46 protein-coding genes and 4 tRNA genes (2 of these 50 cut by a window edge) are annotated in these 57,671 nt (G+C 43.9%); 38 read left to right on the top strand and 12 right to left on the bottom strand.

Annotation, left to right across the window (positions count from 1 at the left end):
- On the top strand, positions 1-1,135 hold the 3' portion of the coding sequence (locus FNC98_RS11255) for a monovalent cation:proton antiporter family protein (protein ID WP_143581330.1). Its footprint begins 833 nt before the window's first position; only the last 1,135 of its 1,968 coding nucleotides appear in the window; its start codon lies off the left edge, out of view; its stop codon occupies positions 1,133-1,135.
- 30 nt (positions 1,136-1,165) lie between these two features.
- On the opposite strand, the gene FNC98_RS11250 is transcribed toward FNC98_RS11255, so the two are convergent.
- Both FNC98_RS11250 and nadK read right to left on the bottom strand, forming a co-directional pair.
- Entirely contained in the window at positions 1,166-2,332 is a 1,167-nt protein-coding gene (locus tag FNC98_RS11250; protein ID WP_143581329.1) for a patatin-like phospholipase family protein, read from the bottom strand.
- Between the two features lie 525 nt (positions 2,333-2,857).
- Entirely contained in the window at positions 2,858-3,739 is an 882-nt protein-coding gene (gene nadK / locus FNC98_RS11245) for an NAD(+) kinase (RefSeq protein ID WP_143581328.1), read from the bottom strand.
- Positions 3,740-4,075: 336 nt separating this feature from the next.
- On the opposite strand from nadK, the gene grpE reads away from it, so the two are divergent.
- From grpE to FNC98_RS11210, 7 genes are all read left to right on the top strand, one after another.
- Complete coding sequence (gene grpE, locus FNC98_RS11240; protein WP_409574581.1) at positions 4,076-4,663, top strand: nucleotide exchange factor GrpE; 588 nt, start codon at positions 4,076-4,078, stop codon at positions 4,661-4,663.
- 195 nt (positions 4,664-4,858) lie between these two features.
- Positions 4,859-5,914: an HD-GYP domain-containing protein gene (locus FNC98_RS11235; RefSeq protein ID WP_143581326.1), complete on the top strand. Its 1,056-nt coding sequence runs from the start codon at positions 4,859-4,861 to the stop codon at positions 5,912-5,914.
- A 177-nt stretch (positions 5,915-6,091) separates the two neighbouring features.
- A complete protein-coding gene (dnaK, locus tag FNC98_RS11230) occupies positions 6,092-8,014 on the top strand; it encodes a molecular chaperone DnaK (protein WP_143581325.1) in 1,923 nt (640 codons plus the stop codon).
- Positions 8,015-8,134: 120 nt separating this feature from the next.
- Positions 8,135-9,271 carry a molecular chaperone DnaJ gene (dnaJ, locus tag FNC98_RS11225; RefSeq protein WP_143581324.1) on the top strand — a complete coding sequence of 379 codons (1,137 nt, stop codon included), beginning with the start codon at positions 8,135-8,137 and terminating at the stop codon, positions 9,269-9,271.
- A 346-nt stretch (positions 9,272-9,617) separates the two neighbouring features.
- Positions 9,618-10,079, top strand: coding sequence for an RNA methyltransferase (locus FNC98_RS11220; protein WP_143581323.1), 462 nt, complete (start codon positions 9,618-9,620; stop codon positions 10,077-10,079).
- 114 nt (positions 10,080-10,193) lie between these two features.
- Complete coding sequence (locus FNC98_RS11215; RefSeq protein ID WP_143581322.1) at positions 10,194-10,931, top strand: tetratricopeptide repeat protein; 738 nt, start codon at positions 10,194-10,196, stop codon at positions 10,929-10,931.
- A gap of 227 nt (positions 10,932-11,158) precedes the next feature.
- On the top strand, positions 11,159-11,716 hold the full coding sequence (locus tag FNC98_RS11210; RefSeq protein WP_143581321.1) for a SixA phosphatase family protein: 558 nt from the start codon (positions 11,159-11,161) through the stop codon (positions 11,714-11,716).
- Positions 11,717-11,749: 33 nt separating this feature from the next.
- Here the strand turns inward: FNC98_RS11210 and FNC98_RS11205 are convergent, their stop codons facing one another.
- Positions 11,750-12,217, bottom strand: a complete 468-nt coding sequence (locus FNC98_RS11205) for an Lrp/AsnC family transcriptional regulator (protein WP_143581320.1) — start codon at positions 12,215-12,217, stop codon at positions 11,750-11,752.
- Positions 12,218-12,489: 272 nt separating this feature from the next.
- On the opposite strand from FNC98_RS11205, the gene FNC98_RS11200 reads away from it, so the two are divergent.
- Genes FNC98_RS11200 through FNC98_RS11185 form a run of 4 tightly spaced genes read left to right on the top strand, consistent with a single transcriptional unit; the run spans position 12,490 to position 15,171 of the window.
- Complete coding sequence (locus FNC98_RS11200) at positions 12,490-13,116, top strand: elongation factor P hydroxylase (protein ID WP_143581319.1); 627 nt, start codon at positions 12,490-12,492, stop codon at positions 13,114-13,116.
- Positions 13,109-14,254 (top strand): ATP-NAD kinase family protein, encoded by a 1,146-nt coding sequence (locus FNC98_RS11195; RefSeq protein WP_260680348.1) that lies wholly within the window; start codon positions 13,109-13,111, stop codon positions 14,252-14,254. The genes FNC98_RS11200 and FNC98_RS11195 overlap by 8 nt, the downstream gene beginning before the upstream one ends.
- 30 nt (positions 14,255-14,284) lie before the next feature.
- Positions 14,285-14,557 (top strand): YfcL family protein, encoded by a 273-nt coding sequence (locus FNC98_RS11190; RefSeq protein ID WP_143581317.1) that lies wholly within the window; start codon positions 14,285-14,287, stop codon positions 14,555-14,557.
- Between the two features lie 50 nt (positions 14,558-14,607).
- Positions 14,608-15,171 carry a YSC84-related protein gene (locus FNC98_RS11185; protein ID WP_143581316.1) on the top strand — a complete coding sequence of 188 codons (564 nt, stop codon included), beginning with the start codon at positions 14,608-14,610 and terminating at the stop codon, positions 15,169-15,171.
- A gap of 16 nt (positions 15,172-15,187) precedes the next feature.
- Here the strand turns inward: FNC98_RS11185 and mnmC are convergent, their stop codons facing one another.
- The gene (gene mnmC / locus FNC98_RS11180; RefSeq protein WP_143581315.1) at positions 15,188-17,302 is read right to left on the bottom strand and encodes a bifunctional tRNA (5-methylaminomethyl-2-thiouridine)(34)-methyltransferase MnmD/FAD-dependent 5-carboxymethylaminomethyl-2-thiouridine(34) oxidoreductase MnmC; all 2,115 of its coding nucleotides are present in this window, start codon (positions 17,300-17,302) and stop codon (positions 15,188-15,190) included.
- Positions 17,303-17,510: 208 nt separating this feature from the next.
- Between mnmC and fabB the strand changes: the two genes are divergently transcribed.
- Complete coding sequence (gene fabB / locus FNC98_RS11175; RefSeq protein ID WP_143581314.1) at positions 17,511-18,722, top strand: beta-ketoacyl-ACP synthase I; 1,212 nt, start codon at positions 17,511-17,513, stop codon at positions 18,720-18,722.
- 317 nt (positions 18,723-19,039) lie between these two features.
- The gene (locus tag FNC98_RS11170; RefSeq protein WP_143581313.1) at positions 19,040-21,265 is read left to right on the top strand and encodes a hypothetical protein; all 2,226 of its coding nucleotides are present in this window, start codon (positions 19,040-19,042) and stop codon (positions 21,263-21,265) included.
- Positions 21,266-22,188: 923 nt separating this feature from the next.
- Here the strand turns inward: FNC98_RS11170 and FNC98_RS11165 are convergent.
- The gene (locus FNC98_RS11165) at positions 22,189-23,589 is read right to left on the bottom strand and encodes an MBL fold metallo-hydrolase RNA specificity domain-containing protein (protein ID WP_143581312.1); all 1,401 of its coding nucleotides are present in this window, start codon (positions 23,587-23,589) and stop codon (positions 22,189-22,191) included.
- Between the two features lie 309 nt (positions 23,590-23,898).
- On the opposite strand from FNC98_RS11165, the gene FNC98_RS11160 reads away from it, so the two are divergent.
- The 9 genes from FNC98_RS11160 to purF all read left to right on the top strand — a co-directional run bounded on the left by FNC98_RS11160 (position 23,899) and on the right by purF (position 34,611).
- A complete protein-coding gene (locus tag FNC98_RS11160) occupies positions 23,899-25,032 on the top strand; it encodes a 4-phosphoerythronate dehydrogenase (protein ID WP_143581311.1) in 1,134 nt (377 codons plus the stop codon).
- Between the two features lie 28 nt (positions 25,033-25,060).
- Complete coding sequence (locus tag FNC98_RS11155; protein WP_143581310.1) at positions 25,061-26,080, top strand: aspartate-semialdehyde dehydrogenase; 1,020 nt, start codon at positions 25,061-25,063, stop codon at positions 26,078-26,080.
- A 234-nt stretch (positions 26,081-26,314) separates the two neighbouring features.
- A complete protein-coding gene (locus tag FNC98_RS11150) occupies positions 26,315-28,321 on the top strand; it encodes a FimV/HubP family polar landmark protein (protein ID WP_143581309.1) in 2,007 nt (668 codons plus the stop codon).
- A 106-nt stretch (positions 28,322-28,427) separates the two neighbouring features.
- Positions 28,428-29,219 (top strand): tRNA pseudouridine(38-40) synthase TruA, encoded by a 792-nt coding sequence (gene truA / locus FNC98_RS11145; RefSeq protein ID WP_143581308.1) that lies wholly within the window; start codon positions 28,428-28,430, stop codon positions 29,217-29,219.
- 224 nt (positions 29,220-29,443) lie between these two features.
- Entirely contained in the window at positions 29,444-30,310 is an 867-nt protein-coding gene (accD, locus tag FNC98_RS11140; RefSeq protein ID WP_143581307.1) for an acetyl-CoA carboxylase, carboxyltransferase subunit beta, read from the top strand.
- Positions 30,311-30,488: 178 nt separating this feature from the next.
- Positions 30,489-31,769 carry a bifunctional tetrahydrofolate synthase/dihydrofolate synthase gene (gene folC, locus FNC98_RS11135; protein ID WP_143581306.1) on the top strand — a complete coding sequence of 427 codons (1,281 nt, stop codon included), beginning with the start codon at positions 30,489-30,491 and terminating at the stop codon, positions 31,767-31,769.
- Positions 31,770-31,778: 9 nt separating this feature from the next.
- A complete protein-coding gene (locus tag FNC98_RS11130; RefSeq protein ID WP_143581305.1) occupies positions 31,779-32,417 on the top strand; it encodes an SPOR domain-containing protein in 639 nt (212 codons plus the stop codon).
- Positions 32,418-32,584: 167 nt separating this feature from the next.
- Positions 32,585-33,067: a CvpA family protein gene (locus FNC98_RS11125; protein WP_143581304.1), complete on the top strand. Its 483-nt coding sequence runs from the start codon at positions 32,585-32,587 to the stop codon at positions 33,065-33,067.
- A gap of 26 nt (positions 33,068-33,093) precedes the next feature.
- The gene (purF, locus tag FNC98_RS11120) at positions 33,094-34,611 is read left to right on the top strand and encodes an amidophosphoribosyltransferase (protein ID WP_143581303.1); all 1,518 of its coding nucleotides are present in this window, start codon (positions 33,094-33,096) and stop codon (positions 34,609-34,611) included.
- 62 nt (positions 34,612-34,673) lie between these two features.
- Here the strand turns inward: purF and FNC98_RS11115 are convergent, their stop codons facing one another.
- The 4 genes from FNC98_RS11115 to FNC98_RS11100 all read right to left on the bottom strand — a co-directional run bounded on the left by FNC98_RS11115 (position 34,674) and on the right by FNC98_RS11100 (position 37,947).
- A complete protein-coding gene (locus tag FNC98_RS11115) occupies positions 34,674-35,273 on the bottom strand; it encodes a Yip1 family protein (RefSeq protein WP_143581302.1) in 600 nt (199 codons plus the stop codon).
- Positions 35,274-35,506: 233 nt separating this feature from the next.
- Complete coding sequence (locus tag FNC98_RS11110; protein WP_409574551.1) at positions 35,507-35,872, bottom strand: hypothetical protein; 366 nt, start codon at positions 35,870-35,872, stop codon at positions 35,507-35,509.
- Positions 35,839-37,206: an aldehyde dehydrogenase family protein gene (locus FNC98_RS11105; protein ID WP_143581301.1), complete on the bottom strand. Its 1,368-nt coding sequence runs from the start codon at positions 37,204-37,206 to the stop codon at positions 35,839-35,841. Before FNC98_RS11105 ends, FNC98_RS11110 begins: the two co-directional genes overlap by 34 nt.
- Before the next feature lie 84 nt (positions 37,207-37,290).
- The gene (locus FNC98_RS11100; RefSeq protein WP_143581300.1) at positions 37,291-37,947 is read right to left on the bottom strand and encodes a TetR/AcrR family transcriptional regulator; all 657 of its coding nucleotides are present in this window, start codon (positions 37,945-37,947) and stop codon (positions 37,291-37,293) included.
- A 414-nt stretch (positions 37,948-38,361) separates the two neighbouring features.
- Here FNC98_RS11100 and FNC98_RS11095 point away from each other — a divergent pair, with 414 nt between their 5' ends.
- From FNC98_RS11095 to FNC98_RS11085, 3 genes are all read left to right on the top strand, one after another.
- Positions 38,362-40,038 (top strand): M10 family metallopeptidase C-terminal domain-containing protein, encoded by a 1,677-nt coding sequence (locus tag FNC98_RS11095; RefSeq protein WP_143581299.1) that lies wholly within the window; start codon positions 38,362-38,364, stop codon positions 40,036-40,038.
- Between the two features lie 159 nt (positions 40,039-40,197).
- A complete protein-coding gene (gene miaE, locus FNC98_RS11090) occupies positions 40,198-40,956 on the top strand; it encodes a tRNA isopentenyl-2-thiomethyl-A-37 hydroxylase MiaE (RefSeq protein WP_143581298.1) in 759 nt (252 codons plus the stop codon).
- 104 nt (positions 40,957-41,060) lie between these two features.
- Positions 41,061-42,995 (top strand): DUF885 domain-containing protein, encoded by a 1,935-nt coding sequence (locus FNC98_RS11085; protein WP_143581297.1) that lies wholly within the window; start codon positions 41,061-41,063, stop codon positions 42,993-42,995.
- 16 nt (positions 42,996-43,011) lie between these two features.
- Here the strand turns inward: FNC98_RS11085 and FNC98_RS11080 are convergent, their stop codons facing one another.
- Positions 43,012-43,749, bottom strand: a complete 738-nt coding sequence (locus FNC98_RS11080; RefSeq protein WP_143581296.1) for a UDP-2,3-diacylglucosamine diphosphatase — start codon at positions 43,747-43,749, stop codon at positions 43,012-43,014.
- A gap of 2 nt (positions 43,750-43,751) precedes the next feature.
- The gene (locus tag FNC98_RS11075; protein ID WP_143581295.1) at positions 43,752-44,243 is read right to left on the bottom strand and encodes a peptidylprolyl isomerase; all 492 of its coding nucleotides are present in this window, start codon (positions 44,241-44,243) and stop codon (positions 43,752-43,754) included.
- A 224-nt stretch (positions 44,244-44,467) separates the two neighbouring features.
- On the opposite strand from FNC98_RS11075, the gene cysS reads away from it, so the two are divergent.
- Positions 44,468-45,850: a cysteine--tRNA ligase gene (cysS, locus tag FNC98_RS11070; RefSeq protein ID WP_143581294.1), complete on the top strand. Its 1,383-nt coding sequence runs from the start codon at positions 44,468-44,470 to the stop codon at positions 45,848-45,850.
- Between the two features lie 61 nt (positions 45,851-45,911).
- Here the strand turns inward: cysS and folD are convergent, their stop codons facing one another.
- Complete coding sequence (folD, locus tag FNC98_RS11065) at positions 45,912-46,769, bottom strand: bifunctional methylenetetrahydrofolate dehydrogenase/methenyltetrahydrofolate cyclohydrolase FolD (RefSeq protein WP_143581293.1); 858 nt, start codon at positions 46,767-46,769, stop codon at positions 45,912-45,914.
- Positions 46,770-47,060: 291 nt separating this feature from the next.
- On the opposite strand from folD, the gene FNC98_RS11060 reads away from it, so the two are divergent.
- The 11 genes from FNC98_RS11060 to FNC98_RS11010 all read left to right on the top strand — a co-directional run.
- Positions 47,061-47,137 (top strand) — tRNA-Pro (locus FNC98_RS11060).
- 74 nt (positions 47,138-47,211) lie between these two features.
- Positions 47,212-47,288: transfer RNA gene (locus FNC98_RS11055), tRNA-Arg, on the top strand.
- 7 nt (positions 47,289-47,295) lie between these two features.
- A tRNA-His gene (locus FNC98_RS11050) sits at positions 47,296-47,371 on the top strand.
- A gap of 6 nt (positions 47,372-47,377) precedes the next feature.
- A tRNA-Pro gene (locus FNC98_RS11045) sits at positions 47,378-47,454 on the top strand.
- Between the two features lie 575 nt (positions 47,455-48,029).
- A complete protein-coding gene (gene tig / locus FNC98_RS11040) occupies positions 48,030-49,334 on the top strand; it encodes a trigger factor (RefSeq protein ID WP_143581292.1) in 1,305 nt (434 codons plus the stop codon).
- 92 nt (positions 49,335-49,426) lie between these two features.
- Complete coding sequence (clpP, locus tag FNC98_RS11035; RefSeq protein ID WP_409574550.1) at positions 49,427-50,044, top strand: ATP-dependent Clp endopeptidase proteolytic subunit ClpP; 618 nt, start codon at positions 49,427-49,429, stop codon at positions 50,042-50,044.
- A 108-nt stretch (positions 50,045-50,152) separates the two neighbouring features.
- Complete coding sequence (clpX, locus tag FNC98_RS11030) at positions 50,153-51,433, top strand: ATP-dependent protease ATP-binding subunit ClpX (protein WP_143581291.1); 1,281 nt, start codon at positions 50,153-50,155, stop codon at positions 51,431-51,433.
- Between the two features lie 234 nt (positions 51,434-51,667).
- Positions 51,668-54,016, top strand: a complete 2,349-nt coding sequence (gene lon / locus FNC98_RS11025) for an endopeptidase La (protein WP_143581290.1) — start codon at positions 51,668-51,670, stop codon at positions 54,014-54,016.
- Between the two features lie 282 nt (positions 54,017-54,298).
- Positions 54,299-54,571: a nucleoid-associated protein HU-beta gene (hupB, locus tag FNC98_RS11020; protein WP_136735967.1), complete on the top strand. Its 273-nt coding sequence runs from the start codon at positions 54,299-54,301 to the stop codon at positions 54,569-54,571.
- A 373-nt stretch (positions 54,572-54,944) separates the two neighbouring features.
- Positions 54,945-56,861 carry a SurA N-terminal domain-containing protein gene (locus FNC98_RS11015; protein ID WP_143581289.1) on the top strand — a complete coding sequence of 639 codons (1,917 nt, stop codon included), beginning with the start codon at positions 54,945-54,947 and terminating at the stop codon, positions 56,859-56,861.
- Between the two features lie 196 nt (positions 56,862-57,057).
- Positions 57,058-57,671, top strand: the 5' portion of a protein-coding gene (locus FNC98_RS11010) for a hypothetical protein (protein ID WP_143581288.1). The gene runs 70 nt beyond the window's last position; the window shows 614 of its 684 coding nt (coding positions 1-614); the start codon lies at positions 57,058-57,060; its stop codon lies off the right edge, out of view.

The raw sequence follows: 57,671 nt of genomic DNA, 5'->3' as shown, positions 1-57,671 counted from the left end.
AGGCATGAAGCTCGATTGGCAGGCATTATTGCAATCACCCGGCAGTATAGCCTTAGTGTTACTTTTATCATTATTGATAAAGATTTCCGTCATCCGCATACTCGGTGTTCGGGCGGGCGAGTCTGCCAAAGACTCCTGGGCAGCAGGTTTTATGTTGGCGCAGATGGGGGAGTTTAGTTTCGTACTGATAGCAATGGCAGCAAATAACGGCGTATTTAGTACTGAGTTAACCTCGATATTGCTTGGTGCAGGCATACTATCGATGGCGATAACGCCATTTATGATCACCCATGCAAGAAGCTGGGCGGTAAAACTGACGGTAGAGAATCATCAGGCTCAGGATAATGAAGAACTGACTCAGCCGCAGCAAGAAATGAGTGAACATGTAGTTATTTGCGGTTTTGGTAGGGTTGGTCAGACGGTTAGTCGGTTCCTGAAACAGGAGAATATCAATTTTATCGCGATCGATATTGATCCGGTGCGGGTTACTGAAGCTCGAGAAGCAGGTGAAAATGTGCTCTTTGGTTCAGCACGCCAGGCGGAAGTTTTGCATGCAGCCAATATCGAGCAGGCAAAATTGGTGGTAGTTTCCTACGGTGAACCAGAGCAATCTTTTGATGTAGTGCAAAAAGTGCGGTCGTTGTCAGAGCATGTGCAGATTTTGGTTCGAACACGTAATGATGATGCCTTGACAAAACTCCAGGAAGCCGGAGCGACCGAAGTGGTTCCTGAATCACTGGAGGGCAGCTTAATGCTGGTTTCTCAGGTGTTAAATTTAAGTGGCGTGCCGTTTTCGAGAATTGTCCGTCAAATTCGTGCGGAAAGGAAAAATCATTATAATCGCCTGCATGGTTTTTATCCTGGTGTCGATACCGATATGAGTGCAGGTGCCATTGAACGGCTTGAGTTTGTTCACGCGACACTGCTGAACGATGATGCTTTTGCTACCGGCAAGCGCATTGATACACTCAAACTGAGTGAAAAACGGGTAGAAATATTAGCAATTCGCCGCCGCGGTCAGGAGATCCCTCACCCTCCTGGTGATGAGGTTTTGATGGCCCAGGATACTTTAGTATTGCAAGGTAAGCCAAGACGAGTTGAAAGGGTGGAGAGATTTTTGCAAAAAGGAGAATAGCGCTGGTTTTCTTCGCTTAGTTTAATGAGTTCATAGGGATAAAAATTCGCGAATTTGCTGTTCCTTTTCCATTGCATCCTGATAGCCCACCTGTATCAGTTTTTTGCAGTAATCTTGTTCAAACAAAATATAAGAGGTTAAACTCGACTCTGAATCCTGCGTCGCCCCCATAAAACGTAACAATAACCTTAAAGGCCAGTTCAATTCACCATAATGTTGCTGTGCTATCCGATTGAAATTTTTGCTTGGATTTATCAACAAGGTATCGATGGGGCGCAACTCTGATTGCAGTTCTCGCTTACTTTTATCAATGAGTTCAACGGTACGATTTACCCGTTTTAATCGTTCCAGATCACTATTCAATGTTTCCGCAAATACCGTATCCATTAAATGGCCGGCAACCGTTGCGACTGATGGAGGGTAATTTTTTTGCTGATTAATGATGTGATTATACAGCTCGGATTCTTCTTCGGGTTGTTCAACACCTACCATAAAGATACGTTCAGCACCGAGATGAATCGGCGGGCTCAATGGCGACAATTGGTTTACAGAGCCATCACCATAATGTTTTTGATTGATTCTAATGGGCGGAAATATCAAAGGAATCGAGGAAGACGCCATCAAGTGTTCGGTATTGAGCTGGCATTGAACCCCGCGCCTTTTTGCCCGCTGCCAGGGTTCAATGGATTTATCGGCCTGATAGAAGCTGATTGAATCGCCGCAGGAGTAGCTTGATGCGGTTATCGCAATCGAAGACAGGTAGTCGTTTAAAATGTTGATATCAATGCGCTTGAAGTCGACGACTTCATTGAGTAAATCTCGAAGCGGCGCATTGTTTAGCAGGCTATATGACTTAGGGGTCGCGTATTGGGCACCAAAGTTACTGAGAAAACCGGCGATGATGTTACCGAACACTTTCCCGGCGGTGCTGTGATAAATATGAGAGGTGTGTAAGTTTTTCCAGACCCATTCTAATTTGCGAACACCGAGATGAAAGCAGGATGCATAACAGGCAATGGTTGTAGCATTAATGGCTCCTGCAGAGGTACCGCAGATGATGGGAAAAGGAATGCCATGGTTTCTCGGCATGTAACTGGCAATGGCCTTTAACACACCGACCTGATAAGCAGCCCTGGCGCCACCACCAGTTAGCATCAGTGCGGTTTTACATCCTTTGTAACTTTTTTTGTTTACCATTTATTCTTTGTTCAATTTCAACATCGTCCTTTATCTATTATTGTGCTTTTGCACGGAATGTGTAAAGGGAATGACCGGTAATTTTTAATAACAGCTAAGCGTTATTGAAAAACAAAGTATGGTTAAAATAATTGCGCCTTTTAGTGGACAAAGATTTAAGGCTTATCACTAATACCAATCCCATTAAATTATTGCTCACTCAGTGAGAATTTAAAGGCTTTTAGACAAGGCTTTGATTGCAGAGAATGGTCACTCCATTGTCAAAATCAGTAACGCAGGATAAATGCCTTTAAAACTCACCCGTAGGGAGTTAGTGAGAGGCCCATTTACTGCCCTATATTTCATTAATATAGAATGACTATATCAACGAAATCTATGTTGTAACTGAACCTCTGCCCTAACTCTGAGTTGTGCACAAACTTAGTGGGATTGGTATAAATCGCTTCATTTTAGTCGGTGCAAGGGCGTAGTTTAACGCATAAATATCGACGTCAGTGGCAGTCATTGCATCGCTGGATCAGTTTGTTAGTAAATCTTGTTACCCCAACTTAATTTACTTCTCAAAACATTGAAATAATCATGATCAAGCGGGTGAACCAATCTTAAGGTTTGCTCGCATTTTTTAATGATGATCTCATCACCCGGCATAACCGCAAGAATCACATGACCATCGCAACTGACTTGTAAGTCTTCCGAATTATTGGTGGCAACAACAAGTTTTAATACCGAATCGCCATCTACGACAATCGGTCTTGATGTCAGGGTGTGCGGGAACATTGGCACTAGGGTAAGCGCGTTTAGATTTGGGGTTAATATCGAACCACCCGCTGACATGCTATAAGCCGTAGAGCCTGTTGGTGTTGAAATGATCAAGCCATCGGAACGCTGAGAGAACATAAATACATCATCAAGATAGACTTCAAATTCCATCATCGATGCAACTTTACCCGGGTGAAGTACTGCTTCGTTTACCGCACTATTGGCACTTTTTAATTTGCCGTGGCGGTAAACTTCCGCCTGAATTAAGAATCGATGCTCGGTTTTCGATCGTCCCTGGAGGATTTCCTGTAACGGATCGAATAGGTTATCTGGAGAGATATCGGTCAGAAATCCAAGGTTACCTCGGTTTACACCAACGACGGCAATGTTATAGCGCGCCAGAACCCTTGCAGCACCAAGCATATAACCGTCACCACCAACAACAATGGCAAGGTCTGCCAATTCACCTATCTCGGTAATGTCGCGAGCTTGCTTAGAAGCCAGTTCGATTTGTCGGGCAACGGTATTTTCCACCAGTACCTGATAACCTTTATCGGATAAAAAGGTTAATAGAGACTTTATTGTCGCCAGGGCGCCACTGTGATCGGGTTTGCCAATCAGGCCGATGGTTTTGTATTGTTGTGTCATGTTATTTCAGCGTATTTTTGCCCGTAACTTGCGGGCTTTTAACAATAATTATTCTAATAGTGGCAGTGTCGCATAAAAATTTCCCAAGTAATACCAATCCCATTAAATTTTTGCCCAACTGAGAGTTAGGGCTTAGGTTGAGATTCAGCATAGATTTCATTGATATCGTCGTTCTATTTTAGTGGGATTGGTATAAAGAAAGATTTTTCTTATCGTTAAGGCTTGATCCTATTTTTTCAATCCCCATAATTACCAGCAATACAGGTTTTATTGGAGTTATCAATGACGACTGAGTCAAAAAATCACGGCGAAGAGACTGTGAAAGCACAAGCTGAAATGGAAGAGAACACCGAGCAACAAGCTGCCGAGGAAGTGGTTGCAGAAACCGCTGAGCAAGCGGTTGAAGGTGAAGTGGTAGAAGAGCAGGTAGTTGCAGAGCTTAGTGAAGAGCAGCAAAAGATTGCTGAGTTAGAGCAAAAGCTTGCAGCAGCACAAGCGACTATCGATGGTCAGAAAGACTCTGTGATCCGTGCCAAAGCTGAAGTTGATAACATTCGTCGTCGTTCCGCTCAGGAAGTTGATAAAGCTAAAAAATTTGCTTTAGAAAAATTTGCCGGTGAATTATTAGTCGTTGTCGATAACCTTGAACGTGGTCTTGAAAATATCGATAAAGACGATGAATCAAATAAAGCGATGATTGAAGGTATCGAATTAACGCTGCAAAGCTTGTTAGCAGCTTTGGATAAGTTTGGCGTTAACGTGGTCGACCCGAAAGACCAACCCTTTAACCCGGAATTACATCAGGCAATGTCAATGCAGCCAGTTGAAGGTGTTGACGCAAATACTGTGATCGCAGTCATGCAAAAAGGTTATGAGCTAAATGGCCGTTTATTGCGCCCAGCCATGGTAATGGTTTCTAAATAGTCTATTACCCGGAAACTTAAAAAGGCAGATCTTCGGATCTGCTTTTTTTTATCCGCACTTTCTCGAAATCGGATTCCATGAACTAATATTGGTTATACCAAGGCTTATAATAAGTAAATTAGACAGTTAAGTAACTTATTAATACCCTTGCTATTATTTCAATAAGTTAATTTTTTACGGGGGAAATTGAGGTCTATGGAGCCAAAGGCGACCATCTTAATCGTCGATGATAACCCGGAAAATATTGACGTTCTCAATGGTATTTTAAAACAACATTATCGAGTAAAAGCGGCATTGTCGGGGCAGTTGGCGTTAAAAATCGTCGCCGGACCCGATAAACCGGATTTAATTCTTCTTGATATCATGATGCCAGGTATGGATGGTCATGAAGTCTGTCGCCTGCTCAAAGCCAATCCTCTTACCGTCGATATTCCGGTGATTTTTATTACCGCAAAAACGGCTATTGAAGATGAACAGGTGGGGCTGGAGCTAGGCGCTGTCGATTACATTAGTAAGCCGGTTAGTGTGCCGATTGTTTTGGCTCGGGTGAAAACCCATTTGTCCTTGTATAACCAGCAGCGTGAACTTGAACTGAAAGTTAAAGAGCGCACCCGGGAAATCGAACAGACCCGGCGTGAGATCATTGACCGCCTCGGACGAGCAGCGGAATACAAGGATAATGAAACCGGAATGCATGTTATTCGCATGAGTCGTTATTCCAAGCTTTTAGCGGAGCAAATTAATGCGCCGGATAATTGGGTCGACATTCTTTATAACGCCGCACCAATGCATGATGTCGGAAAAATCGGCATTCCTGATAAAATTCTGCTCAAACCCGGAAAGCTCAATGATGAAGAGTGGCAGGAAATGCAGCGCCACGTCCAATATGGCGCTGACATTATCGGTAAGCACTCCTCAGAATTATTGCAGATGGCGCGCGAGATAGCTCTGTACCATCATGAAAAATTTGATGGCAGCGGGTACCCCCATGGCACGATAGGCGAGGATATTCCTCTAAGTGCGAGAATTGTTGCTATCGCCGATGTCTTTGATGCTTTGACCTCAGAACGTCCCTACAAAGAAGCCTGGCCATTAGATAAAACCTTTGAATATCTGCAGAATCAGGCGGGTAAGCATTTTGACCCGGAATTAGTGCCTCAGTTTATTGCCTGTGAACAACAAATTCTAGAAATTATGGAGCGTTTTGCTGACCGCAAAAGTGAAGAGAGCCAGCAAGTCTCGTCCTCTTAATCAACGACCGAATCCTCTTAGAAACCCTCAATATTGATAAATCCGCAATTTTTTTAAGGGATTTACCACTTTTTTTCATTTTTTTTCATTCTTCCCGTTGAAAAATAAATAGCCGTCCCCCACTAAAAGAAGTATCAAATTTTTTATCATATTTTATGTTTTTCGGAGATCCTCAAGATGGGCAAAATTATAGGTATTGACCTAGGGACTACTAACTCATGTGTTGCTGTACTAGACGGCGACAAAGTTCGTGTCATTGAGAACGCAGAAGGCGATCGCACGACTCCTTCAATTATTGCTTACACGGCAGAAGGTGAAACCTTAGTTGGTCAGCCAGCTAAGCGTCAGGCAGTGACTAACCCTGAAAATACACTATTCGCGATCAAGCGTTTGATCGGTCGTCGTTTTGAAGACAAAGAAGTTCAGCGTGATATCGGCATCATGCCTTTTGGTATCATAAAAGCCGACAACGGTGATGCCTGGGTTGAAGCAAAAGGTGAGCAAATGGCGCCACCACAGGTTTCTGCTGAAGTTCTTAAGAAAATGAAGAAAACGGCTGAAGACTTCTTAGGTGAAGAAGTTACTGAAGCGGTTATCACAGTACCTGCTTATTTTAACGATTCTCAGCGCCAAGCTACGAAAGATGCTGGTCGTATCGCAGGTTTAGATGTTAAGCGTATTATCAATGAGCCAACCGCTGCGGCTCTTGCTTACGGTATGGATAAGCAACAGGGTGACCGTGTTGTTGCGGTATATGACCTTGGTGGTGGTACGTTCGATATCTCTATCATCGAGATTGATGAAGTTGAAGGCGAGCACACCTTTGAAGTACTTGCGACTAATGGTGACACTCACTTAGGTGGTGAAGACTTCGATAACCGTCTAATCAACTACCTTGTTGAAGAATTCAAGAAAGAGCAGGGCATGGATCTAACTAAAGACCCACTGGCAATGCAACGTCTGAAAGAAGCGGCAGAGAAAGCTAAATGTGAGCTATCTTCAGCACAACAGACCGACGTAAACTTACCGTACATTACGGCTGATGCTTCAGGTCCTAAGCACATGAACATCAAAGTAACCCGCGCTAAGCTTGAGTCTTTGGTTGAAGACATGGTTAAAGCAACCCTTGAGCCATTAAAAATCGCTCTACAGGATGCTGATTTATCCACCTCTGACGTTACTGACATTATCTTGGTTGGTGGTCAGACTCGTATGCCTCTTGTTCAAAAAGCAGTTACCGATTTCTTCGGTAAAGAGCCACGCAAAGACGTTAACCCTGATGAAGCAGTAGCTTCGGGTGCTGCGGTTCAGGCAGGCGTTCTTTCTGGTGACGTTACTGACGTACTTCTACTTGACGTTACGCCACTATCTCTTGGTATTGAAACCATGGGTGGTGTGATGACTAAAGTTATCGAGAAAAACACCACGATTCCTACTAAGCAATCTCAGGTGTTCTCAACGGCTGAAGACAACCAGGCGGCGGTAACGGTACACGTTGTTCAGGGTGAGCGTAAGCAAGCATCATTGAACAAGTCTCTTGGTCAGTTCAACCTTGAAGGTATTGACCCAGCGCCTCGTGGTATGCCACAAATCGAAGTGACTTTCGACATCGATGCTGATGGTATCCTGCACGTAACGGCGAAAGACAAGAACACAGGTAAAGAGCAGAAGATCACTATTAAAGCCTCTTCAGGTCTGTCTGATGATGAAGTAGAGCAAATGGTACGTGATGCGGAAGCCAATGCTGATGCCGATGCCAAGTTCGAAGAGCTGGTAACGGCTCGTAACCAGGCTGATGGTCTTGTCCATGCGACGCGCAAGCAGGTTGAAGAAGCCGGTGATGACTTGCCAGCTGAAGATAAAGACAAAATTGAAGCGGCAGTAAAAGAGCTTGAAGATGTAATCAAAGGCGAAGACAAAGAAGCCATCGATGCTAAATCGCAAGCGGTTATCGAAGCATCTGCAAAATTAATGGAAATCGCTCAGGCAAAAGCTCAGGCACAGGGCGCTGAAGCTCCACAGGCTGATGCAGAGCAGGCACAACCAGCAGAAGACGTCGTTGACGCTGAGTTTGAAGAAGTTAAAGACGATAAGAAGTAATTGATATAATTCACTTATCCAGCGCCTGGAATGAATTCAGGCGCTACTTTTAGCCAATGAAATAAAGCGCTCTATTGTTTAGCGCTTTATTTGTTTTAACCAATAAGCAGTACAAAGACTATGGCAAAAACTGATTATTACGAAGTGCTGGGTGTCGCCAAGGATGCATCTGAGCGCGATATTAAAAAGGCCTATAAACGCCTTGCAATGAAATTCCATCCGGATCGCACCAAAGGCGATAAGGAAAAGGAAGAGCAATTTAAAAAGGTTAAAGAAGCCTACGAAGTGCTTAATGACAGTCAAAAGCGTGCGGCTTATGACCAATATGGTCATGCCGCGTTTGAACAAGGTCAGGGCCCCGGTGGCTTTGGTGGTGGCGCTGATTTTGGCGATATCTTTGGCGATGTATTCGGCGATATTTTCGGTGGCGGTCGTGGTCGCGGGGGCCAGTCTCGCGCCCGTCGCGGTGCAGATTTACGTTATAACCTTGACATGTCTTTGGAAGAAGCGGTTAAAGGTAAAACCGTTGAACTTCAGGTCCCTACTTACGTAAGTTGTGAGCCTTGTGACGGTAGCGGTGCTAAGTCTGGTTCTTCGGCATCAACCTGTCCAACCTGTCATGGTCATGGTCAGGTGCAAATGCGTCAGGGGTTATTCGCGGTGCAGCAAACCTGTCCAACCTGTTCAGGTAGCGGTAAGGTGATTAAAGACCCTTGTAACTCTTGTCACGGTGAAGGTCGAGTTAAAAAGACTAAGACACTTTCGGCAAAAATTCCAGCTGGCGTTGATACCGGCGATCGCATTCGCTTAACTGGCGAAGGTGAAGCAGGCGAGCATGGCGCGCCTCCGGGTGATTTATACGTTCAGGTTAATGTTCGCGACCATAATATTTTTGTTCGTGACGATAACCACTTGTACTGTGAAGTACCGATTGGTTTTACAACCGCAGCGTTAGGCGGTGAGATTGAAGTGCCGACTTTAGAAGGTAAAGTCAAACTGAAGATCCCTAAAGAAACGCAAACCGGCAAGATGTTCCGTTTACGTGGAAAAGGGGTGAAATCGGTACGCAGTTCCATTACCGGTGATTTGATGTGTAAAGTTGTGGTGGAAACCCCGGTTAACTTAACATCAGAGCAGCGGGAATTGCTGGAAAAACTCGAAGAGAGTATGGGCACAGGTAAAGATGCTGCCCGATATCGTCCAAAGGAGCAGGGCTTTTTTGACGGTGTGAAGAATTTTTTCGACAGTTTAAAATAAGTTAAAAGCAGGCTCCGGCCTGCTTTTTTGCACAGGGATGTGCTTAGTCGAGATATTGCCTCCATGATATCTCGACATTCAATACATCCCTGTATCTTTCCTCCCGCACCATGGATGGTTACCTACAAGGATGTAGATATATCGATTGTGTCTGGAACTGACAATCGATTCAAGGGAGGGTTTGCACATGGACATACTTAGTCGAGATATTGCCTCCATGATATATCGACATATAGTAAATCCCTTTACTAATCCTTACGAGCCATGGACGGTGCTAGTAAGGGTTTGCACAAGTGCTGGATATCCATTTTAGCTACGTGGCAATATTTGTGTCAGAAGAGAACGTATGGCCAGATTAAAACAAACCTACCCACAAGACGGATTTTTTGGCATTGGCATTGTTAACCAAAAAGATCCGGAAAATATTGGCACCCTGTGGCGCAGCGCATATATTCTCGGTGCTTCATTTATTTTCACGCTCGGCAGCAAATATAAAAAGCAAACCTCAGATGTGGTTAATGCCTGGCAAAAAATCCCATTATTTCATTATCAGGATATTGACGATTTAATCGCTCATCTGCCCTATGATACGCAGCTTGTTGGTGTAGAATTGGACGATAAAGCCGTCGATATTGGTAAATTTCAACATCCTCACCGTTGTGTGTATTTGCTCGGCAATGAGCAGTCAGGGCTCACTCGTGAGGTTATGGATAAATGCCATCGCCTGATTAAACTGCCTGGTGACTATAGTCTTAATGTCTCGGTGGCGGGTTCTATCGTCCTTTATGATAGGTTAAACAAAATCTAACATAACTTTTAAGTGCTAATGCTAAGCAGGTTTTGCCCCGATTTAAATTTCTGGGTATGATAAGTCTATTAAATTTTTCGTACATTGTAATAAAACACCATAGAGAGTGAGTTTATGTCCGTAATTAAAAAACATTTTTCCATGCTCATCGCTGGGAGTATGTTGTCTTTATCTCTTTCAGCACCAGTTTTGGCCGATTATGATGACGCCGTATATCATATGAATCGTGGCGAGTTTACGTTAGCGATTGAAGAGCTAAAGCCTTTGGTTATGTTAGGTTACCCACCAGCGCTTTATCAGCAGGGGGTGTTGTATGAAAATGGTTTTGGTGTTCAGAAAAATCAGCAAAAAGCGTTTAAGTTATATGAACGAGCTGCCGGCAGAAGTGTTCCCGAAGCACAATTTGCTGTTGCGCAAATGTACAGTGAAGGACGTGGCACAGAAAAAAACCTGAAAAAAGCGTTTATTTATACCAAGCGAGCAGCTGAAAAAGATTTGGTTGCCGCCCAGTTTAATCTTGGTGTTATGTTCCAAAATGGTACGGGTACCTCCCAGAGCTATCACAACGCCGCGATTTGGTATGAGCAGGCCGCAAAACGTAATTATGCGCTGGCACAATTTAACCTCGCTTTACTTTATTACGATGGATTAGGCGTTACCAAAGACATCGAAATGTCTTACATATGGAATCGCGTTGCCGCCTACAATGGTTACAAACCGGCTGAGCAAAGTATGGCTATGGATGCAAAGGAATTATCTCGAGAGCAAATCAAACGAAGCCGGGAACGAGCGGAAGAGCTTTACTTAGAAATCTCTCCGAAAGAAGAAGAGCTTTTCAACCCTTACCAATAATTCTTGCCAAAAACCTTGTCGATTCCCATTGCTCTTGCAGAGCAATGGGAGCAACTCCTATCACCAAATGCGGCCGCTATACTTATACCAATCAACATTAATTGCTGATTGCACAGCAATTTTTCGAAAGGGAATATTTCTCTGGTTAATTCACCTAATATTGTTGATATAAAGTAAGTAAAGTGAATTGGTATTAATCTCATGAACAGCGCTTTATCTTGCACGTTATGAAAATTCTGCATCTCGTGCGCCATGCGAAATCAAGCTGGGAAAATTCTGGTTTAGATGATATTGAACGTCCTTTGAATGAAAGGGGGCAGGGTGATTGTCAATTAATGGCGCCTGTTCTTATGGATATAGGTTGCTGCTTTTCAAACGTCTATTGTTCTAATGCCAGTCGCGCCAAACAAACGTTACAGCGTATTAGTGAACATCAGTTTGAACCGGGCATGGAAAGGATCATAAGCGCTGAACAGCTTGCGGATACGACATTAGAACGGGACTTGTATACCTTTAATTGGTCTGAGGTTCTGGATTTTTGCCAGGCACTACCCGAAAACCTTTCTGAGGTTACTCTGGTTGGTCACAATCCAGCTTTCACTGAGCTGCAGAATTATCTATCCATCGACCAAATAGAACATCTGCCTACCTGTGCCTACGTGCGACTTGAATGCGCCGTTAATAACTGGCTGGATCTAACGGCAAGTTGTGCAAGGACTCGTTATTTCATTACCCCAAAAATGCTCAAGCAAGGCAGGGAAATACGTCCATTCGCGGTGGCGTAAACAGCAATTGTCGACAGAAGTCAGGCACTGGAATTAGGCGCTAAAATTTGGCATGACGGGGCTGCGACTGTGCTCAAATACCAACGAGGTTTCAACATTAGTCACTTCCTCTCTGGATGTAATGGCTTCAAAGACGAAACGGCGCAGATGCTCGGTATCTTTTACGGACATATGGATATAGAAGTCGAAGGCACCACCCATATGAAACATACTGACGATTTCTGGCAATTTTAGTAATTGGTCACGAAGATCGTTGACGATTTGTTCCGAGTAAGGCTGTAATTGAATGGCGGCAATTGCCTGGATATTACCACCCAGGGTCTGGTAATTGACATCGATTACAGAGTTACGAATGACTCCGGCAGACTTCATTCGTTTGACTCTTTCCAGACAGGTGGACGCGGCAATACCAATCTTTGCTGCAAGCTCTTTGTTGGTGATATCGGCATCTTTGTATAGCAAGGTGAGGATTTGCTGATCGACCTCATCGAGTTTCTTCATCGCAGGTTCCATTTCGTCTGATAGTGCGCTAATCGTATTAGGGTTAAATAATAACTGATAAGGGGTTGGCCTTTAAAGGGTTTTATTTTGTGAGCTAATACCAATCCCACTAAGTTTTTGCACAGCTCAGAGTTAATGCAGCGGTTCATTTACAACAGAGATTTCATTGATATGGTCATTTTATATTAATGAAGCTATGCCATTGAGATAGCGCCCGGCAACGGCTAAAATAGCCGCACTTTCAATCATCCTAAAACGCTTTTAAGGCACAGATGCAGCACGATATTAACGATTTGATTGCCATCTTCAACAATGAGTTTTCATTGTCTGAGAATACCCGCTTGATTCGCGGTGACGACGAGCCGGTATATCTGCCTGCTGATGAGCAAACCTGTTACCATCGTGTTATCTTTGCCCATGGTTTTTATGCCAGCGGTTTACATGAAATCGCCCATTGGTGTATCGCCGGTAAAGAACGTCGGTTGCTGGAGGACTTTGGTTACTGGTACGCCCCGGATGGTCGTAATGCCCAGCAACAGGCGGCATTTGAGAAAGTGGAAATTAAACCTCAGGCTATTGAATGGGCATTTTGTGTCGCCGCTGGGTTTAAGTTTAATGTCTCGGTCGATAACTTGAGTGGTATCGAGGTCGATCGGGATGCATTCAGGTCATCTGTTCATGCGCAGGTAGAGCAATATCTGCACTCGGGATTCCCACCACGGGCACAGCAGTTTATTACCGCGCTGCAAAAATTCTATGACCGGGATGAAAAATTAAAAATTGAGCATTTTGCTCTAAATAGCAACAAAAAGGCCGGTGAAGTGTTGGAAAAATCGTCGCTAATACCTAAATGCGATGGTGCAGTTACTTCATCACTGGAGACACCTTGTTATGTTTAAATTAGGCTTTTTGGTCAATCCAATTGCTGGAATTGGTGGCAGTGTCGCGTTTAAAGGCAGCGATGGCGAGGATATTGCCAAACAAGCAAAAGCGTTAGGCGCAGAACCGAAATCAAACCTTCGTGCCAAGCTGGCTTTAGAGGTGTTAGTTCCCTATAAAGACAAGATAACCATCTATACCGGCAATGGTGATATGGGTGAAGAGACCGCTCGCTCACTTGGCTTTACGGTTGAGGTTGTTCATCACTACCAAGGTGATAATTCCACCGCTTTGGATACCGAAGCCCTTGTCGAAGCTTTGCAACAACAGCAAGTAGATTTATTACTGTTTGCCGGTGGTGATGGTACGGCTCGTAATGTTTGTGCAAAAGTACAAGGGTTTTTCCCTGTGCTTGGGATCCCCGCCGGAGTTAAGATCCACTCTGGTGTCTATGCGTTAACGCCAACTGCTGCAGGACGAGTGGTTGAGGAAATGGTGAATAATGAGCTGGTAAGCTTTTTAGAAGCCGATGTCATGGATATTGACGAAACCGCATTTCGTCAGGGTATTGTTAAAGCCAGACGTTATGGTGAGATGCAGATACCCAGTCATTTGCAATATATTCAGGCGGTAAAATCCGGTGGTAAAGAAACTGATGAATTAGTCTTGATGGATATTGCCGCGCATATTATTGAGCAAATGGATGAAGAGCTTTTCGTGATGGGCTCGGGTTCTACGGTTGCGGCAATTATGCAGGAAATGGCTTTGGATAATACCTTGCTTGGCGTTGATTTGGTGCAGGAGCAGGATTTAGTGGCTCAAGATGTCACTGAGCATATGCTTTACAGTGCGCTGCATGAAGCCAAAGAGCAGGGGCAGGATGTCAAATTGGTGATTACCGTTATTGGCGGCCAGGGGCATATTCTTGGCCGTGGTAATCAGCAATTGAGCCCACGAATCATTCGTACCATTGGTAAAGACAATATTTTTATCGTTGCCACTAAGCGTAAGTTACAGGCCCTGGATCACCGTCCATTGATTGTTGATAGTGGCGATCCAACCCTCGATGCCGAGCTAAGCGGTTACTTGCCAGTGATAACCGGTTTCCATGATCAGGTTTTATATCCTGTCGCCAGCCCGGGCTTATTACACGCCTGATATTAATTTTATTTCGAAGTAAGAATTCCTATGTTAGACAATGTAAAAACCTTAGAACAGCTATGTGATTATTTTGACGGTCTGATTGAGCTCGACGACGCCGATCTTTTATTTGCCAGCAGTTATGTACGAGGGTTCATTATGATTGCCGCCGCAGCTTTTGGCGGCGATGAGCAGGTGTTATCTGCAGAATTGGCAGACCAGGTAAGTAATGACCTGCACAATGCCAGAACCGAATTAACGCCGCAGGACAAGGTGATTGTCGAGAACTTCTGGCAGCAAATCCAGCCTTGCTTTTCGTAAGCTCATCAGTGCATTATCTTTGCTACAACAGAATAAAAAGAGAGTTGAACATGACTAAATTAAAAAGCCTGAGTTACCTGTTATTGTGCTTTGTATTGAGCGCATGTGCGTCGATGGGAGATGGCAGCAAACAGGAAAAACAGCAAAAGATCCTGTCAATGAAAAACCAGGTTTTAACCCAGCTTTTCAAAGAAAAGCCTCACAGCCGCAAAGTGGTAGAAGGCGCTAAAGGCTACGGTGTATTTAGCAACGCCAATATCAATTTATTATTGGTTTCTGCCGGCACTGGTTATGGTGTCGTTAAAAATATGTCAACTCAGCAACATACCTACATGAATATGGCTGAAGGTGGTGTTGGTCTTGGTATGGGCGCTAAAGATTATCGTATTGTTATGGTTTTCCATACGCAAAAAGCCATGAACCATTTTGTTGAAAATGGCTGGACCTTTGGCGGTAACGCTGATGCTGCAGCCGTGGCTTCAGATAAAGGCGCTTCCATTGAAGGCGAGGCTTATTTTGGTGATGTTACCGTTTATACTTTCACGGAAAGTGGCCTGGCGCTACAAGCCACCGTCAAAGGTACCAAGTTTTGGGTCGATTCCGAACTAAACTAAGTGCATGCCTGCTCAACTACGAAACGCGATTGCGAATTAAATCGCGGATAATAAACCGGTTAGGGGAGAGCTGAAACAATTGCTCGGCGCTAACCGGATAGGCTTCATTAACCAATTCGCAGGCGAGGATCTCGCCAAGCAAAGGCGCACTGCATAAGCCCCGTGCGCCCATCCCCGTCATAATATAAAGCCCGTCAATTACAGGCGGCGACTGCTCAAACCGCCAGTTTTTATCCTTGCTCAAATGTTGATAGGTTTGCTTATGCCCTTCGACATCGGGCATGGCACCAACCACAGGCAGGTGATCCGGCGTACAACAACGTAATCTCGCTTTCGCTCCTTTAACGTCATCGATATTCCAGTTACCAATGTTACCGAGAAGTCGGGTCAGAGTTTCCAGGTTATACGCATCATCTGCGTCCCGCGTCGATGTATCACTATCCCTTTTATCAAAGGTAGCGCCAATACAATGTAAGTCGTTTACCGCGGGTGTGAGATAACCTTTGTGACAAATAACGGCTTTTAAATTTTCGCTGGCAGTGGTTGTCTGAATTTGGCTTACCTGACCTCTGACTATCGATAAAGGCAAGGCATCGGCAATATCTAAACTCAAGGTATCAGCGCCTGTGCATAAAACTAACGTCTGGATTTGCTTTAGGCCTTTATTGGTATTTAACAAAAATCTACCATTGACCATTTTCTCGATAGACTCCACCTGAGTGTTGTATTTAACTTTGCATTGACCGATTTGCTGAGCGGCAGCAAATATCGCTTTAACCAGCTCTGGAGGAGACACCCAACCGGCCTTTGGTATCCATAATCCAGGGTGATTAATCGCCATGCCAGAAATCGCATTTGCCTGTTCAGCATCGATAACCGAAATTAATGTTTGTGGCCATACCGGCTTGTTTTTAAAAATTTCTAATCGCTGCTCTAATGCCTTTTTGTAAGCAACTTCAATCAAACCATCAAAACCATGGGTATATTCAAACCCTTGGGATAACAAGTCCTGATAAAACTTTATCGCGTAGTCAAAGCCCGCCTGATAAAACTCGCTGATTTCATCTTTTTGTTGATGTAACAGCGGATAAATAGCGCCGATAGCGTTGGCGGAAGCGCCTTGAGCCAGTTCTTTATCCTGGCAAAACACATTGACTTTAATGCCGCGCTTAACGAGCGAGTATGCAGCACAGGCACTGGCAAGCCCGCCACCGACAATAGTGACATGCTGAGGTTTATTCGGTGATACCCGGCATTTATAACCATTTAAGTTATCTTCTTTAGGAAACCCGGTATAGGTTGCCACCAGAGTTTGGGATTTATATTGCTGATGTTTCTTTCGGGTAACGGCAAATCCTTGTTCCTGCAGGCCGCGGCGGACGATACCGGCAACAGTAAAGGTTGCTAAACTGGTGCCGGGTTTTGATAAGCGCCCAAGTTGCATAAACAGGCCTTTGTGCCACATCTTTGGGTTTTTCTTTGGCGCAAAGCCATCGAGAAACCAGGCATTTACATAATCAAATTTGTCTGGCTCAATGCTCGCGAATGCGGCGGTGGCATCCTGTAAGTGAATCATTAATTTCACCTTGTTTTCGAGCATATTGATGGTCAGGATTTTGTCGATGCTGTTCGATTGCGGGTTTTCTAAGTGACCATTATCCAACTGGAGTTTACTCAATTGATACTGGGGTAAAAACTCATCGGTAAAATCTTTGAACTCAGGCCATAGGGCTAATGCTTTCGCTAAATCTTGCTCCGTCATCGGATACTTTTCAGTCGTAATGAACTGCAGTTGCCAGTGAGGTTCATGGACTTTGGAAAATTCGACAAATCGTTGTAATGTCAGAAAAAAGTTCAGACCCGTGCCAAAACCCGTTTCACCAATTACAAATGGTGAGTCGGTTGTGCCATTTTGTTGTTGATATTCGAGCCACTGGTTATCTAAATCATTGCCTTCGATGAACACTTGTATACTTTGTGAGCAGCCGTCCTGATAATCGAAATAAATATCATCGAACAGACTTGAATAGGGCAGGCCGTTGTTGTCAAATTCAATCTGTGCAGTTTCGATATCAGAATTTCCGGAGCTTTGAGAATTGATTTTTTGCTCGCTGGGTTTGGGTTTGCTCAAGGTTGTGCTTTCTCCGCAAGTGGGTTAGCTAACGAATTGTCAGGACAGCGAATTTTACCTCGTCAATGCAGTGCTCACCAGAGGTTTTACAAAACCTTCTCTTGACACCGCTGCTATTGGGCGTACAGTCGTACACTGGATAGACCAGATTTTTCGATATTCATAGTATCATAGCCGACAATTAACAGATGAAAATGGTTAAATAAGAATGAAACGAGTAGTGATTACAGGTATGGGCATTGTGTCCAGTATCGGCAATAACGCAGAAGAAGTTTTAAATTCATTGAAGAATGGCAAGAGTGGTATCAGCCGTTCAGAAAGCTTTGAAGAAATGGGATTGCGCTCTCAGGTTTGGGGTAAGCCAAACATTGACGTTGCCGAGCATATCGATCGTAAAGTAATGCGCTTTATGGGTGATGCCGCAGGTTATGCGTACATCGCCATGGAAGAAGCCATTAAAGATGCCAAGCTGACCGACGATCAGGTATCTAATTACCGTACTGGTCTGGTAGCAGGCTCTGGCGGTGCATCATCAGCAAACGTGATTAAGTCTACGGATACCTTGCGTGAGAAAGGCGTAAAACGAGTTGGTCCTTACGCGGTGCCAAAAACCATGTCGAGCACCTGTTCAGCATGTCTGGCAACACCATTTAAAATTCTTGGTGTTAACTATTCAATCAGCTCTGCCTGTGCAACCTCTGCACATTGTATTGGTCACGCCGCTGAGCTTATCCAGTTAGGCAAGCAAGATATCGTATTTGCTGGTGGTGGTGAAGAGGTCGATTGGTCTCTAGCTATGATGTTTGATGGCATGGGCGCACTTTCAACCAAATACAATGAAACGCCTGAAAAAGCGTCTCGTACCTATGATGCAAACCGCGATGGTTTCGTTATTTCTGGTGGCGGCGGTATGGTTGTTGTTGAAGAGTTAGAACACGCTTTAGCCCGTGGTGCTCACATCTATGCTGAAATCGTTGGTTACGGTGCAACCTCTGACGGTTACGACATGGTAGCGCCAAGCGGTGAAGGTGCGATTCGTTGTATGCAACAAGCGATGCACGGCGTTGACGGTAAAGTTGATTATCTAAACACTCACGGTACATCAACACCTGTAGGTGATGTAAAAGAGCTAGGCGCGATTCAGGAAGTATTTGGTACTGACTCACCAATGATCAGCGCCACTAAAGCAATGACAGGTCACGCCCTTGGCGCTGCAGGTGTTCACGAAGCGATTTACACCATGTTAATGATGGAGCACGGATTTGTAGCGCCTTCAGTAAATATTGAGACCCTTGATGAGCAAGCTCAAGGCCTTGATATCGTCACTGAAGCCAAACCTGCTGAGATCAATTTAGCCATGTCTAACAGCTTCGGTTTTGGTGGTACAAACTCGACATTGGTGATGAAAAAATATCAGTAATGTGATAAGTTAAAACCCAATATTTAAGAAGCCAAGTTCAACTTGGCTTTTTTTTTGGGAAAATCAACGGACTGGCTCAGATGGCAGAATCTGAAGCTTTGTTTCATTAATTTTCTAACGTTGCCAGCAATGAATTTGCGCAACGCATTTTGAAGTCTGATTGCAAACTTAATTCAACGTTTAAGCAACAAACTGCAAGTATGGTTGAATGGTTTTTAATCAAGTGAATGTTTTTTCGTTCAAACAATAACATCAGTGCTTGAACGTCAAGTGTCTCCATCGACACTTGTATAAAAAGAAAAATTGGAAGGCAAATAATGAAAATCTGGCCCTTAATTATGTCCACTTGCTTGTTGACGGCATGTGGAGGCGGCTCTGGTGGTGGAGAAAGCAAAACAACGCCACCTGTTACTCCTGAACCTGAACCCCTGGTAATCACCGAGGATAATTATGATGAAATAGTTATTCAATCGGTCCTTGGCTATGAAGCGGCAATGGATATTTCCCGTTTGCTTGAGTCTGAGTTACTTTGGGTATTGAACCAATATGATTCAATACTAAAACGAGATTGTGCCAACGGTGGAAGTGTTCAATGGGCATTTAACTCGCGTCAGTATGACTCGGGCTCCGCGACTTTTACCTATGATAATTGCGTCAATAAAGATGCAAACTCAGCATCCTCTGTCTTTAACGGGCAGGTGCGAATTGATTACCAAATCATCGAAAGACAGGCTGAATTAACGGAATTAGTTGAGCAGCAAAAACTTACTAAGATAAAAACTTCTGACGTAAATCATTATAAGATTAACGTTTCATCAAGTGATTTCTCATTTCGTGAGTTTGAAGGTCTGTTAACGGCTCATGTTAATTTTGATTTCAGCACAGATGTTGAACAGACGTGGCTCGCAGATTCTGAAGACCAATTGAGTTTTAAATCGAGAAATATCGATATTTCTTTGATTGATGTAAAAGTTACCAACTTTTTTGATTTTAACATCAGTGATGCAGCCTTAACGCAATCACAAAACTTTATTCTCAATGATGAGCCTGTATATTCCGCAGAGTTCAGTGGAACCTTTGAAAACGTAGCTGAAGATATCAAAGGTGAACTGACCGCTGAGATGACAGTGCCTGCGCAATCAGACTCTTATTACAATTTGCTTGATGAAATAACGGGCAATTTAGTTTTGAGCACAGAGGACGGGCAGCGACTTGCTACGTTTATAAGCAAGTACAATTCTACCTCGATAGCATTAGATTACTCCTCTATCGCAGGTATTTCGACAGGTGATTTATTCGAGGAAAATCTGTTAGAGCTTTTGTCTAACCAGTCACTGTTTGAGCAATCCAACCGATATACGCATTCTGCGATTATTGATATCTCGCCTGACGTTTATGAAAAATTATCAAATGGCGAGGAAATAACGTTAACGTTTAACCATGGTGTCGAGGTCAACTCACCATTATCGGATGGTGCATTAGCGGATTACAGCGTCGTAAAAGATCAAAACAAGATGACCCTAACGCCGTTGACCAATATTGAAGACGGTTTGCATCGCTACTCGTTGTATTATTCCAACTCGCCGGGTAATCCTCAGTCTTTAGACTTTTTATTCGGTATTCCAGGAGAAATTAAGCACTACGATATCAATATCGGTGAACTTATCACTTATTCTCAAGAGCAAGTGACGTCTGCCGTGCAGACATATTCAAATAAGGCACAATTTCAGGCTTTTGTTCCAAATACCCGCGAGATATTGAGAAAAGACGATTTGTATGCACCATTCATTCAGCTTTGTAAATTTGAACCTGAAAATAGAATCTATGCGCTTGGGCAAAACCAAAGCCAGGATCAGTTACTAGAGTTCGATTTGGATAATCTGCGATTGATCAACATTCATGAATTGGGCGTTGAGTACCAAGAGCTTGAATGTCAGCAGACAAAAATCGTGTTGAAAACGGTTGCCAGCCGCGATAATGATTATTCAGTCCGATATGGCATGTTTGATATTGAGGACGATTTTCATTATCCACTAGCTAAGCTCAACGACGAATTTATCGATTATCAAGTTATTTCCAATGCAATCAATCCGCTCGATAGCAAAGCAATGATCCAGCACATCATCAATCGAGATGGTGAAGGTCTATTGCGAGTGATTGATTTCTCCGGAGACGCATTGCAGATAGATACTCTATCGGGAGTCTTACCTTATACCAATCGATACCCTGAATACTTAGTTTATGTTAACAAGAATGCAAAACACCTGTATTGGGGAAGCTTTGTTTACAATCTGGAAACCTATGAGCAGGTATTTGATTTTGAATCGTTAAATGCTGGCGAAAAAATTGAATTTAGTGATGCAACACTAGGGGTGGTGGTAACCAATCATGCCGTTTATGATGCGTCTGACTTCTCCGTTATCCAGCGACTTCCTGAGCTACCGCGAGGGACCTGGCAGACTGGCTCTGACAATCAGCTTATTCGCAAGTTAGATGACAGAACCTTATACGTTGTCAGTTTAGAAGCGCAGCCAGCAACTTAAACGCTATGAATTAGTGTTTTGTTAAATTTTAAAGCCAGGATTAACCTGGCTTTTTTGTGTTTGCTATTTAATTAGGTTTTGATATTAATCTATTGATCAGTCTGTGGTTGTTCGTTTTTTATAGAGTGGTTGGGTTGTTTAAATGATAGTTTGATTAAAGCGATACTATTGGGTAACTTATCTACTCGGCCAACGGCTGGTTAGAGCGATCTGGACTCATTGAACCTCCCGTTATCTCTTTACTTTCTACCGTCATCCCGCACTTGATGTGGGACCTCCTATCGCGTGCTGTGATCCTATTTATTTCAACTTCTTAACTAAAGAACTAAGTAAACAAGTCTCAGTACACCGAAAGGGGATCCCGTGTCGGAGCACGGGATGACGGAGTATATAAACGGGATAGCGTATGACTCTTGCTGGCACTTCAGAGACGTTCGGCTCTAGCCAAGATTCCCTGTAGTTTCAGGGAATGACAAAAGGCTTTTTGCTTTTACTCGAAGCGACGTTTTGTGTCGCGGGTACAGAATTTCGGTTCCAGACAAATTCTGCATACCAACGTCCATGTCGGTAACCCGGAACAATCTTTGATTGTGTGCTCGGAGTGGCATTTTCTGCCACGTACCCGGAGTATCGTTTGCGATACGTACTCAGGGAGTTTTAACTCCCGCTTGTGGCACATCAGAGACGTTCGGCTCTAGCCAAGATTCCCTGTAGTATCAGGGAATGACAAAAGGCTTTTTGCTTTTACTCGAAGCGACGTTTTGTGTCGCGGGTACAGAATTTCGGTTCCAGACAAATTCTGCATACCAACGTCCATGTCGGTAACCCGGAACAATCTCTGATTGTGTACTCGAAGTGACGTTTTCCGTCACGTACCCGGAGTATCGTTTACGATACGTACTAAGGGAGTTTTAACTCCCTTGTTAAAACGCAACAACCTGCCCTTGAGCCGGGATTTCACAGTGGATTCCTAGTGACTGCCAAATCTTGTCACTTAAGGTATCCAATGCATCAGCTTCGCCATGCACCAATATCACACGAGGGTCAGGCTTAAAGTTTGCCAGCCAATCGATTAGCTCTTGCTGCCCGGCATGAGCGGAAAAGCCCCCCAGGGTTTCAATGCTAGCGTTAACCTGTAAATCTTCACCAAAGAGTTTGATGTTTTTGACGCCATCAACAATGGCCCGTCCGGGCGTTCCCTGAGCCTGATAGCCGACGAATATCATGGTATTACGCTTATCCCAAATGCGATGCTTAATATGGTGAGTGATACGTCCACCAGAGCACATGCCGCTGCCGGCGATGATAATGGCATGGTTTTTAATGTTGTTGATTGCCATTGAATGTTCAGGTTCCTGAGTCAGATGCAACGAAGATATAAAATTTTTTAGTAAGGTTGCATCACCATCGGATAAAGATTGCACGCCCTCACAATCGAGGGTGGTTAGCCAATGATCGTAAATGTGGGTAACTTCAATGGCCATCGGACTATCAAGAAATATGGTCCAGTTATCCAAGGCTTGTTTTTGCTGCAGTTTGCCCAGATACAGCAATAATTCCTGGGTACGACCAACCGCAAAGGCCGGAAGTAACGCATTGCCATTTCGTTGGTATGCGTCATGAAGTATTTGCTCGAACTGGCTCAGGGTATCATTCAGGTCGCGATGATTTCGATCGCCGTACGTTCCTTCCATCATCACCAGGTCGGCTTTATCCAGAACCTTAGGATCGTTCATTAGCAAGGTTCCCTGCTTACCAAGATCGCCACTGTAAACCAGGGTTTTGATTTTGTCGCGTTCGTTAATAGTTATCCGAGTGATGGCCGAACCGAGAATATGACCGGCATCAAACAGGCAGACACTGATGGTGGGCGTTATAGCAAAAGGATCCTGAAAGGCTTTGGGCCGGCAGAGATCGATTACGGCTTTAATGTCTTCGATACTGTAATTTTCGGTTAGCAATGGTTTGCCTTGTCGTTGGTTTTTACGGTTGATGCGCTTTAAATCGTTTTGATAGAGGCTATAGGCATCAAACAACATAACAGGCAGAAGTTGCGCGGTTGCCGGGGTGCAATAAATAGCTCCGCTAAAACCCTGATGAACCAGAGCGGGCAGCCGGCCACTGTGATCAAGATGTGCGTGGGAAAGTATCACCGCGTCAATCGTTGCTGGATTGAAATCGAACGCTTGTGATTCAAGGTGTCGCCTGCTGCGGTTACCCTGGTGTAATCCACAATCAAGCAGGATGGAATGATCACTTGCTCGCAATAGATGGCATGAACCGGTAACTTCCTGGGCCGCGCCATAACAGGTAATAGTCGCCAAATGATGCTCCTGTAACTTAGTGGAATTGATATTGAAACCGACTTAATTGAAACCACAATCAAACTATAGCCTATGGATTTTTGTTCAAAGTCTTGCCATTTGCCTTTATTTGATTGTGTTAACCGAAAAGGGCCATCATTCGGTTATTTCTCATATAAATTTACTATCAAAATATTTGCCTGATTCGCTTAGGTTTTATTGGCTAACGGGCCAATGCGGGGTAAACTGAATGTTAATGAGTTAATCCCTAAGAAGTGATATAACCCTGGTCTAAATGGTCGTTGTTACCGCTTGTCCAGCGTTTTTGCTATGAATATTTATTTTGATGAAAACATTCCTTTTGCCAACGAGTTTTTCGCAGGCTTTGGCAACTTAAAATCATTCTCAGGTCGAGATGTGAAAGCCGCAGATATTGCTGATGCCGATGTCTTGCTGGTTCGCTCTATTACCCGGGTTGATGAAAACTTATTAAAGGAAAATGAGCGTATCCAATTTGTCGGTACCGCAACCATAGGCGTCGATCACATTGATACCGAGTATCTATTGAGTCGAAATATTAGTTTCTCATCGGCGCCAGGTTGTAATGCGATATCGGTTGGGGAATACGTGATTAGTTCGCTACTGGTTATTTGTCAGCGCAAGCAGGCAAACATTGCCGATTTCACCGTAGGGATTATCGGGGCAGGTAATACCGGTTCTGCTGTCGCCAGAAAACTGGCAGCGATGAATATCCCTTATAAGCTTTACGATCCGTTACTGGCCGAAACGGATGAGCGGGAATTTTCCGAGTTTGCTGATATTCTCAAGTGTGATGCGATTTCCCTGCATGTACCGTTAACTCGCGATGGTGAATATCCGACTTATCATCTGTTTGATGAAAAAGTTTTGTCACAGTTATCTGCTGAGCAAATCCTACTAAATGCCTGTCGTGGAGAGGTTATTGATAATCAGGCATTGCTGGCACAAAAGCTTGCCGGGCAGGGGCCACAACTGGTTTTGGATGTTTGGGAAAATGAACCAGATGTGCTGCTCGAATTGATCGAGTACTGTCAGATAGCAACGGCGCATATTGCCGGATATAGCTTAGAAGGAAAATCTCGTGGAACTGAAATGCTTTATCAGGCATTATGTCAGCTTACACAATTAGAGCCAAAGCTCGAATTACGGCAGTTTATGCCCGCCGGAGAATTTATTGTGCGAATGGAGCAAACCCCAATCGCCAGTGAACAGGCAAGGATGGAAGAAATATATCGACGCGTGTTTCAGGTTTATGATGTGCGCCGCGATGATCAGATTTTCCGCCAACAGCTGTTGAAAAAAGGCTTTGATGCGATTCGTAAAAACTACCCGGTCAGACGGGAGTTCAGTGCGTTAGAATTATCAGCCCGGGATTCTTTAGTACCAGATATGCTAGGGGCTCTGGGTTTTACGATACAAGAGTAATGAATAACAACTAAGTATGGAAAACAACATGGGACAAAAATTTGATGTCGTTGTTCTTGGAGCAACAGGGTTAGTCGGTAAGCACATGATGGAAATTCTTGAAGAGAGAAAATTTCCAGTAAACAACCTTTATCCGTTGGCGAGTAGCCGCAGCGCTGGTGAAATGGTTGAGTTTAACGGCGAAAGCGTCGAAGTGCTTGATGCAGACACCTTCGATTTTTCCCAGGCTCAAATCGCCTTCTTTTCAGCCGGTGGCTCCACATCTGAAAAATTTGCGCCGATTGCCGCTGATGCCGGTTGTGTTGTTATTGATAACACCTCACAGTTTCGTTACGACGATGATATCCCGCTTGTGGTTCCAGAAGTTAACCCTCAGGCTTTAGCGGATTATCGCAACCGCAATATTATCGCCAATCCAAACTGCTCAACCATTCAGATGATGGTGGCTCTTAAACCAATTTATGATGCCGTAGGTATCGACCGTATTAATGTTTCAACATACCAGTCAGTATCGGGCGCTGGTAAAACCGCGATTGAAGAGCTGGCGAAGCAATGCGCTGACTTATTATCAGGTAAGCCAGTAGAAGCGAAAGCGTTTTCTCGTCAGATCGCGTTTAATGTTATCCCACAAATCGATTCATTCGAAGATAACGGTTATACCCGTGAAGAGATGAAGATGGTTTGGGAAACCAAGAAAATTCTTGGTGATGAAAATGTTTTGGTAAATCCTACCGCTGTTCGTGTACCGGTATTTTATGGTCACGGTGAAGCCTTACACATTGAAACCACTCAGCAAACGTCGGCTGAAGAAGTTAAAGCGCTGTTGGCACAGGCTCCTGGAGTCGTGGTTTGTGAAAATGATGAAGATTTCCCAACTCAAGTTGGCAACGCCAGTGGTAAAGATGAGACTTTCGTGGGCCGTATTCGCGAAGATATTTCGCATCCAAATGGTATCAATATGTGGATCGTTGCTGATAACGTTCGTAAGGGTGCTGCTACCAACTCAGTTCAGATTGCGGAATTGTTGATTGCAGAGTACCTGGGATAATCGCTAACACCACAATTATTGCAATTGATAAAGCCAGTGCAATCCATTTGCTCTGGCTTTTTTGGTGGTATTGAACAAGTTATCGCCAATTGGTCAGAGAAAGTCACGCTAACTTATTGACAGCGCTAGTATCTCGCAACGATCTGGGATATATTATCGGGTGATAACAAAAAGTCGCGCTAATCCAATCGGTTTAAATTATTTTGATAAACGTGAGAAGGAAGGACCTGATTCATGACTATTTATCGCACATCTAAATTTAAATCCTCACTCATTCCTGGGTTAATAGCCGCTTTGTTAGTTGCTCCAGCTGGCACTGCTCTGGCGCAACAAGCTGATAACACTGCGACTGAACAGGATATATTTGTTGGGGACAACCTGTCTACTTATGGGCCTATTAAGGCTTCAGATACCTTGTGGAAGATTGCTAACGCCTATCGTCCCGATGATTCTGTTACCAATTATCAGGTAATGGTGGCTCTGTTTAAAACCAATCCTAATGCGTTTGTAAATAACGATATAAATTTTTTAATACAAGGACAGTATTTGAGAATTCCTACGTTAGCGCAGATCAATGAGGTTGTGCCTTTCCACCGTCAAAACGACAGTGATGATAGCCTAACTAAAATTAATCAGGCAATTGCCAGTAATGTCAAACCTGAAGCAGGTAAGCAGGGTTTACCGGTCACCCCGGTTAGCGCAGAGTCGACCACGCAACAACCCCAAACCTTACCTGAAACCGATTCTAAGCAATTGCTTGTGGAAACCGAGCCATCTGTACAAGTGTCGCAAGTTCACAAAACTATTGACACCAATGTCGCTTCCAATGAAGAAGTACAAAGCACAGCACAAGGCGTAGCTGAGCCGACGATGGCTAGCGCGGAGACAGAATCTTTGCCCGTTCAAAGCCTAAAACTTGAAGGTGTCAGTGAGCCGGAATCAGAATCCGAAGCTCAGGTTTCTAACCGTGAAGTTGAAGAGAGCCTGGCAGCCGTTGGCGTTAAGCTTGACGACTTGCAGTATGAGCTTGAGCGTTCCAAACAGAATCAGGCGGAACTGGACAAAAAACTGGAAGAGCAAAATGCTCTGTTGTTACAAGCTAAGAAGCGCGAACAGAAGTTAATGGCTGAACAGGCTGCGCTGAAAAAACAAAATGATGGCTTGTTTAACAGCCCAATCGCTTATTGGTCGGTAATCGGCTTAATGTTTGTCTTGGTAATCGTATTAAGCGTACTGGTACAAAGGCGCCGCCGTGTTGAAAAAGAATTGTTGGCTTTGAAACCACAACTATCTGAAAAGCAGCAGGTTAAGCAACCGGCGAACAAGGCTAATTCCAGACAGAATATGCCACAGACAAACGAGAAGTCTAAACCGGCAAAAGATAAAAAAGCTAACCTTGCAAAAGCCGAAGACAGCTCTGTATTGCAACCTTCGAGTGTACTATTCAATGCCAAGGTATCGGATATTGAGCCAGCTAAAAAACAAAAGCCGGCAACCAGCAAAACAGCGCTGCAAGGCAACGACAAAGCTCCTGATGCAATTGCTCAGGCGTTTGCAAAAGTAGATTTGAAAGATTCGCACGTTGAACCGCAAGCGCTGGTAAGTGAAGCCGACTTATTGGCTAACCTGGTGAAAAACCAAGCCAACGACACCTTAGATAATGATCTCAACATGGATCATATTATTGATGATATGGTTGATGAGGAAACTAAGGCAAAACCTGCGAAGTTGCATTCAGATACACAGTCGCCAGGCGAGATTGATTTATCATCTGCTCAGCTTAAAGAAATTGAAGATTTTGACGATGTCGAATTCGACAAGCTGTTAGAAGAAATTTCTAACGAATCTCAACATCTGGTGGTTGACTCAAAAAGCCAGGAAGCGACTGCTGAAATCGAACCGGTTAGTACCTTTCAAGCAGTGGCACAGGAGCCGCAAAATTTCGTAGAAATTGACGAGCTAATCGCGGACTCAGAATCATCAACACAAGATCCAGAGCCTTATCAGGAAGGTAAAATAGACGTTGGCTTGGATGAGTTCCCAGAGTTTACTCAAAACGTCAACCCGGTTAATGTCGATGATGATAAGCATGGTGTTAATGCCAAACTTGATTTAGCTCAGGTTTATATCGAGATCGGTGATGAAGATAATGCTGCGGTTATTCTTAAGAATGTGATGAAGCTTGGTAATTCAAGCCAACAGCAACAAGCTCAACAGTTGCTGTACTCTCTGAAATCATAATCTTTGATTTACTTTTGCAATAAAATACCGGCTTAGGCCGGTATTTTTTTATCGATTAACCATAATAAATGTACGATAATGCGCACCGAAATTGACGGAGGGCAAAATGCGGTTTGCATTGGGTATAGAATATGATGGCAGTCGTTATCACGGCTGGCAGCGTCAAAACGACGTAATGAGCGTTCAGGGCGAAATTGAAAAAGCCTTATCTAAAATTGTGAACAAACCTACAGAAGTCGTCTGTGCCGGGCGCACGGATACGGGTGTTCATGGTACCAATCAGGTTGTTCATTTTGATTCTCCCTATGATCGTGGTTCCGCTGCCTGGACGCTAGGCATGAATACCTTAATGCCCAAGGATATTGCCGTTCGTTGGAGTCATCCCGTTGCCGAAGAATTCCATGCTCGTTTCAGTGCGACGGCACGCCGTTATCGTTACATTATTTACAATGGTATTTACCGTCCGGCAATTTTTGCCAAAGGCTTAAGTTTCTGTCATCAGCCTTTAGATGAAAAGCTCATGCATGAAGCGGCACAGCAATTGGTTGGGCAGCATGATTTTACCTCTTTTCGGACGGTTCACTGTCAGGCCCATTCTCCATTGCGCACCATCATTCATTGCGATGTATCTCGCCAGGGCAACTATGTCATTATCGATATTAAGGCGAATGCATTTTTACATCATATGGTACGTAATATCGCTGGTAGTTTGATGCGTGTAGGGCGCAAGTTAGAAGAAGTAAGCTGGATTAGCGAAGTGTTATATTTAAAAAATCGCTGCAAAGCCGGGATGACCGCACCCGCTAATGGCCTGTATTTTGTGGATGTCGATTATCCTGAATCCTTTCAATTACCTAAATCTCCTTTAGGGCCGCTTTTTTTGAATAATGAAATTTAACGAAATTAGCGGAAGTTTAGGGTATTTTTTAATCAGTTGACCGCTATAATAACAAAAGATCGCGACAACGCTGACCAGTTTTTTCTGTAGTTCGCTGGCAAAAGTATGGTTTAATTGGCGTTTATTAAAGATTAATGGTTCCCCTGTTGAATTTTGAACGGGAGAACAACGAGAACGGGTTGTTCATCTAGCCCCTAGTAACCAAAAATAGGCATAAATTACCCATGAGCTGGATTGAAAAAATTCTACCGAAAGCAAAAACGTCGACTGCCAGTAAAGCCAATATTCCTGAAGGCGTCTGGAGCAAGTGTACTTCGTGTAATGCGGTTTTATATAAAGTTGAGCTAGAGCGTCAACTTGGTGTGTGTCCTAAATGTGATCACCACATGCGTTTACCGGCGAGAAAGCGTCTGGAAGCATTTCTTGATGCAGGTGAAAAAGTCGAAATTGGTGCTGAGCTAGAGCCACAGGATAAATTAAAGTTCAAAGATTCGAAACGGTATAAAGACCGCATCTCGGCGGCGCAAAAGGCGACTGGCGAGAAAGACGCCATTATCGTTATGAAAGGCGAACTGGGCGGCATGCCGGTTGTTGTCGCTGCTTTTGAATTTGCTTTCCTGGGTGGTTCTATGGCTTCCGTTGTCGGTGCACGCTTTGTCCAGGCTGCTGAAATCTGTTTAAAAGAAAACTTACCGTTGATTTGTTTCTCGGCCAGTGGCGGTGCTCGAATGCAAGAGGCATTGATGTCGCTTATGCAAATGGCAAAAACCAGTGCTGCGCTTGCTAAAATGAGTGAGAAAGGCTTACCTTACGTGTCGGTGCTGACGGATCCGACTATGGGTGGTGTTAGTGCAAGTTTGGCAATGCTAGGCGATATTAACGTTGCTGAACCGAAAGCCTTGATTGGTTTTGCCGGGCCTCGAGTTATTGAGCAGACGGTAAGAGAAAAACTTCCTGAAGGTTTCCAACGTTCAGAATTCCTACTTGAGCATGGTGCGATTGACCTTATTGTTGATCGTCGCGAAATGCGTCCACGTTTAGCGCGCTTGATTGCCAAGTTCATGGGGAAGGATGAACCACAAATCAGCTAACGCCATTAGCGGTAGGGCATTGAATAATTAGCGAATATCAGTTTAAACGTAACTCGCTTGTATTTATTTGGTGTCATATTGGTAAGTGAATCGGGTATAATTCCTTGTAATCGCCCCTTGGGGACTGCAAGAAATATTTCGAACAGAACACTTACTTACCGTGATTGGTGTTAAAAACATGACAAAAAAAATGAATAGCCACTTATCTTTAAATACCTTAGATGAGTGGCTTTTTTATTTAGAATCCATTCATCCGGTTGAGATCGATATGACCTTAGACCGGATCCTAGTGGTAAAAGAGCGACTAAATATCGCATTTGCCGATAAAAAAGTTATCACCGTTGGTGGTACGAACGGTAAGGGCACCACCTGCGCCTTTATTGAGAATGCATTGATAGCATCTGGGTATAAGGTCGCCGTATACTCTTCTCCTCATATTGAGCGTTTTAATGAACGTTTACGCGTCAATAAGGCATTAATAGATGATCAGTCGTTAATCGATGCATTCAGAGAAATTGAAAACCAACGTCGGGAAATTTCTCTGAGTTACTATGAATACACAACACTAGCAGCCCTGATGATTTGCCAGCAACGGGATATCAATTATGTGATTCTTGAAGTCGGTTTAGGAGGGCGCCTTGACGCCACCAATATTATTGATGCTGATGTTTCAGTAATCACCAGTATCGATTTAGATCATCAACAGTTTTTGGGAAACGACAGAGCCAGTATCGGTTTGGAAAAAGCGGGTATTTGTCGTACCAATCGCCCAGCCGTGATTGGTGAGCCGAATTTGCCAGAACCGGTAAAAGGCTATCTAAGTGAACTGCAAAGTATCAATTATTATCGCAATGACGCGTTTTTCGCCGAAGACAACGAAACGGAGCCTGGACACTGGCACTGGCATTTCGACAATGTACGATTAACTAACCTGGTTCCCCCAAATATCCCTCGAGACAATGTGGCAACGGCCTTGATGGTGCTGTCATTAATCAGTGATGATGTGACCAGAACATTGACCACGGAAAATGTAAATCAGTGGATTTCGCAAACCAAGGTTCCGGGCCGAACCGAAATTGTCGCGCGTCATCCCGATGTTATGCTCGATGTTGCCCATAATCCGCACGCGGCAAGACACCTAGCCAAAGTTATTGCCAGTAAGAATTACCAGCGAGTACACGCCGTGGTAGGTATGTTGGCGGATAAAGATATTGATTCGACATTAGCAGCCATCAAAGATCAGATAGATGATTGGTACCCGGTGAGCCTTGGTGTTGGTCGAGCCGCAGACGCTCAAGTCTTGGTCGAAGCCCTGGCAAAATTAAAGGTAAACACTATTGGCTTTGACAAAGTATCGGATGGCTTTAAAATAGCAAAAGATAATGCTAATAAAAATGACATGATTTTGGTGTTTGGATCTTTTTTTACCGTCGCTGAATTCAAAAAGTCATGTCTCTAAGGAGCCCCTTTGTCTACGCCGTTTCAAAACAGACTAGTAGGTACCATCATAGTTGCAGCCGCTGCAGTAATCTTTTTGCCTGAGTTCCTCGATGGTGAAAAGAAAGCATATCAATCCCAGTTTGAAGAAATTCCTCAATCTCCCGATGCCCTGAATGTGGTCGCCATTCCTGCGATGAATGAACAGGCGCTGATTGCCAAGGCAAAACCCGAACCTTTAGCGAATGAGGTGGCGTTAGATGACGAACCGGTATTCGAATCCGGTAACCCGGCAAAAACGCCAACAGCGATAATCGAAGAGCCCGATGAGGCGGAGCCGGTAACTCAGGCTCAGGCGGCAAAGCCTGAAAATGGTGCCAGTAAGGTTGCCAAGATTGAAGCAAAACCGAAATCTAGTGCTAAGGCCTCTGGCTGGGTTATCCAGTTAGGGAGCTTTCGTCATAAGAATAATGTTCAGCAATTGCAGGACAAGCTAAAAGATGCAGGCTATACGGTATTCACCCGGCCAGTAAAAACCCAGGGTGGTACCTTAACGAAAGTATTTATTGGTCCTGCCGTAAATCGCAGCATGTTGGAAGCCGAACTTTCAAAATTACATAAGTTAACCGGCGTTCAGGGGCGAATCGCAAAGTTTGAACCGCTCGGTTAGATTTCCATGCCCGCTAGATTGAAATGATACTTGCGGGCAACGACGACTCAGACAAAATGTTAACCTGATAGTGAAGCATTTTGTTTACATAAAATTGCCATAAATGATTAGTATGTAAAGCACGGATTCTGTTAGAATGCGCCGCGTAACGAATAGGATGACGACAAATGGTTTGGGTTGACTACCTGATTTTGATAGTGATTGGGATGTCCATGCTTATCAGCCTGGTAAGAGGGTTTGTTAAGGAAGCTGTCTCATTAGTAATCTGGGTATGTGCGTTTTTTGTTGCCAGTACATTTTATCAGCAACTTGCCGCATATCTAGTCAATATCCAGGATGATGTATTACGAAACGCAGCCGCAATAGGCATATTATTTGTTGCAACCTTAATACTCGGCGCCATGATAAATTACATTATCGGGCAGCTGGTAGATAAAACGGGATTAACGGGAACGGATCGGGTACTTGGCTTAGTATTTGGTGGTTTGCGAGGCGCATTGGTCGTCAGTGCAGCCTTGTTCTTTCTGGATGTATTTACGCCCGCACCGTCTTCACAGTGGTGGCAGGACTCCATGTTAATTCCCGAATTTAGGGTAGTGATAGAGTGGTTTTTTGCGTACGTTGAATCCTCTTCAAGCTTCCTATCTTAGCTAGATATTTTCGGAGAATATATTTCATGTGTGGTATTGTTGGCATTGTTGGCCATTCGCCCGTTAGCCAAGCTTTATATGATGGTTTAACCGTTATTCAACATCGAGGGCAGGATGCTGCCGGTATTGTGACGATAAGTGACAATACATTTCGACTTCGCAAAGCTAATGGCCTGGTAAAAGACGTATTCCATACCCGCCATATGCTGCGTCTGCAAGGTGATATCGGTATTGGCCACGTTCGCTACCCAACCGCCGGTACTTCAAGCTCCTCTGAAGCTCAACCTTTTTACGCTAACTCTCCCTACGGTATTTCCCTCGCTCACAACGGTAACCTTACCAACGCCGACGAACTGAAGTCCTGGTTATTCAACAAAGCTCGTCGTCATGTGAACACCACATCAGACTCCGAACTGCTTTTAAATATTTTTGCCCATGAATTACAACAGGCGAAGAACCTAGAGTTAACCGCAGAAGATATCTTCCAGGCGGTAAGCCAGGTTCATAACCTGGTTCGTGGCGCGTATGCTACTGTGGCATTGATTATTGGTCATGGTATGGTGGCGTTTCGTGATCCAAACGGTATCCGCCCACTGGTCTTCGGTAAGCGTGAAACCGAGAACGGCATGGAGTACATGGTTGCTTCAGAATCGGTCGCACTTGATGCCTGTGATTTTGAGTTTATTCGTGATGTCGCTCCTGGCGAAGCTATCTACATTACCGAAGACGGTCAGCTATTCTCCAGTCAGTGTGCGCAAAACCCTACATACAACCCATGTATTTTTGAGTTCGTATATTTTGCTCGCCCAGATTCAACCATCGACAAAATGTCCGTCTATGCCTCTCGCGTAGAAATGGGAACGGCTCTGGGTAAGAAGATTGCCCGTGAATGGGACGATTTAGATATTGATGTTGTAATTCCGATCCCGGAAACGTCGAATGATATCGCCCTACAAATTGCCCATCAGCTAGGGATTCCTTACCGTCAGGGTTTTGTTAAGAACCGTTATGTTGGCCGTACCTTTATTATGCCGGGTCAGGCAGAGCGCAAGAAATCAGTTAAGCGTAAATTGAATGCGATTTCTCAGGAATTTAAAGGCAAGAATGTATTGCTGGTAGATGACTCTATTGTTCGCGGAACCACATCAGAACAAATCATTGAGATGGCTCGTAATGCTGGTGCCAAGAAAGTGTACTTCGCATCTGCGGCTCCTGAAGTTCGCTTTCCTAACGTGTACGGTATTGATATGCCGTCAGCGACTGAGCTGATTGCCCATGGTCGCGAGCTGGAAGATATTTGTGAGCTAATTGGCGCTGACAAGCTAATTTTCCAGGATCTGAAAGATTTGGTTGCTGCTGTTGGTAAAGGTAACAAAGACATTAAAGCCTTCGAAACATCGGTATTCAATGGCAGCTACATTACTAACGACATTGATCACAGCTACCTAGAGAAGCTGGATGCGATGCGAAATAATGAGAGCAAAGAGCAATCGGATAAAGAAGCCGATTCCATCTTAGACCTTCATAATGAAGGTAGTGATTAAGTCTCAAACTAATCAATAAAAAAGGCGCCTGAAGGCGCCTTTTTTGTCATTAGTTTCGAGTGTTAGCCTGTGAACTCAGGCCCAAACCCCAGTGTCCACATCATTGCTGTTGCAGCCAGGACGCACACTAACAGCACCAAGCCGCAAGTGACTACTGAGCTTGCATAAATGAAGCCTTTCTCTTCAGGTATGTGCATCAGAATAGGCGTGCCAGAATATAGCAGATAAACCGAGTATGCGATCGCTATCATTCCGGCGATAGAAAACACCCAAAGTACAGGATAAAGCGCTGCAACACCCACCATTAGTACAGGCGTTGACGCATAAGCTGCCAACTCTAACGATTGAGAGATGTTAGGTTTGGCATCAAAGGTTTTCGCCATCCAGTGAATCAGGTAGGTTAATGCCGCCATAGATACAATGATCGCGCAGTACATAGACACTGCTAGTAACAGGGCGCTGGATTTTGTCAGCATTATCGGATCGCCAGCGCCGATGCGCCAACCAATGTGAGCTGCGGCGAAGTAACCACAAATTGAAGGTATTAAAGCTACGATTAAGATATGTGCCATGCTGTATGCAATACCTTCATGGCGTGAATCAATTTCGTTCCATTCTTGTCTTGGGTGGGCGTACAATCCCCAGATATGATTTAGGATCATTATTTTCTTCCTCTTTCGCTATCCCCAGATAAGCATCAACTACTCATGCTCGCTATTTTGCCTTTATTGTTATGGTTTTATTCTTGTTTTAAGAAGGCATAGTTATATTTATGTAGTATGTGCAACAAATAATCAAGACTTGTTTAAAAAATACGCGATAAAACTGTTTTAGATCAAGATTGACAGGGGAAACAGGGGGGGATAACCGGTTAACAAAAGAAACCGCCTAATATTCAATATCTTTTGATTCTGGTTACTTTCATATATTCAATCTCCATTCCGGCAATCTGCTCTGTGGCGGAGTAATAGGTAATATTAACGTTTTGACCGTTCAAGCTCTGGTACATCTGTTTACGACGATATTTAAATGGTACCGAATAGCCACAAATCATAATCGTGTTTAGATACCACTCTCCGTCTTCTCGCTGAACGTGGGAGGTAACTTTGACACCGTCTAATTGATTGAGAGCGTTATGCTTGTTCAGCAGTTGTTTAACTTGTTTGTTCATAGAATCTCTTAAGTTTAAAAAAAAAGCGCCATCAGGCGCTTTTTCAGTTTCGCTTGTTAGCGAATTTTTTTCAGAAAATTTAGCTTCCACTCTTTGTATGGTGCAAAACGCATTGGCAAATCCGCCATAAATGGACGTTTCAATACTGACTTTAGATGCGAGAAATTATCAAATCCTGATTTTCCAGAGTATTGACCCATACCGCTCGGTCCTGTTCCACCAAATGGCAAATCAGGCACAGCGTTGAACATTACTACGTCATTAATACATTGGCTACCGGCACTAATTTCCTGTTGCCACTGTAATTTCTGCTCTTTATCTTTGGTAAAAATATACGCAGATAATGGTTTGTCTCGCTCAACTACAAACTTTTTAGCGCTGGCGAAATCCTCGATACAGACAATTGGTAGAATCGGTCCGAAGATTTCTTCAGTCATGACTTTTGAATCCATTTCCGGATTGACCACGATAGTCGGTTCTATGTAACAATCTTCGATGGAGTAATTACCGCCATGAACAATTTCTCCCGAATCGAGATAACTAGCTAAACGCTCGGTATGACGCGGGTTGATAATTTTTCCGTAGCTCTTACTTAATTGTGGGTTGTCGCCGAACATAGACTTAACCTCTTTGGTTAATGCTTCTACCAGAGGTTTAACCATGTATTTATGGGTTAGTACATAATCCGGAGCGATACAGGTTTGGCCGGCGTTCATCCATTTACCCCAGGCTAAACGCTGGGCGGTTATCTTGATATTGGTGCTCTGATCTATGTATACAGGGCTTTTACCACCAAGTTCTAACGTAACTGGAGTCAAATGCTTAGAAGCGGCAGCCATCACGATTCGACCAACGTGGCCGTTGCCGGTATACATGATGTGATCGAATCGCAATTCAAGAAGCGCAGTGGATTCATCGATACCACCTTCGACAACGGTAACCGCCTCTTTATCCAGATATAAAGGAATGATGGTAGCCAAAAGTTTTGATACGTTGACAGCCATCTCAGAAGGCTTGACGATTGCACAGTTACCAGCGGCAATAACCGCGACTAACGGTGCTAACACGAGCTGAAGAGGGTAGTTCCATGCTCCCATGATAAGTACGCTGCCGACAGGCTCAGGAACGATATAAGAGGAACCTGGTTGGGCAACGACCGGGGTAGAAACTTTTCGTGGTTTCGCCCATTTTTTCAGATGTTTGATCGTATGATCGACATCGCCGGTTACATAAGAGATTTCTGTGATCCAGGATTCCTGCTCAGGTTTTCCTAAATCTTTGTCTAATGCGTGAATGATCTCGGCTTCATGGTTTATCACCATTGCCTTGATTTGCTGTAATTGCTCTTTTCGCCAGTTTAAATCGCGAGTAACATTGGTTTGAAAATATCGACGTTGGGCGTCGAGAATGTCTTGATAGTTCAAAATAAACGTCCTGGATAACTATTTGTAAGTCTTGATTTTATGATTAATCACAGGAGAGGTTGTGGGGGTGGTCGCCGCTTAAGTTTAGGTTTTTAACCCCATCACCCAGCTCAGTTGACGTTTGACCAGCATCCTGATTTCACTCATCTTAACGCTTTGTGGGGGCAAAGGTAAATACATATACTGAATTCGCGTAAACGCTATCATCATTAATTCTGCGTTAATGCTCGGGTCTATCCGGTTAAAGTAACGACACAATTTAATAAATGGTTGTTTTAGCTGCAGAATGTGAGAAAACGCAATGCCTTTCAATTCTTCAGAGTACATCATTTCAGTAAAAAATATTTGTTCAACAGCCAAACCTGTTGGACGGTTAATAATATTGTCATACATGTGGCGAGAGGCAATATCACTAAGTTGCTCGCACAAAAGTTTACGGACACTAACCTTGCGCCGCTCTGCCGCGGTATAACTTTCGATTAAAGAAAAGCCTCTTAACCACTGCCCAGAGTTTTCTGCAACAAACCGCTCAGCGCTCAGCTGAATCGCTTCACTAATCAGTTGCCTGATATCAACGAAATAGTAGGTGGTCAGAGATAGCTGAATTTGAGCCTGATGGGCTACAGCTCTGTGGGTTGTGCCTTTTATTCCTGACTGCGCGATAACTTCAATTGCAGCGTCGAGTATTTTCTGTCGGGTTTGCTCGCCCTTCGGGCTTTTCTTCAAACTTGTCCTTGCCATAAATATCACTTCCTTGTCATTTAACGTATGGTTTTTGGCGGTTTGTAAGCACTAGCTTAATCCCCATCAGATTTGTAGGCAATTGATTTTTTTCAATATCCACAGAGGCCGGATCAGTGAAAACCCTACAATAGCTATGGTTTATTTAAAAGTCAGTTATATCAACTTTGCCCCTTTGGAATATTAAGGTTTTATGAAGCTTTTATTACGCTTTTGTTACCAGCCAGGGGGTCAGCAAAACGTCATTCTGTTTAGGTCAATGGATTTAAAGGCTGCAGGTGATATGTTACGAAAACGATACAATAAACCCCATTTATATTTTTAAAATATTTATAAATTACATGGAGATAGATTGTTTCATTCATTACTATCAAATTGCAGTTGATTATTTTTCATTCAATTAGAGAGATACCCATGTCAGTAACAAAAATAACGAAAAAACATTTCGCAGTAAGTCTTACCCTTGGAACCTCGTTAATTGCATTTGCCGGTTTAGCAAGTGTTCCAGATCAACTTCCAGAACAATTACAACCGGATTTTAATGTCCTGGTTGAGCCCGAAAACTACAGTATTGACCCGTACTCTGGATTCGTCTTCAGAGAAAAGGAAATTGCTGATCTACCTCGCGTCATCCAGCAGATTTTTACCGGTTATACCAACTCGGTTAGCGGTGGTATCATTACTTACAACTTTCCAGAAGGTAAGCGCCTGACGGGTTTGTATAACAACCCTAATTACGGATTCACTGCCGGGGATGGACTAAGCGGTTTTTCCGAGGCGCAAAAACAAAGTGCGCGCAAAAGCATAGAATTGTGGGACGATTTAATTGCACCTACGTTCGTAGAAAAGGGCGCTCAGGGCGCAGACATTCAGTTTGCGAATAGCTTCGATCCAGGTCAGGCCTATGCTTACTATCCTGAATATGGTTTCACCAAAGCCAAGGGCTATAAATTTTTCAGCGATATTTTTGTCGCATCTCCAGAGAGGAACTGGACCAATGCCTGGTTGAGCTTTGGCGGGTACGGCAGTACTACTTTAATCCATGAAATAGGTCATACGCTCGGTTTGAGTCATCCAGGCGCATACAATGGCGCAGGTGCGACAAATTACGTAAGCCAGGCCGAATATGCGCAGGATAGTAATCAGTATTCACTGATGTCTTACTGGGGCGATGAAGAAACCTCAAACCAACCATTTTCCTTTGGTATCGTTGATTGGAGTACTGGTTTTTATAACTATCCTCATACGCCTATGGTTCACGATATTGTCTCCATTCAAGCGGCTTATGGTCCTGATCTAACCACTCGTGCAGATGATACGGTTTATGGCTGGAACTCAACGGCCGGCAATGAGGTTTATGATTTTTCTAAAAACCTGTTCCCTATCGTGACGATTTATGATGCTGGAGGTATAGATACCATCGACATGTCCGGGGCGAATGCCAGCGTCTTTATCGATTTGAACCAAGGCCAGTTTAGTTCTGGCGCTTCGGCGGTACCGAGTGAAGATGTTATCAACAGCCGCCGTCAGTTAATGCGAGATGCGGGGTTTGTGGGCCTTGCTAATGTAGCTCCGGGCACAAGTGCTTTCTGGCAGGGTCTCACTACCTCTGCTCATCAAGGCTACTTAGCATTTGAAACCGGCGTTAGTGGTTTAGGTGTAACATCCCACGATAACATTGCTATCGCATACGGTACCGTTATCGAGAATGCCACCGGCTCTGGCGAACGTGATTACCTCAAGGGTAACAGCGCCGCTAATGTGCTAACCGGTAATGGTGGTGATGATGTCCTTAATGGCTTAGCAGGTGCTGATACCTACGTTGGCGGAGAAGGGTTCGATACTTTTGTATTTTCAGTAATTGAATCCGGTGATAGGGTCTCGGACTTCGCTACCGGTGAAGACTTTATCGATTTGCGTGCAACGGGTGCAAACTTTGTTTATATCGCCGACGCCGCATTTAGTAATGTTGCGGGGGAATTGCGTTATGCAGATGGTCTTCTTCAAGGAGATGTTAATGGCGATGGCGTAGCGGATTTATCAATCGATTTAGACGACGCTGTGCTGAATGCTGGCGATCTGATCCTCTAATTTCGATGCCAATAGGCGGGAAAGCTTTTGTGGCTGTTCCCGCCTTTTTTCGTCTCTTACTACGCATCTTAACGGTAACAATTTTACGCATCATTATTCCTGTCCCTGTGTTAAAATCTGCGACCTTGTTAAAACCCAACCTCTTGTCAGTAAATTAGCATGTCGAGTGAAAACCTGTTAGCGCCAATTTTATCTTTTTTGCAATGTGAAACACCGGACGCCTGGATTGAAAAAGCCAGGCAACCAGAACAGTTAGATTTATTGCTTACCGACCACATGATTTGTGAGCTTAAAGCTGCGCAAACAGCAATGTGGCTGATTCGTAAGTATGCGGTGGATAAGGAAAGTGGCGATGAATTATTAAACTGGTTGCAACCCTATGAGAAGTTTATTTACCGGAAAGAGGGGGATCTGCAAAGTTTGTCGCAGAAGTTAAAATTTTCGAAGGCGATTGTACCTAAATCCGATTCAGGCATAGGTAATGAGCTTGTCGATAAAATGGTGTTGCTGATCAAAGAAGAGTTGCATCATTTTTATCAAGTATTAGAGATCATGGAAAACCGCGGTATCGTTTATGAAAACATTACGGCTGGACGCTACGCCAAAGGATTAATCAGCCATGTTAAAACCCACGAACCGGAAACCTTGGTCGATAAACTGATTTGTGGTGCGTATATCGAAGCCAGATCCTGTGAGCGTTTCGCAAAGCTGGCGCCACACCTGGATGATGAATTGAATAAGTTTTATGTGTCTTTACTTCGCTCCGAAGCCAGACATTACCAGGATTACCTCAAGCTTGCCGAGCAGGTTGCAGGTAAAGATATCAGCGAACGTATCGCTTATTTTGGACAAATAGAAGCCGAATTGATTAATACTCCTGATAGTGAATTTCGTTTTCATAGCGGACTCCCGGCTTAAAAACCTGCCGCGGCGATTTGCGCAACCTGATACTGGGGCTTATATTTTTACTAAGCCCCTTTTTGTTTCCTGCAGTATGGAAAAATAACCCAGGAACCAGGTCAATGCGATTCGCTAATATTTCTCGTGGCTTTTTAGCCACCACGTGTCTGTTGCTCTTCGCCTGTGAGAGCACTTCTGAAACACCGCAAGCGGTGTCTGAGCCGCAAGTAAATACGAGTAGCTCGATGGTAAAACCAACCACTGCAATCGAGGCTGATGCATCGATGCCAGCGGTCAGTGAAACCGAACGATTAAACCTCTGGTTCGAAGAAAAGTATGAGCAACAACTGCAGATGAGTCCGCTGCTACTGACTCGTATTGGCCGCAAAGATCAATATGACAAAGTCGATGATTTCTCCAAACAAGCCATGGAACAACAGTTAAGTTGGTATGCGAATACGGTCGATGAATTAAAAACTCATTTTGATTATGAAGCGTTAACACCCGAAGCTCAGGTTTCTTATGATATATGGGTCTACCAATTCCAGTTAGCCAGAGACCGCTTACTGTATTTCAATAACGAATTTGTTTTTACTCAATTACATGGTATTCAAACTACCTTACCTCAGGTACTGATTAATTTTCATCGCGTAGATAACAAGGCGGATATGGAAGCCTATATCAAGCGAATTCTGGCCATGGCCGATCAGCTCAATACCTTACTTGCCATTGCTAAAGAAAAATCCGAGGCTGGCTATCGCCCTCCTAAGTTTGCTTATCAAGGAGCGATTCGCCAAATTAACAATATCATTCGTGGCGAACCGTTTCATCAAGGTGCAGACTCGCCACTTTGGGTTGATATCAAAGCGAAAGTCACCGCCTTGCAAACCTCCGGGCAAATAAGTGCGGCTGAGGCCCAAAGTTTAAGGTTTAATGCCCGTAAGGCTCTAACTCGAGATTTATATTCCGCTTATCGTAATATTACTGCCTGGATGCAACGGGATATGCGTCTGGCCGCAGTCAATCCAACCGGCGCCTCGCGTTTTACTGATGGTTATGCCTATTACGAATATCGACTAAGGCTTGCAACCAACAGTGATTATAGTGCTGATGATATCCACCAAATTGGCCTCGATGAGGTAGATAGAATCACCGAAGAAATGATAGATATTAAAGACTCTGTGGGGTTTAGCGGCAATCTAAGCGAGTTCTTCCAGTATCTGCAAGACGACTTTCGTTTTTATTATCCCAATACCGATGAAGGAAGAGCCGAATATCTGCAGCAAACCGAGGCGAATCTCGAATTTATTGAATCGCGTCTAGAGCAATATTTTGCCACCTTGCCGAAAACCAAATTGCAGGTAAAACGTGTTGAGTCATATCGTGAACAGGATGGTGGCGCACCGCATTACTTTCCCGGTACACCCGATGGCAGCAGACCGGGGGTTTATTACACCCACATGTCGGATATGTCAGCCTTACACAAAAATGATATGCAATCGATAGCGTTTCATGAAGGCAGCCCGGGACATCATATGCAAATATCTATTGCCCAGGAATTAACAAGTTTACCGACGTTTCGTACCCAGGCGCAATTTGATGCCTACATCGAAGGTTGGGCGTTGTATGCCGAGTATCTTGCCAAAGAAATGGGGGCTTATGAGGACCCATATGCAGATTTTGGCCGGTTAACCACAGAGATGTGGCGAGCAGTCAGGTTGGTTGTTGATACCGGTTTGCATTCCAAAGAATGGACGGAACAACAAGCCGTAGATTATTTTATGCAGCATACGCCGTTGTCAGAGGATGTGATCCGCTCCGAGGTCAGACGCTATTTAGTTTACCCTGGACAGGCAACGGCCTATAAGATTGGTATGATGAAAATCCAGTCGTTGCGTAAACTTGCCGAAGCAGAGCTTGAAGATGATTTTGATATTCGCCAGTTTCATGAAGCGGTATTAACCAGTGGGGCGTTACCCTTGCATCTGTTGGAGAAAAATATCGACTTTTGGATTGAGAGCAATTTTGTTGGTGGAACACCTGTGGTTGTGAAATAGGCGTGTGTGTTCAAGGTTAGGTAGGAACAAACGGTTGATTTAACAATTCCATCTGGCCATCTTCGACTTTTAACCAGGCACCTTGTTCATACCAGTCACCGAGAACGATTCGAGTGGCTGGTTTTCCTTGAACGTCAAAATTATGGACTGCAGGTCGATGGGTGTGACCGTGGATCAGCAGGTCGCACTGACTGTCTGCCAGTACTTTTTCTACTTCTGATTGGGTAACATCCATGATTTCCTGTGACTTCTTTGACGTCGACATCGCGCTTTTGGTTCGATAGTTTTGAGCAATTTTACGACGCAGTGCTAACGGTAGTCTGGTCATAAAGCCTTGCCACCACCAAGTACGGGATTTCGCCCGAAACTTTTGATAATCAATATCCCGGGTACACAGGGTATCACCATGCATAATTAGTGCTGGCTTGCCATCAAGTTCGATAAGTTGTGTATCCGGTAATAAGGTCATACCGCATTGTTCGGCATATTTTTTACCTAATAGGAAATCACGGTTTCCCTGGATAAAGAAAATCTCAGTACCAGAGTCGCTTAAGCTTTTAAGCGCGGTCGCCACAGAAGAGGAGAGGGGGGTTACATTATCGTCGCCAACCCAGTATTCAAACAGGTCGCCAAGGATGTATAGTTGATCAGCTTTGCTGGCGGTATTTTTTAAGAATTCGAAAAAACAGGCCGAGATATCGGCCCGTTCATCACTTAAATGCAAGTCAGCAATAAAGTAAATCAATCTGGACAAGATTAAGCGACTTCCACTGACTCTACGATGATTTCTTCTTTAGGTACGTCATCGTGGAAACCGAAGCGACCGGTTTCGACTAAGGTCATTTTGTCGACAACGTCCATGCCTTCAACAACCTGGCCAAATACACAATAACCCCAACCTTGCACGGATTCGTTTTTAAAATCTAAGAAACCGTTATCGACAAGGTTAATGAAAAACTGTGCAGACGCTGAATGAGGATCCTGAGTTCGCGCCATTGCTAATGTACCGCGCTTATTGCTCAGACCATTATTGGCTTCATTTTCAATCGCTGTGCGTGTCGTTTTCTCGTCCATGCCGGATTCGAAACCACCACCCTGAGCCATAAAACCTTTGATTACACGATGAAAAATAGTGCCGTTATAGAAACCTTCCTGACAGTATTGCTTGAAGTTCTCTGCCGTTTTAGGGGCATTTTCAAAATCCAGTTCGATTTTAATGTCGCCTAAATTGGTCTTAAATGTGATCATAATTTGTTCCTGTTTTGGGAAACATACTTAAATAGATAAGAGCTGAATTGTACTCAGGCTTTGCTATAAGTACAAGAACACCGGGATATTAAGGGGTTATAGCTTGTAATTGCCGGGCGGTTGCTTTTCGTTGAATGGCCACAGCCCCTTTAGTTATGTCAGGGCTTAATGTACAATTGCCGCCATTATTTTCCCCGTATTTTTTATTCAATCGAGAACGATAAATGTTACACGTATACAATACCCTAAGTCGTAAAAAGGAAGAGTTTAAACCTATCACACCAGGAAAGGTGGGTATGTATGTGTGCGGTATTACCATTTATGACCATTGTCATATCGGTCATGCGCGAACCTATGTTGCATTTGATGTTATCGCACGATATTTGCGCCACCTCGGATATGATCTGACCCACGTTCGTAACATCACCGACGTTGATGATAAAATCATCAAGCGTGCTGCAGAAAATAACGAAAGCTGTAATAGTCTGACCGAGCGCATGACTGCTGATATGTACGCTGATCTTGATGCCTTAAACGTAGAGCGTCCGGATATCGCGCCCAAGGTTACCACGCATATGCCGGAAATCATTGCCCTTGTTGAGCGCTTGATTGAGCGCAAGCATGCTTATGTTGCCAGTAATGGTGATGTGATGTTTGATGTCAGCTCTTATGCTGATTACGGCAAGCTCAGCATGCAAAACCTGGAAATGTTGCAGGCGGGCTCTCGTGTTGATGTCGATGAAGCAAAACGTGATCCTTTGGATTTTGTTTTGTGGAAAATGGCCAAACCTGGTGAACCATCCTGGTCTTCGCCATGGGGCGAGGGGCGCCCTGGTTGGCACATAGAATGTTCAGCGATGAATTCCAAGCACCTTGGTGAGCACTTTGACATCCATGGCGGTGGCAGCGATTTACAGTTCCCACACCATGAAAATGAAATCGCTCAGTCTTGCTGTGCTTATGACACGCCATATGTGAACTATTGGCTGCATGGCGGTATGGTGCAGGTAAACAAAGAGAAAATGTCAAAATCACTGGGCAACTTTTTTACCTTACGCAGTGTGCTTGAGCAGTATGACGCGGAATCCGTCCGATACTTCCTGGTTTCGAGCCATTATCGGAGCCAGCTAAATTACTCTCAGGAAAACCTTGCGCAGGCAAGAGCTAGTTTAGAGCGTATTTACACCGCTTTGCGAGATATAACCCCTGCCAAAGTTTCTCTTGCTGGAAACGAGTATGTGGCTCGCTTTGAAGCAGCGATGAATGATGATTTCAACACGCCGGAAGCTTTACCCGTTCTATTCGAACTTGCTAAAGAAGTGAATCGTCTAAAGTCCGATGATGCGCAAAGGGCCAGTGAGTTAGCTTATATCCTGGTAACGTTAGGGGCGGTGATTGGCATTGCACAATCGGAGCCTGAAGCATTTTTGCAGGGGGCGGCTAATGATGATGCTGATAGCGAATTAATTGAGCAATTAATTGCGCAGCGTAATCAGGCACGTGCTGACAAAGATTGGGCAAAAGCTGATCAAGCTCGCGACAAGCTTAAACAGATGAATGTGGTTCTGGAAGATAGTGCAGGCAAAACCACCTGGCGTCGTGGTTAATTAAGCAAGCATAAAAAAAGCCGGAAAATCCCGGCTTTTTTTATGACCAATAACTAGCGGATTAACTCTCGCTAAATTCTTCGCAGGCGATCAAGGTATTTTCAATCAGGCTGGCTACCGTCATTGGGCCAACACCCCCAGGAACCGGAGTAATAAAGGCCGCTTTATCTTTAGCAATGTCAAATTCGACATCGCCAACCAATTTACCGGTAGATAACCGGTTGATACCTACATCGATGACAATAGCACCTTCTTTGACCCAGTCTCCCGGAATAAATTCAGGCTTTCCTACAGCAACAACGACCAAGTCAGCTTCGCGTACCTTTTGCTCTAAATTTTTAGTAAAACGGTGAGTTGTAGTGGTAGTGCAACCTGCAAGTAACAGTTCCAGAGTCATAGGGCGACCAACAATATTGGATGCGCCGATAATCAGGGCGTTTAGCCCATGTGGCTTAACACCCGTAGATTCAATAAGCGTCATAATGCCTTTTGGCGTACATGGACGCAGGCCTGGCTGGCGCAAAGCGAGTTTACCCACATTGAACGGATGGAAACCGTCGACATCTTTTTTCGGGTTGATGCGCTCAATGATTAAATTTGCATCTAAACCTTCAGGTAAAGGTAGCTGAACCAGAATACCGTCAATTTCAGGATCCTGATTTAACTGGTCAATAACATCTAACAGTTCCTGTTGAGACGTAGTTTCCGGCAAATCAAAAGATTTAGAAACAAAACCAACTTCTTCACAAGCGCGGCGTTTAGAGCCAACATAAACTTCCGATGCAGGATCATTACCAACAAGGACCACGGCTAAGCCCGGCGCTCGCTTGTTATTGTTTACTCTTTCTTCAACACTGGCCTTCACCGTTTGGCGAATTTGCGCAGCAATCTGTTTTCCATCTATAAGGGTCGCTGACATTGAATTTAAAACTCTGGTAACTGGAATAAAAAGTTGCCGCTATTTTCCCACATATCCGGGCATTGTTGTAGAGGCATATAAAGCAAAAATAGAAAATGATCCGTGACAGGCTCGAATCGTATAGAATAGTAATTGATCAAAAATAACGGTAGCGAAAGCCGCATTTTAATCGTTTTTGCGAAAATGCTTTAAAATTGAGCGAACAGTCATAAAATCTAAAAAAATGTTTGACGACCTTATCTCGCATAGGTAATATGCGCATCCGTTGAAGCACGACAGTGTTTTAAGTGTCGGTGATTAGCGCAGCTTGGTAGCGCACTTGGTTTGGGTCCAAGGGGTCGCAAGTTCGAATCTTGCATCACCGACCACTCTTCTTATCTTTGATAAGATTTTGTTAGCGTTTGATTTCTTTAATCGCTAGAATAACCTGTAAGGTAGTTTTGCGCCCTTAGCTCAGCTGGATAGAGCAACGCCCTTCTAAGGCGTGGGTCGTAGGTTCGACTCCTACAGGGCGTGCCATACCGTGGTGGCTGTAGCTCAGTTGGTAGAGCCCCGGATTGTGATTCCGGTTGTCGTGGGTTCAAGTCCCATCAGCCACCCCATCTTGTCGGTGATTAGCGCAGCTTGGTAGCGCACTTGGTTTGGGTCCAAGGGGTCGCAAGTTCGAATCTTGCATCACCGACCATCTTTCTTCCCTGTTAAATGTGTACGCAATCGCTGCAGAACCATTCGAACACGTGTTTTTCCAGCAATTTGTTATTATACCAATCCCATTAAATTATTGCTCACTCAGTGAGAATTTAAAGGCTTTTAGACAAGGCTTTGATTGCAGAGAATGGTTATTCCATTGTCAAAATCAATAACGCAGAATAAATGCCTTTAAAACTCACCCGTAGGGAGTTAGTGAGAGGCCCATTTACTGCCCTATATTTCATTAATATAGAATGACTATATCAATAAAATCTATGTTGTAACTGAACCTCGGCCCTAACTCTGAGTTGTGCACAAACTTAATGGGATTGGTATTAGTTTGCAACCTCTGGCAGGCGTTTGTTAACTATTGCCCAAAAGCTGTTTACTCTTCTCTGTAGCCTCGCTATAATCCCGCGTCACATAATTTTAATCTTGTTGGTACTTGGAATTTCCAACTATTAGCACTAAGCATCTTTCATGGAATTTTAATTGTCGGTTCAGGCGATTACTTAAGACCAAAAAGATGGATGAAATGGCGTCGAAAACGTCAGAATTTGAGGTATGTAAATGCAAGTTTCAGTTGAGACTACTCAAGGTTTAGAGCGTAAATTATCAATTTCTGTTCCAGCCGAGACAGTAGATGTAGAAGTTAAGAATCGTTTGCGTCAAATCGCAAAGACTCAAAAAATTAACGGTTTCCGCCCTGGTAAAGTGCCACCTTCTGTGATCCAGAAGCGCTATGGTAAGTCGGTTCGTCAGGAAGTTGCTGGCGAATTAATGCAGCGTCACTTCGTTGAAGCTATTGTTGCGGAAAAATTAAACCCAGCTGGTCGTCCTGCATTTGTTGCCAAGAGCAACGAAGAAGGTAAAGAGCTAGAGTTTGAAGCGACGTTTGAAATCTACCCAGAAGTAGCGCTTTCAGGTCTGGACAAAATCAAGGTTGAGAAACCGCAAGTTGAAGTAACTGACGAAGATTTAGATGAAATGTTTGTTACGTTACAAAACCAGCACAAAACCTGGAAAGAAAACAAGCGTAAGACCAAAAAGGGCGACAAGCTTAATATCGACTTCAACGGTCGTGTAGACGGCGAAGAGTTCGAAGGTGGTAAAGCTGAAGGTTTCGAACTAGAGCTTGGTTCAAACCGCATGATCCCTGGTTTTGAAAAAGCTATCACAGGCATGAAAGTCGGTGAAGAACAAACTATCACTGTAACTTTCCCTGAAGATTACCACGCAGAAAACCTGAAAGGTAAAGAAGCTGAGTTCGACATTAAAGTAAACAAGACGGAAGGTCCTGTATTACCAAAAGTTGATGATGAGTTCGCAAAACTATTTGGTGTTGAAGAAGGTGGTGTTGAAGCTCTTCGTGAAGAAGTACGCAAGAACATGGAGCGTGAATTAACTCAGGCAGTAAAAGCTAAAGTTAAAGAGCAAATCCTTGATGGTCTTGTAGAGAACAACGAAGTTGAAATTCCTAAAGCTTTAATCGATCAGGAAGTTGACGTATTGCGTCAGCAGGCTATGCAACGTTTTGGTGGTCAAATTGATCCGAAAAACATGCCACAGCTTCCAGCTGAAATGTTTACTGAGCAAGCAAAACGCCGCGTAGCGGTTGGTTTACTGCTAGGCGAAGTAATCAAAGTTAACGAGATGAAAGTAGATGATGAGAAAGTGAAAGCACTTATCGAGTCTGCAGCATCTGCTTACGAAGATCCTCAGGAAGTTGTTGATTACTACATGAACAACCAGGAAATGCTTCAGCAAATGCAACATGTTGCAATGGAAGAGCAAGCAGTAGAATTACTTCTTGATCAAGCAGATGTGACTGAAAAAGAAACAGCTTTTTCCGAAATCATGAATCCAAAGGCTTAATCACTGATTAGTGATTGACTTTGCTTCAAGCAATAGCTTAAATGGCTTATATGAGTGCATATAAGCCATTTTTTATTTTATAAGGATGATCATTGTTTACTTCTAACTTCAAACCCGGTGATATTGAAAGCGCATTGGTACCTATGGTGGTTGAACAAACTGCTAAAGGTGAGCGTTCCTACGATATTTATTCACGCCTCTTAAAAGAGCGTGTCATATTTCTTTGTGGTCAGGTAGAAGAACATATGGCGAACCTGATCGTGGCGCAGTTATTGTTCCTTGAATCAGAGAGCCCTGAAAAGGATATTTATCTCTATATTAATTCTCCTGGTGGCAGCGTGACTGCAGGCATGGCTATCTATGACACGATGAATTTCATTAAACCCAATGTAAGCACGGTTTGTATGGGACAGGCTGCTAGTATGGGCGCGTTCCTGTTATCGGCGGGTGAAAAGGGTAAACGTTATTGCCTTCCCAATTCACGGGTAATGATCCACCAGCCACTAGGTGGATTCCAGGGGCAGGCATCCGACTTTGAAATACATGCAAAAGAAATCCTGTCTATTAAGGAACGCTTGAATCGTTTACTGGCCGAGCATACTGGCCAGCCATACGAGAAAGTTGCTGAAGACACCGACCGTGATAACTTTTTGAGCGCTGACGATGCGGTTGAATACGGATTGGTAGACAGCATCCTAAAACAACGCTAACCCCAGTGTTTAGCATTGAGATTTACGTAATCTGTGAAATACTTATACATAGCGATTGTTGAGTAGTCGCCAATTGGCAGTCAACATTAACGACGAGGTACTGACCGTATGACCGATGGTATTAAAGGTAGCGGTGATAACGAAAAATTATTGTATTGTTCCTTCTGTGGAAAAAGCCAGCATGAAGTTCGCAAATTGATTGCGGGCCCGTCCGTATTCGTATGTGATGAGTGTGTTGAGCTTTGTAACGATATTATCCGAGAAGAAATCAAAGAAATTTCGCCGAAAGCTGATACTGAAAAGCTTCCAACTCCTATCGAGATCCGTGAGCATCTGGACGAATATGTTATCGGTCAGGATCACGCTAAAAAGGTACTCTCCGTAGCGGTTTACAATCATTACAAGCGCTTGAAAAACGGTGACGTCCATAATGGCGTTGAGCTGGGCAAGAGTAACATTCTGTTAATCGGTCCTACCGGCAGCGGTAAGACATTGCTGGCTGAAACGCTAGCGCGGTTGTTAGACGTTCCATTTACGATGGCCGATGCGACCACCCTGACAGAGGCAGGTTATGTTGGCGAAGACGTTGAAAATATCATCCAGAAGCTTTTGCAAAAATGCGACTACGATGTCGAGAAGGCGCAACGTGGTATTGTCTACATTGACGAGATTGATAAGATTTCCCGCAAATCTGACAACCCATCTATCACTCGTGACGTTTCCGGTGAAGGTGTTCAACAGGCACTTCTGAAGCTCGTTGAAGGAACCATCGCTGCAGTTCCTCCTCAAGGTGGACGTAAGCATCCGCAGCAGGAATTCCTGCAGGTAGATACTTCAAAAATTCTATTCGTGTGCGGTGGCGCTTTTGCTGGCCTGGATAAAGTCATCGAGCAACGATTGTTAACTGGTACCGGGATTGGTTTCGGTGCTGAAGTCAAAGGCGAAGATCAGAAGAAATCTCTTACCGAACGCTTTCAGGAAGTGGAGCCGGAAGATTTAGTGAAATACGGTCTGATTCCAGAGTTCATAGGTCGTTTACCTGTGGTTGCAACCCTAAGCGAGTTGGACGAGGATGCGTTGATCCAAATTCTTCAAGAGCCTAAGAATGCGCTTACCAAACAGTTCACCGCTTTATTTGATATGGAAGGTGTAGAACTGGAATTTAGGCCCGATGCATTGAAAGCGATTGCCAATAAAGCCATGGTCCGTAAAACCGGGGCTCGAGGATTACGCTCTATCGTTGAAGGTGTGTTGCTAGATACCATGTACGATTTACCGTCCAGTCAGGATGCCACTAAAGTTGTGGTTGATGAAGCGGTTATTAAAGGCGAGAGCAAGCCGCTGGTAATCTATCAGTCTGCTAAAGAGCAGCAGGCAAATGCCGAATAAACGGTGAAAAAGTTTGACGTAAAGGCCTCCAGTTTGGAGGCTTTTTTGTTGATACGAAACGATAAAATGAGATTATCATCTTGTTGCGGCAATTATTTTTATTAACACGTTGAAACTCCTGTCCCTATCCCCATATACTCATTAGAGCCTAATTAAATCCGCTCACTGAGGTAGTTTTCATTCCATACCTCCATTCAAGTTGAGTGTGGTAATCACTTATTCCAAGAGATATTCATGACAAAAGAGCATTCAGGACAGATTGAAACCCCCGTATTAGCCCTGCGCGATGTCGTAGTTTACCCACAAATGGTTATTCCATTATTTGTTGGACGAGAAAAATCGATTCGTTGTCTTGAGCAGGCAATGGATACGGATAAAAGAGTATTTTTAGTAGCGCAGAAAGATGCCAGCGTCGATGATCCAAGTCCTGATGACTTGTATCAAATTGGTACCGTCGCAACGATTTTGCAGATGTTGAAACTGCCTGACGGCACCGTCAAAGTATTGGTTGAAGGCATTCAGCGTGCAACCATCGACGATTTTGTCGAAACCGAACAATCCTTTATTGCCAATGTCAGCTTTATCGCGTCAACTCAGGTAGACGAACAGAATTTCGAAGTTCTGGTTCGATCTGCGGTTTCTCAGTTTGAAGGCTACGTTAAATTAAACAAAAAGATCCCGCCTGAAGTATTAACTTCGGTTTCAGGTATTGAAGACGCCGAGCAATTGGCAGATACCATGGCCGCACATATGCCATTAAAGCTTGAAGATAAACAGCATGTTCTGGAAATCGTAAGCGTCAACGAACGTATCGAATATTTAATGGCGTTGATGGAAGGCGAAATTGATTTGCTGCAAGTCGAGAAGAAGATTCGTTCTCGAGTGAAAAAGCAAATGGAGAAAAGCCAGCGCGAGTATTACCTGAATGAACAAATGAAAGCGATTCAGAAAGAACTTGGCGACATGGATGAAGTGCCTGATGAAGGCGAGCAATTAGCGAAAAAGATTGAAGAAGCACAAATGCCTGCTGAAGCTAAGGAAAAGACCTTGGCTGAATTGCAAAAACTGAAAATGATGTCGCCAATGTCGGCAGAAGCTACCGTTGTGCGAAGCTATATTGACTGGATGATCAATGTACCCTGGAAAAAGCGTAGTAAGCTTAAGCGTAACCTTAAACTTGCAGAAGAAGTACTTGAACAAGATCATTACGGCCTTGAGAAAGTCAAAGAACGAATTATTGAATATCTAGCGGTACAGCAGCGTGTTAGCCAGTTAAAAGGACCGATTCTTTGTTTGGTGGGGCCTCCTGGTGTTGGTAAAACCTCATTAGGTCAGTCAATTGCTAAATCCACCGGTCGAAAATATGTGCGTATGGCGTTAGGTGGCGTTCGCGACGAAGCGGAAATTCGCGGTCATCGCCGCACTTATATTGGTTCGTTACCTGGAAAACTGATTCAGAAAATGGCAAAAGCTGGCGTTAAGAATCCGTTGTTCCTATTGGACGAAATCGACAAAATGTCGTCGGATATGCGCGGCGATCCGGCATCTGCATTACTTGAAGTGTTGGATCCGGAGCAGAATAATAACTTTAACGATCACTATCTCGAAGTTGATTACGATTTGTCAGACGTGATGTTTGTTGCTACGTCTAATAGCATGAACATCCCGGGGCCATTACTCGATAGGATGGAAGTTATTCGTCTGTCAGGTTACACCGAAGATGAAAAGCTAAATATTGCCCGTCGTCATTTGTTATCTAAGCAAATTAAACGTAATGGCTTGAAAGATAAAGAAATTGAAATCGACGATAGCGCCATTATTGGTATTATCCGCTTCTATACCCGTGAAGCGGGTGTACGTGGATTAGAGCGCGAAATATCTAAACTTTGTCGCAAAGCGGTGAAGAAGATCTTACTGAACGATGACATTAAGACGGTTGCAATAAATCAGGACAACCTTGAGGAGTTCCTTGGCGTACAACGTTTCGACTATGGTAAAGCCGAAGATGAAAACCGAATTGGTCAGGTAACTGGTTTAGCCTGGACGGAAGTTGGCGGGGAATTACTCACGATTGAAGCTGCCTCAGTGCCTGGTAAAGGAAAGTTAACTTACACCGGTTCTCTTGGCGATGTTATGAAAGAGTCGATTCAGGCGGCAATGACAGTGGTGAGAAGCCGTACCGATAAACTCCGTATTAATGAAGACTTTAACGAAAAACGCGATATTCATGTGCATGTGCCTGAAGGGGCAACACCGAAAGATGGTCCAAGCGCCGGTATCGGTATGTGTACAGCATTAGTATCGAGTTTAACCGGAAACCCGGTGAAAGCCGATGTGGCGATGACGGGTGAGATAACTCTTCGTGGTGAAGTACTAGCGATTGGTGGACTAAAAGAAAAACTGCTTGCCGCGCATCGTGGTGGCATTAAAACCGTGGTTATTCCTAAGGATAATGAGCGCGATTTGAAGGAAATTCCGGATAATGTGAAGGTTGATTTATCGATTCACCCGGTAAAATGGATCGATGAAGTATTAGGTTTGGCGCTCGCTGAGCCAGTAGAAAAGTGGTCTGCAGGCGAGTAAACGGCGAATTTTTGTTAATAAAATCCCTTTTTTCGTACTTTTTGTAAAAAAAATTGAATTTAGGGGTTTTCAAACAATAAAAAAGTGGTAGTCTGGAAATCGACGCCACGCTATCCCCCGACAAAGCTTAGTGAAGCAAGGGATTAGCTGTTTGTTCATAAGATTTTTAGTAAAATTTTATTTTTGGAACCTGGGGCTTGCTTTAAAAAAAAATGCCTGATATAAAATCCTCAGAGCGTTTTTAACAAGCTCCGTATAATAACAAATAAAGGGGAAGACATTGTGAATAAGTCTCAACTAATCGAGAAAATTGCAGCGGGTGCTGATATTTCTAAAGCTGCTGCAGGTCGTGCGCTAGATTCTTTTATCGACGCGGTATCTGACGAGTTAAAAGCTGGTGAGCAAGTTGCTCTAGTTGGTTTCGGTACATTCTCTGTACGTGACCGTGCTGCTCGTACTGGCCGTAATCCTCAAACTGGTGCTACCATTGAGATTGCTGCAGCTAAAATCCCATCTTTCAAAGCGGGTAAAGCTCTTAAAGATGCAGTAAACTAAGATTAGTTTCCTGAATTACGAAAAAGCTGGCTTATGCCAGCTTTTTTTATGCCTGATGGAAAGTTATTCGCTCCGATCAACATTAAGTACTGTAATGTTACTTCAAAATTCTCGTTATAGTTTTTAACTTGTTGTTTTAATTTGATAATACTAATCACTGACACAAAGTAAGGTCAACGAAACCGTTAACCTTTTTTTAACTTCAATTATTCATAAATTTACAAATTTGATGGATATTTTTGAATGTTAATTAGCCAGTAACTGCGACCTGGAATTGCGAGATATTTTTTTTAATATTCACTAGGAGCAAAGGGGCGCTTTTGCTACAATCAGGCGATAAATTTTTAAGGTCCTGTTTTAAAAAGAGACACTCATGTTAGAAAGAATTAGAGAAGGCTCAAAGGGAGTTACTGCTAAAGTTATTCTTGGTTTGGTAATTGCTACCTTTGTTTTTGCTGGTGTAGGAAGTTATACCCAAAGCGTCGATACTTCGTTAGCAACGGTTAATGGTGAAGAAATTAGTCAACAAGCGTTCCAGGAAGCATATCGCGTGCAACGTAATCGATTACAAAACCAGTTTGGTGAAATGTTCGCTACTCTGGAAGCCAACGATGCGTACATGGCGAACCTGAGAGAAAGCGTATTGGAGCAACTGATCGATGAAGAACTGTTAGACCAGAATGCCGAACAATTGAAAATGCGTATCGGCGATGCGCAGATCAAGCAGCTTATTGTAGACATGCCTGAATTCCAGTTAGATGGACAATTCGATAATGCACGTTTTCAGGCGTTGATTCAGCAAAGTGGTTTTTACGATGCTTCTTCATTTAGCCGTTACCTCAACGAACGACGCGTCCGTCAACAACTGGTTGAAAGTATCAGTGCAACAGAGTTTGCGCTTCCGTATCAGCAGGAACTAGCGGTTAAACTTCTTAATCAGACTCGTGATATTCGTTATGCGGTTCTTTCAACAGAAGGGATGAAGCAAGGTATCGATGTTACTGATCAGGAAGTTGAAGAATTCTATCAGGCTAACCAGGGCCGTTTCGCGACCCCTGAAATGATCAAGCTTGAGTATGTAGAGCTTAATATTGAAGACTTAGCGAACGATATTTCGGTAACCGAAGAGCAAGCTGCTGAATATTATGAAGAAAACAAATCTTCTTATACGAAACAGGAACGTCGCCGTGTTGCTCATATCTTAATTGAGTTTGGTGAAGACAAGGCTGCTGCTCAAGCCAAGGCTGAAGAAGTGCTTGCTAAAGCTAAAGCTGGCGATGACTTCGCGGCTCTGGCGTTAGAGTATTCTGCGGATACATTCAGCGCCGAAAATGGTGGTGATTTGGATTGGCAGACCCAAGGGTCTATGGACGAAGCTTCAATGGGTGATGCGTTATTTGCCGTTACCTCTGAAAGCCCTGTAGCCGACTTGGTTGAAACCGATTATGGTTTCCATATCATCAAGATGACCGACATTGAAGAGCAACAGATCAAGCCTTTTGAAGAAGCAAAAGAAGAGATTCTTGCGACTATCAAAAACGATCAAGCCCTTGAACGCTTTTATGAGCAACAGTCGACTATGGGTGAGTTAAGCTTTGAAATCTCTGATTCTTTGGCAGATGTTGCTGAGGCACTAAATACCGAAGTCAAAACTACAGATTGGTTAACTCGCTCGGGTAACTTACCACCATTTAACGCTCCTGATGTGATGAGCATTGCTTTCTCTGCTGAGTTAAAGGATGAAGGTTTGAACTCTGAAGTGATTGAAGTAGCTCCTGAACAACAAGCCCTGGTTATCCGTGTTGCTGATTATCAAGATGCTGATACTAAGCCACTGTCTGAAGTAAGAGCTGAAATTAACCAGCAATTAATTCAGGAAAAAGCAACTGAAATCGCTCGTAATAAAGCCGATGAACTGGTCGATATTATCAAAGCAGGTGAAAGTGCCGAAGCGGGTCTTAGTGCATTAAATGCTGAATTTGTAGAACATGCTGCACTGTCACGACGCGATGCTACTGTTGAAGGCGCCATTGTACAAAGTGCATTCAGCTTACCGCAACCTCAAGAGTCTGCTTTGTCTGCTGGTAGCGTTGAACTTGCCAACGGAGATTACGCGGTATTGCAAATTGTTGCCGTTAATGAAGGTGCTGTTGATGAGATGGATGCAAACCTTGCCCAGCAACAACAGATGATGTTGGCACAATCGGCGTTTGCGACGTACCTAGAGCAATTGAAAGCGAATGCGGAAGTTGTTCGCAGGCTTTCTAAAGCCGACCCTGGTTTATTCTAAAATAACGCCAGAGAATATCGAATAAGGCCGCTTCAAGCGGCCTTTTTTATTTCTGCCAAATTCAAATGCTTTCACCTTACCAGGCTAACCCGCTGGCAAAGTTGGTTTTTTCCAAACTGTACTATACTTGCGGGGTAAAAATTTAATAAACGTTGTTTTATCGTTGTTTTCATATCCCGATGTTTGGAGTTGTAATATGAAATTGATTAACGTTTTCAGGATTAGCCTTTTAACGCTGTTGGTCGTATTCAGCTCCTCAAGTTTCGCGGAGCTCGTGGAACTTGTCGACTTTAAAAAGTTGGCAAAACAGCGAACCATCAATGCTAATTCGCAAAACTTCTCATTATCCCTGGACGTAATTGAGCCAGGACTTAGCCTGACTATAGATAACCCTGCAAACTTTAGTGAATTGCTCGACCCGGACAACGGACTGCTTGTCTGTCGGGGCAATCGTGGTTGTGGCGCCGAACCTCAGGATATCCTTGGAATCGGTGAGTTTCTGCAGTTTACCTTCACCTACAAGGGGCAGCCCGTAGATTTCAATGGACTGCAATATAAAGTCGAGCAAACAGGAGAGGGAGGTACCCTGTATGTTGTCAGTAACGATGGTAAAGGTAACGAACTCGGAATTGATACCTATCTGGAAGTTAATTTCGATTATTCCGGAGTGGAACGTGAAGGCGAAATATTTATTACCTCGATCTTTACTCGAGTCCCCGATGGCAGTGGAGGAGATTTAACTGGACCTACAGGCCCGGGGGGAGAAAACGGTAGTGGTCCTGATGAAACCGGGCCACCAACGCAAAAGAT

It is taken from the genome of Thalassotalea sp. PS06 (genome assembly GCF_007197775.1).
Lineage (GTDB): Bacteria > Pseudomonadota > Gammaproteobacteria > Enterobacterales > Alteromonadaceae > Thalassotalea_A.
The sequence above is the reverse complement of the archived record's forward strand: the minus strand, read 5'-3'. Positions and strand labels throughout refer to the sequence as shown.

Coding starts and splice junctions, on each gene's coding strand:
- FNC98_RS11250 (WP_143581329.1), bottom strand. CDS start 2,332: ATGGTAAACAAAAAAAGTTACAAAGGATGTAAAACCGCACTGATGCTA.
- nadK (WP_143581328.1), bottom strand. CDS start 3,739: ATGACACAACAATACAAAACCATCGGCCTGATTGGCAAACCCGATCAC.
- grpE (WP_409574581.1), top strand. CDS start 4,076: ATGGAAGAGAACACCGAGCAACAAGCTGCCGAGGAAGTGGTTGCAGAA.
- FNC98_RS11235 (WP_143581326.1), top strand. CDS start 4,859: ATGGAGCCAAAGGCGACCATCTTAATCGTCGATGATAACCCGGAAAAT.
- dnaK (WP_143581325.1), top strand. CDS start 6,092: ATGGGCAAAATTATAGGTATTGACCTAGGGACTACTAACTCATGTGTT.
- dnaJ (WP_143581324.1), top strand. CDS start 8,135: ATGGCAAAAACTGATTATTACGAAGTGCTGGGTGTCGCCAAGGATGCA.
- FNC98_RS11220 (WP_143581323.1), top strand. CDS start 9,618: ATGGCCAGATTAAAACAAACCTACCCACAAGACGGATTTTTTGGCATT.
- FNC98_RS11215 (WP_143581322.1), top strand. CDS start 10,194: ATGTCCGTAATTAAAAAACATTTTTCCATGCTCATCGCTGGGAGTATG.
- FNC98_RS11210 (WP_143581321.1), top strand. CDS start 11,159: ATGAAAATTCTGCATCTCGTGCGCCATGCGAAATCAAGCTGGGAAAAT.
- FNC98_RS11205 (WP_143581320.1), bottom strand. CDS start 12,217: ATGAAGAAACTCGATGAGGTCGATCAGCAAATCCTCACCTTGCTATAC.
- FNC98_RS11200 (WP_143581319.1), top strand. CDS start 12,490: ATGCAGCACGATATTAACGATTTGATTGCCATCTTCAACAATGAGTTT.
- FNC98_RS11195 (WP_260680348.1), top strand. CDS start 13,109: ATGTTTAAATTAGGCTTTTTGGTCAATCCAATTGCTGGAATTGGTGGC.
- FNC98_RS11190 (WP_143581317.1), top strand. CDS start 14,285: ATGTTAGACAATGTAAAAACCTTAGAACAGCTATGTGATTATTTTGAC.
- FNC98_RS11185 (WP_143581316.1), top strand. CDS start 14,608: ATGACTAAATTAAAAAGCCTGAGTTACCTGTTATTGTGCTTTGTATTG.
- fabB (WP_143581314.1), top strand. CDS start 17,511: ATGAAACGAGTAGTGATTACAGGTATGGGCATTGTGTCCAGTATCGGC.
- FNC98_RS11170 (WP_143581313.1), top strand. CDS start 19,040: ATGAAAATCTGGCCCTTAATTATGTCCACTTGCTTGTTGACGGCATGT.
- FNC98_RS11160 (WP_143581311.1), top strand. CDS start 23,899: ATGAATATTTATTTTGATGAAAACATTCCTTTTGCCAACGAGTTTTTC.
- FNC98_RS11155 (WP_143581310.1), top strand. CDS start 25,061: ATGGGACAAAAATTTGATGTCGTTGTTCTTGGAGCAACAGGGTTAGTC.
- FNC98_RS11150 (WP_143581309.1), top strand. CDS start 26,315: ATGACTATTTATCGCACATCTAAATTTAAATCCTCACTCATTCCTGGG.
- truA (WP_143581308.1), top strand. CDS start 28,428: ATGCGGTTTGCATTGGGTATAGAATATGATGGCAGTCGTTATCACGGC.
- accD (WP_143581307.1), top strand. CDS start 29,444: ATGAGCTGGATTGAAAAAATTCTACCGAAAGCAAAAACGTCGACTGCC.
- folC (WP_143581306.1), top strand. CDS start 30,489: ATGACAAAAAAAATGAATAGCCACTTATCTTTAAATACCTTAGATGAG.
- FNC98_RS11125 (WP_143581304.1), top strand. CDS start 32,585: ATGGTTTGGGTTGACTACCTGATTTTGATAGTGATTGGGATGTCCATG.
- purF (WP_143581303.1), top strand. CDS start 33,094: ATGTGTGGTATTGTTGGCATTGTTGGCCATTCGCCCGTTAGCCAAGCT.
- FNC98_RS11115 (WP_143581302.1), bottom strand. CDS start 35,273: ATGATCCTAAATCATATCTGGGGATTGTACGCCCACCCAAGACAAGAA.
- FNC98_RS11100 (WP_143581300.1), bottom strand. CDS start 37,947: ATGGCAAGGACAAGTTTGAAGAAAAGCCCGAAGGGCGAGCAAACCCGA.
- FNC98_RS11095 (WP_143581299.1), top strand. CDS start 38,362: ATGTCAGTAACAAAAATAACGAAAAAACATTTCGCAGTAAGTCTTACC.
- miaE (WP_143581298.1), top strand. CDS start 40,198: ATGTCGAGTGAAAACCTGTTAGCGCCAATTTTATCTTTTTTGCAATGT.
- FNC98_RS11085 (WP_143581297.1), top strand. CDS start 41,061: ATGCGATTCGCTAATATTTCTCGTGGCTTTTTAGCCACCACGTGTCTG.
- FNC98_RS11075 (WP_143581295.1), bottom strand. CDS start 44,243: ATGATCACATTTAAGACCAATTTAGGCGACATTAAAATCGAACTGGAT.
- cysS (WP_143581294.1), top strand. CDS start 44,468: ATGTTACACGTATACAATACCCTAAGTCGTAAAAAGGAAGAGTTTAAA.
- folD (WP_143581293.1), bottom strand. CDS start 46,769: ATGTCAGCGACCCTTATAGATGGAAAACAGATTGCTGCGCAAATTCGC.
- tig (WP_143581292.1), top strand. CDS start 48,030: ATGCAAGTTTCAGTTGAGACTACTCAAGGTTTAGAGCGTAAATTATCA.
- clpX (WP_143581291.1), top strand. CDS start 50,153: ATGACCGATGGTATTAAAGGTAGCGGTGATAACGAAAAATTATTGTAT.
- lon (WP_143581290.1), top strand. CDS start 51,668: ATGACAAAAGAGCATTCAGGACAGATTGAAACCCCCGTATTAGCCCTG.
- FNC98_RS11015 (WP_143581289.1), top strand. CDS start 54,945: ATGTTAGAAAGAATTAGAGAAGGCTCAAAGGGAGTTACTGCTAAAGTT.